The sequence below is a fragment of the Streptomyces sp. NPDC026246 genome, assembly GCF_055567995.1.
Genome location: NZ_JBVHPJ010000005.1, coordinates 341,659 through 396,857 on the forward strand (window position 1 = coordinate 341,659; position 55,199 = coordinate 396,857).

52 protein-coding genes and 2 pseudogenes (2 of these 54 only partly in view) are annotated in these 55,199 nt (G+C 72.6%); 23 read left to right on the plus strand and 31 right to left on the minus strand.

The window, feature by feature from the left end; genetic code table 11:
• The 9 genes and pseudogenes from ACZ4M5_RS15960 to ACZ4M5_RS16000 form a co-directional block, all read right to left on the minus strand.
• Nucleotides 1-237 carry the 5' portion of a GlsB/YeaQ/YmgE family stress response membrane protein gene (locus ACZ4M5_RS15960; RefSeq protein ID WP_467737079.1) on the minus strand. 42 nt of this gene lie to the left of the window's left edge, so the window shows 237 of its 279 coding nt (coding positions 1-237); its start codon is at nucleotides 235-237; its stop codon lies off the left edge, out of view.
• Nucleotides 238-378: 141 nt separating this feature from the next.
• Nucleotides 379-1,688, minus strand: a pseudogene (locus tag ACZ4M5_RS15965) (MFS transporter).
• 344 nt (nucleotides 1,689-2,032) lie between these two features.
• Complete coding sequence (rph, locus tag ACZ4M5_RS15970) at nucleotides 2,033-4,642, minus strand: rifamycin-inactivating phosphotransferase (RefSeq protein WP_467737081.1); 2,610 nt, start codon at nucleotides 4,640-4,642, stop codon at nucleotides 2,033-2,035.
• 185 nt (nucleotides 4,643-4,827) lie between these two features.
• Nucleotides 4,828-5,244, minus strand: a complete 417-nt coding sequence (locus ACZ4M5_RS15975) for an ATP-binding protein (protein WP_467737083.1) — start codon at nucleotides 5,242-5,244, stop codon at nucleotides 4,828-4,830.
• A gap of 130 nt (nucleotides 5,245-5,374) precedes the next feature.
• Nucleotides 5,375-6,220, minus strand: coding sequence for an RNA polymerase sigma factor SigF (locus tag ACZ4M5_RS15980; RefSeq protein WP_333930574.1), 846 nt, complete (start codon nucleotides 6,218-6,220; stop codon nucleotides 5,375-5,377).
• A gap of 166 nt (nucleotides 6,221-6,386) precedes the next feature.
• Complete coding sequence (locus ACZ4M5_RS15985) at nucleotides 6,387-6,683, minus strand: hypothetical protein (protein ID WP_467737085.1); 297 nt, start codon at nucleotides 6,681-6,683, stop codon at nucleotides 6,387-6,389.
• Nucleotides 6,684-6,767: 84 nt separating this feature from the next.
• The gene (locus tag ACZ4M5_RS15990; protein WP_467737087.1) at nucleotides 6,768-7,028 is read right to left on the minus strand and encodes a hypothetical protein; all 261 of its coding nucleotides are present in this window, start codon (nucleotides 7,026-7,028) and stop codon (nucleotides 6,768-6,770) included.
• Nucleotides 7,029-7,182: 154 nt separating this feature from the next.
• A pseudogene (locus ACZ4M5_RS15995) lies at nucleotides 7,183-7,329 on the minus strand (AraC family transcriptional regulator); the annotation flags it as partial.
• 25 nt (nucleotides 7,330-7,354) lie between these two features.
• Nucleotides 7,355-7,903, minus strand: coding sequence for a hypothetical protein (locus ACZ4M5_RS16000; RefSeq protein WP_467737089.1), 549 nt, complete (start codon nucleotides 7,901-7,903; stop codon nucleotides 7,355-7,357).
• Nucleotides 7,904-8,292: 389 nt separating this feature from the next.
• On the opposite strand from ACZ4M5_RS16000, the gene ACZ4M5_RS16005 reads away from it, so the two are divergent.
• The 7 genes from ACZ4M5_RS16005 (at nucleotide 8,293) to ACZ4M5_RS16035 (ending at nucleotide 20,324) form a co-directional block, all read left to right on the plus strand.
• A complete protein-coding gene (locus tag ACZ4M5_RS16005) occupies nucleotides 8,293-9,678 on the plus strand; it encodes a ricin-type beta-trefoil lectin domain protein (RefSeq protein WP_467737091.1) in 1,386 nt (461 codons plus the stop codon).
• An 81-nt stretch (nucleotides 9,679-9,759) separates the two neighbouring features.
• The gene (locus ACZ4M5_RS16010; protein ID WP_467737093.1) at nucleotides 9,760-12,009 is read left to right on the plus strand and encodes an RICIN domain-containing protein; all 2,250 of its coding nucleotides are present in this window, start codon (nucleotides 9,760-9,762) and stop codon (nucleotides 12,007-12,009) included.
• On the plus strand, nucleotides 12,006-13,289 hold the full coding sequence (locus ACZ4M5_RS16015; protein WP_467737095.1) for a ThuA domain-containing protein: 1,284 nt from the start codon (nucleotides 12,006-12,008) through the stop codon (nucleotides 13,287-13,289). Before ACZ4M5_RS16010 ends, ACZ4M5_RS16015 begins: the two co-directional genes overlap by 4 nt.
• Before the next feature lie 195 nt (nucleotides 13,290-13,484).
• Nucleotides 13,485-14,597 carry a PP2C family protein-serine/threonine phosphatase gene (locus ACZ4M5_RS16020; RefSeq protein ID WP_467737373.1) on the plus strand — a complete coding sequence of 371 codons (1,113 nt, stop codon included), beginning with the start codon at nucleotides 13,485-13,487 and terminating at the stop codon, nucleotides 14,595-14,597.
• Nucleotides 14,598-14,798: 201 nt separating this feature from the next.
• Nucleotides 14,799-16,001, plus strand: coding sequence for a carboxylate-amine ligase (locus tag ACZ4M5_RS16025; protein ID WP_467737097.1), 1,203 nt, complete (start codon nucleotides 14,799-14,801; stop codon nucleotides 15,999-16,001).
• A gap of 208 nt (nucleotides 16,002-16,209) precedes the next feature.
• Complete coding sequence (locus ACZ4M5_RS16030; RefSeq protein WP_467737099.1) at nucleotides 16,210-17,994, plus strand: N-acetylglutaminylglutamine amidotransferase; 1,785 nt, start codon at nucleotides 16,210-16,212, stop codon at nucleotides 17,992-17,994.
• Entirely contained in the window at nucleotides 17,967-20,324 is a 2,358-nt protein-coding gene (locus tag ACZ4M5_RS16035) for a S9 family peptidase (protein ID WP_467737101.1), read from the plus strand. The genes ACZ4M5_RS16030 and ACZ4M5_RS16035 overlap by 28 nt, the downstream gene beginning before the upstream one ends.
• A gap of 203 nt (nucleotides 20,325-20,527) precedes the next feature.
• On the opposite strand, the gene ACZ4M5_RS16040 is transcribed toward ACZ4M5_RS16035, so the two are convergent.
• Nucleotides 20,528-20,905, minus strand: coding sequence for a nuclear transport factor 2 family protein (locus ACZ4M5_RS16040; RefSeq protein ID WP_467737103.1), 378 nt, complete (start codon nucleotides 20,903-20,905; stop codon nucleotides 20,528-20,530).
• A gap of 133 nt (nucleotides 20,906-21,038) precedes the next feature.
• Between ACZ4M5_RS16040 and ACZ4M5_RS16045 the strand changes: the two genes are divergently transcribed.
• On the plus strand, nucleotides 21,039-21,494 hold the full coding sequence (locus ACZ4M5_RS16045; protein WP_467737105.1) for a tellurite resistance TerB family protein: 456 nt from the start codon (nucleotides 21,039-21,041) through the stop codon (nucleotides 21,492-21,494).
• Between the two features lie 91 nt (nucleotides 21,495-21,585).
• Entirely contained in the window at nucleotides 21,586-22,092 is a 507-nt protein-coding gene (locus ACZ4M5_RS16050) for a carboxymuconolactone decarboxylase family protein (RefSeq protein WP_467737107.1), read from the plus strand.
• Between the two features lie 65 nt (nucleotides 22,093-22,157).
• Here the strand turns inward: ACZ4M5_RS16050 and ACZ4M5_RS16055 are convergent, their stop codons facing one another.
• Nucleotides 22,158-23,078 (minus strand): NADP-dependent oxidoreductase, encoded by a 921-nt coding sequence (locus ACZ4M5_RS16055; protein ID WP_467737109.1) that lies wholly within the window; start codon nucleotides 23,076-23,078, stop codon nucleotides 22,158-22,160.
• A gap of 43 nt (nucleotides 23,079-23,121) precedes the next feature.
• Nucleotides 23,122-23,760 carry an HD domain-containing protein gene (locus ACZ4M5_RS16060; RefSeq protein ID WP_467737111.1) on the minus strand — a complete coding sequence of 213 codons (639 nt, stop codon included), beginning with the start codon at nucleotides 23,758-23,760 and terminating at the stop codon, nucleotides 23,122-23,124.
• A 315-nt stretch (nucleotides 23,761-24,075) separates the two neighbouring features.
• Between ACZ4M5_RS16060 and ACZ4M5_RS16065 the strand changes: the two genes are divergently transcribed.
• Both ACZ4M5_RS16065 and ACZ4M5_RS16070 read left to right on the plus strand, forming a co-directional pair.
• Nucleotides 24,076-25,065 (plus strand): GlxA family transcriptional regulator, encoded by a 990-nt coding sequence (locus ACZ4M5_RS16065; protein ID WP_467737375.1) that lies wholly within the window; start codon nucleotides 24,076-24,078, stop codon nucleotides 25,063-25,065.
• 133 nt (nucleotides 25,066-25,198) lie between these two features.
• Nucleotides 25,199-25,837: an HD domain-containing protein gene (locus tag ACZ4M5_RS16070; RefSeq protein WP_467737113.1), complete on the plus strand. Its 639-nt coding sequence runs from the start codon at nucleotides 25,199-25,201 to the stop codon at nucleotides 25,835-25,837.
• A 73-nt stretch (nucleotides 25,838-25,910) separates the two neighbouring features.
• On the opposite strand, the gene ACZ4M5_RS16075 is transcribed toward ACZ4M5_RS16070, so the two are convergent.
• Entirely contained in the window at nucleotides 25,911-26,510 is a 600-nt protein-coding gene (locus ACZ4M5_RS16075) for a TetR/AcrR family transcriptional regulator (RefSeq protein ID WP_467737115.1), read from the minus strand.
• A 160-nt stretch (nucleotides 26,511-26,670) separates the two neighbouring features.
• Between ACZ4M5_RS16075 and ACZ4M5_RS16080 the strand changes: the two genes are divergently transcribed.
• Nucleotides 26,671-27,552 carry an NAD(P)-dependent oxidoreductase gene (locus ACZ4M5_RS16080; protein ID WP_467737117.1) on the plus strand — a complete coding sequence of 294 codons (882 nt, stop codon included), beginning with the start codon at nucleotides 26,671-26,673 and terminating at the stop codon, nucleotides 27,550-27,552.
• A 111-nt stretch (nucleotides 27,553-27,663) separates the two neighbouring features.
• Here the strand turns inward: ACZ4M5_RS16080 and ACZ4M5_RS16085 are convergent, their stop codons facing one another.
• From ACZ4M5_RS16085 to ACZ4M5_RS16095, 3 genes are all read right to left on the minus strand, one after another.
• Entirely contained in the window at nucleotides 27,664-28,281 is a 618-nt protein-coding gene (locus tag ACZ4M5_RS16085) for a TOPRIM nucleotidyl transferase/hydrolase domain-containing protein (RefSeq protein ID WP_467737118.1), read from the minus strand.
• A gap of 91 nt (nucleotides 28,282-28,372) precedes the next feature.
• On the minus strand, nucleotides 28,373-29,191 hold the full coding sequence (locus ACZ4M5_RS16090) for an endonuclease/exonuclease/phosphatase family protein (protein ID WP_467737377.1): 819 nt from the start codon (nucleotides 29,189-29,191) through the stop codon (nucleotides 28,373-28,375).
• Between the two features lie 251 nt (nucleotides 29,192-29,442).
• Nucleotides 29,443-30,105, minus strand: coding sequence for a TetR/AcrR family transcriptional regulator (locus tag ACZ4M5_RS16095; protein WP_467737120.1), 663 nt, complete (start codon nucleotides 30,103-30,105; stop codon nucleotides 29,443-29,445).
• Between the two features lie 67 nt (nucleotides 30,106-30,172).
• Here ACZ4M5_RS16095 and ACZ4M5_RS16100 point away from each other — a divergent pair, with 67 nt between their 5' ends.
• A complete protein-coding gene (locus ACZ4M5_RS16100; RefSeq protein WP_467737122.1) occupies nucleotides 30,173-31,792 on the plus strand; it encodes an FAD-binding oxidoreductase in 1,620 nt (539 codons plus the stop codon).
• 157 nt (nucleotides 31,793-31,949) lie between these two features.
• Entirely contained in the window at nucleotides 31,950-34,112 is a 2,163-nt protein-coding gene (locus ACZ4M5_RS16105; protein WP_467737124.1) for an FUSC family protein, read from the plus strand.
• 22 nt (nucleotides 34,113-34,134) lie between these two features.
• Here the strand turns inward: ACZ4M5_RS16105 and ACZ4M5_RS16110 are convergent, their stop codons facing one another.
• The 8 genes from ACZ4M5_RS16110 to ACZ4M5_RS16145 all read right to left on the minus strand — a co-directional run bounded on the left by ACZ4M5_RS16110 (nucleotide 34,135) and on the right by ACZ4M5_RS16145 (nucleotide 41,359).
• Nucleotides 34,135-34,773, minus strand: a complete 639-nt coding sequence (locus tag ACZ4M5_RS16110) for a TetR/AcrR family transcriptional regulator (protein WP_467737126.1) — start codon at nucleotides 34,771-34,773, stop codon at nucleotides 34,135-34,137.
• A gap of 31 nt (nucleotides 34,774-34,804) precedes the next feature.
• Nucleotides 34,805-35,551 (minus strand): SDR family oxidoreductase, encoded by a 747-nt coding sequence (locus ACZ4M5_RS16115; RefSeq protein WP_467737128.1) that lies wholly within the window; start codon nucleotides 35,549-35,551, stop codon nucleotides 34,805-34,807.
• Nucleotides 35,552-35,731: 180 nt separating this feature from the next.
• A complete protein-coding gene (locus ACZ4M5_RS16120) occupies nucleotides 35,732-36,280 on the minus strand; it encodes a hypothetical protein (RefSeq protein ID WP_467737130.1) in 549 nt (182 codons plus the stop codon).
• Nucleotides 36,277-36,750, minus strand: a complete 474-nt coding sequence (locus ACZ4M5_RS16125) for a hypothetical protein (RefSeq protein ID WP_467737132.1) — start codon at nucleotides 36,748-36,750, stop codon at nucleotides 36,277-36,279. Before ACZ4M5_RS16125 ends, ACZ4M5_RS16120 begins: the two co-directional genes overlap by 4 nt.
• A gap of 109 nt (nucleotides 36,751-36,859) precedes the next feature.
• Nucleotides 36,860-38,923 carry a discoidin domain-containing protein gene (locus ACZ4M5_RS16130; RefSeq protein ID WP_467737134.1) on the minus strand — a complete coding sequence of 688 codons (2,064 nt, stop codon included), beginning with the start codon at nucleotides 38,921-38,923 and terminating at the stop codon, nucleotides 36,860-36,862.
• 386 nt (nucleotides 38,924-39,309) lie between these two features.
• Nucleotides 39,310-39,873 carry a snapalysin family zinc-dependent metalloprotease gene (locus ACZ4M5_RS16135; protein ID WP_467737136.1) on the minus strand — a complete coding sequence of 188 codons (564 nt, stop codon included), beginning with the start codon at nucleotides 39,871-39,873 and terminating at the stop codon, nucleotides 39,310-39,312.
• A gap of 275 nt (nucleotides 39,874-40,148) precedes the next feature.
• A complete protein-coding gene (locus ACZ4M5_RS16140; protein WP_467737138.1) occupies nucleotides 40,149-40,442 on the minus strand; it encodes a hypothetical protein in 294 nt (97 codons plus the stop codon).
• Nucleotides 40,443-40,597: 155 nt separating this feature from the next.
• Nucleotides 40,598-41,359 (minus strand): ZIP family metal transporter, encoded by a 762-nt coding sequence (locus ACZ4M5_RS16145; RefSeq protein ID WP_467737140.1) that lies wholly within the window; start codon nucleotides 41,357-41,359, stop codon nucleotides 40,598-40,600.
• A gap of 142 nt (nucleotides 41,360-41,501) precedes the next feature.
• Between ACZ4M5_RS16145 and ACZ4M5_RS16150 the strand changes: the two genes are divergently transcribed.
• Entirely contained in the window at nucleotides 41,502-41,891 is a 390-nt protein-coding gene (locus tag ACZ4M5_RS16150) for a cupin domain-containing protein (protein WP_467737142.1), read from the plus strand.
• Nucleotides 41,892-42,286: 395 nt separating this feature from the next.
• On the opposite strand, the gene ACZ4M5_RS16155 is transcribed toward ACZ4M5_RS16150, so the two are convergent.
• A complete protein-coding gene (locus ACZ4M5_RS16155; protein ID WP_467737144.1) occupies nucleotides 42,287-43,072 on the minus strand; it encodes an SDR family oxidoreductase in 786 nt (261 codons plus the stop codon).
• 37 nt (nucleotides 43,073-43,109) lie between these two features.
• Nucleotides 43,110-43,472 carry a nuclear transport factor 2 family protein gene (locus tag ACZ4M5_RS16160; protein ID WP_467737146.1) on the minus strand — a complete coding sequence of 121 codons (363 nt, stop codon included), beginning with the start codon at nucleotides 43,470-43,472 and terminating at the stop codon, nucleotides 43,110-43,112.
• 78 nt (nucleotides 43,473-43,550) lie between these two features.
• On the opposite strand from ACZ4M5_RS16160, the gene ACZ4M5_RS16165 reads away from it, so the two are divergent.
• The gene (locus ACZ4M5_RS16165) at nucleotides 43,551-44,345 is read left to right on the plus strand and encodes a MerR family transcriptional regulator (protein WP_467737148.1); all 795 of its coding nucleotides are present in this window, start codon (nucleotides 43,551-43,553) and stop codon (nucleotides 44,343-44,345) included.
• A 283-nt stretch (nucleotides 44,346-44,628) separates the two neighbouring features.
• Nucleotides 44,629-46,095 (plus strand): alpha/beta hydrolase, encoded by a 1,467-nt coding sequence (locus ACZ4M5_RS16170; protein ID WP_467737379.1) that lies wholly within the window; start codon nucleotides 44,629-44,631, stop codon nucleotides 46,093-46,095.
• Nucleotides 46,096-46,137: 42 nt separating this feature from the next.
• On the opposite strand, the gene ACZ4M5_RS16175 is transcribed toward ACZ4M5_RS16170, so the two are convergent.
• The gene (locus ACZ4M5_RS16175; protein WP_467737150.1) at nucleotides 46,138-46,515 is read right to left on the minus strand and encodes an ArsR/SmtB family transcription factor; all 378 of its coding nucleotides are present in this window, start codon (nucleotides 46,513-46,515) and stop codon (nucleotides 46,138-46,140) included.
• Complete coding sequence (locus ACZ4M5_RS16180) at nucleotides 46,512-46,958, minus strand: SRPBCC domain-containing protein (protein WP_467737152.1); 447 nt, start codon at nucleotides 46,956-46,958, stop codon at nucleotides 46,512-46,514. Before ACZ4M5_RS16180 ends, ACZ4M5_RS16175 begins: the two co-directional genes overlap by 4 nt.
• 347 nt (nucleotides 46,959-47,305) lie before the next feature.
• Between ACZ4M5_RS16180 and ACZ4M5_RS16185 the strand changes: the two genes are divergently transcribed.
• The 5 genes from ACZ4M5_RS16185 to ACZ4M5_RS16205 all read left to right on the plus strand — a co-directional run bounded on the left by ACZ4M5_RS16185 (nucleotide 47,306) and on the right by ACZ4M5_RS16205 (nucleotide 51,466).
• Nucleotides 47,306-47,833, plus strand: a complete 528-nt coding sequence (locus ACZ4M5_RS16185) for a DUF4232 domain-containing protein (protein ID WP_467737154.1) — start codon at nucleotides 47,306-47,308, stop codon at nucleotides 47,831-47,833.
• Nucleotides 47,834-48,009: 176 nt separating this feature from the next.
• Complete coding sequence (locus ACZ4M5_RS16190) at nucleotides 48,010-48,927, plus strand: LysR family transcriptional regulator (RefSeq protein WP_467737156.1); 918 nt, start codon at nucleotides 48,010-48,012, stop codon at nucleotides 48,925-48,927.
• Nucleotides 48,928-48,931: 4 nt separating this feature from the next.
• Nucleotides 48,932-49,654, plus strand: coding sequence for an SDR family oxidoreductase (locus ACZ4M5_RS16195; RefSeq protein ID WP_467737158.1), 723 nt, complete (start codon nucleotides 48,932-48,934; stop codon nucleotides 49,652-49,654).
• Between the two features lie 54 nt (nucleotides 49,655-49,708).
• Nucleotides 49,709-50,473 (plus strand): alpha/beta fold hydrolase, encoded by a 765-nt coding sequence (locus ACZ4M5_RS16200; protein ID WP_467737160.1) that lies wholly within the window; start codon nucleotides 49,709-49,711, stop codon nucleotides 50,471-50,473.
• A 204-nt stretch (nucleotides 50,474-50,677) separates the two neighbouring features.
• Nucleotides 50,678-51,466 (plus strand): GAF and ANTAR domain-containing protein, encoded by a 789-nt coding sequence (locus ACZ4M5_RS16205; protein WP_467737162.1) that lies wholly within the window; start codon nucleotides 50,678-50,680, stop codon nucleotides 51,464-51,466.
• A gap of 10 nt (nucleotides 51,467-51,476) precedes the next feature.
• Here ACZ4M5_RS16205 and ACZ4M5_RS16210 read toward each other — a convergent pair whose 3' ends face one another.
• Nucleotides 51,477-51,890 carry an STAS domain-containing protein gene (locus tag ACZ4M5_RS16210; RefSeq protein WP_467737164.1) on the minus strand — a complete coding sequence of 138 codons (414 nt, stop codon included), beginning with the start codon at nucleotides 51,888-51,890 and terminating at the stop codon, nucleotides 51,477-51,479.
• A gap of 108 nt (nucleotides 51,891-51,998) precedes the next feature.
• Here ACZ4M5_RS16210 and ACZ4M5_RS16215 point away from each other — a divergent pair, with 108 nt between their 5' ends.
• Nucleotides 51,999-52,346: a helix-turn-helix transcriptional regulator gene (locus tag ACZ4M5_RS16215; RefSeq protein WP_467737166.1), complete on the plus strand. Its 348-nt coding sequence runs from the start codon at nucleotides 51,999-52,001 to the stop codon at nucleotides 52,344-52,346.
• Nucleotides 52,347-52,378: 32 nt separating this feature from the next.
• Here the strand turns inward: ACZ4M5_RS16215 and secD are convergent, their stop codons facing one another.
• Together secD and ACZ4M5_RS16225 are read right to left on the minus strand one after the other, a co-directional pair.
• Nucleotides 52,379-54,631 (minus strand): protein translocase subunit SecD, encoded by a 2,253-nt coding sequence (gene secD / locus ACZ4M5_RS16220; RefSeq protein WP_467737168.1) that lies wholly within the window; start codon nucleotides 54,629-54,631, stop codon nucleotides 52,379-52,381.
• Nucleotides 54,632-54,705: 74 nt separating this feature from the next.
• Nucleotides 54,706-55,199 carry the 3' portion of a hypothetical protein gene (locus tag ACZ4M5_RS16225; protein WP_467737170.1) on the minus strand. It continues 25 nt past the right edge of the window, so 494 of the gene's 519 nt are visible here — the last part of the coding sequence; its start codon lies off the right edge, out of view; it ends in the stop codon at nucleotides 54,706-54,708.

The window sequence follows — 55,199 nt, forward strand, 5'->3', positions numbered from 1 at the left end:
GTAGAGGGCCAGCAGGATGAGCGAGCCCACGATCGCGGCGATCCAGGTGGAGAGGTTGAAGAATCCGTCGATGGAGTCGACACCGAAGATGACCTTGCCGAGCCAGCCGCCGAGCAGCCCGCCGGCGATACCGATGAGCATGGTGATGATGATGCCGCCCGGGTCCTTGCCCGGCATCAGGGCCTTGGCGATGGCGCCCGCGAGCAGCCCGATGAAGATCCAAGCGATGATGCCCATGGTGCGTCTCCACTTCGTCGTATAAAGAACTTGTTAGCTCAACGGGTGCGCGGAATCCGGCCGAACAAACGTCACTGACTCGAATTCGTTCTCCGCGCTTCGTCCCGAAGGGTGCAGGGGCCGGGGGACGTCGCCGGCGGCTCAGGGCAGCCGGGCCGGTGTCGACTCCTCGCCGGCGGACGGGAGTTCCCGGCCCAGGCGGGCCAGGGGCGACAACGCCATGAGCGCGGGGGACAGCAGCATGCCCGCAGCCGTCGTCACCAGACTGGTGCGCAGCCCCCACTCCCCCGCGAGCAGTCCGCCGATCAGGGAGCCCAGCGGCGTCAGCCCCATCCCGGCGAAGGTGACCGTCGCGGCGACGCGCCCCTGCATCCGGTCGGGGGTCGCGGTCTGACGGACCGCCATGAGGGCGACGTTGACCAGCTGGCCTGCGCATCCGAAGACGAGGCCCACCACGAGGAGGACGGCCACCGTCACCGCGGAGGAGCCGTGCAGCGCGGGCACGCAGAGGAAGGCGGCGTCGCCGACCGCCGCCGCACACACGAGCACCAGGCCGTACCCGAACCGGACGGGCAGCCGCGCCGCCAGCAACGCGCCCAGCAGCGCGCCCGGCCCGGCCACGGCGAGCGTCAGGCCCACCACCGTCCCCGACAAGTGCAGTTCACGCGGCAGGAAGAGCAGGTAGACGGTCATCAGGGCCGCGAAGGACAGCTGGAAGGCGGCCGAGGCGAGGCACACCGCCCGCAGCAGCCTGTCCCGGGCGACGAAGCGAAGCCCTTCGACGACGCCGTGCCGGACCCGGGACGGTCGCGCGGGACGCTCCGGCAGCGCTTCGGTCCTGCGGATCCGCCGGATCGCCAGGAACGACAGCGCGAAGAGCACCGCACCGGAAGCGGTGGCGGCAGGTGCCGGCAGCAGGGACACGAGTGCCCCGCCGAGAGCGGGCCCACCGATCTGGGCCGCCGAACGACTGCCCTCCAGCGCACTGTTGGCGCCCAGCAACCGGTCGCGTCGTACCAGGCGGACGAGGGACGCCTGGTACGCCACGTCGAAGAACACGGACAGGGCGCCGACGGTGAAGGCGAGGACGAACAACCCGGGCAGCCCGAACCGGCCGCACAGGCAGGCCACGGCCGCCACGGCCAGGACCAGGGCCCGGCCGGCATCGGCGAGCGCCATCGTCGTGCGGGTCCGCCACCGGTCCACCCAGACACCGGCGAAGAGCGCGAGCAGCAGGATCGGCGCCTGCCCCACCGCGCGCAGCGCGCCCAGCCGGCCGGCTCGGCCTGCAGCGTCAGGACGGCCAGGAGCGGCAGGATCACCGAGGTGGCGTGCTCGCCGAGTTGGGAGGCGGTCTGGCCCAGCCAGAGCCTGCGGAAGTCGGCGTCGCGCCCCAGGCGGAGGGAAGCGGGGCGGCGGAGGTCGTCCCCGGGGGAGGAGTCGGACGGCACGGGAGTCCCTTGTGTGCTCGGCAACGGCGCCCGAGGCCGGACCCGTTGACGGGTGCTCGGCGGTTCGGACGGGAGACAGCTCGCTGTGCCGCGACCACGAGGGCAGCACACGATGACGGGCCGACGACGGCCACGGCGTCAACGCGTGCTCGGGCGACCGACCATTTCGACTCCTCACGGGGATCTCGTGCCGTCCAACGTAGCCCTCGGGGGACGGCACGGGAAACGGTTTTGGGAACTCCTGACGGTCGCCCCCCAGGGCCCTTGAAGCGCCGGGACGCCAGAACGCAGGACGCGCCGGAGGGCGGTGAACGCCCGCCGGCGCGTCCTGGCGTTACGGCCGGTCAGGGAAGGATCTCGACGTATCCGTCGCTGCCGTGCACCCGGATGCGCTGTCCGTCGCGGATCAGCCGGGTGGCCCGGTCCACCCCCACGACGGCCGGCAACCCGTACTCACGAGCGATCACCGCGCCATGGGTCATCAACCCGCCGACCTCCGTCACCAGACCCGCGATCCCGACGAACAGGGGCGACCAACTGGGGTCCGTGTAGGGCGTGATCAGGATGTCGCCCGCCTCCAGGTCGGCCTGCGCCATGTCGAGGACGACGCGGGCCCTGCCCTCGACGGTCCCGGCGGAGACGGCCAGGCCGGTCAGGGCGCCGTCCGGAACGTCGTCGCGCCGGTAGGCCCCGGTGACCATCTCACCGTCCGAGGTGAGGACCCGGGGCGGTGTGAGCGCGTGGTACGAGCGGAACGCGTCCTTGCGCTGCCGGACGAGCTCGTGGTCCACCCGGTGCGTGCGCACGGCCTCGCGGAACTCGTCGAAGGTCAGGTAGAAGACGTCCTCCCGGTCGGGGAGCGCCCCCGCCCGCACGAGACGCCCGGCCTCCGCCAGCAGGGCCTGCTTGTAGACGAAGTAGCGGCGGATGATGCCGTACTTCGGGTACTCCCGGTAGCCGATGAAGGTGCGGACGCGGTCGATCATCCGCTTGGTCTCCTCGGCCTTCCGGTCCCCGTCGGGCAGCTCCCGCAGGCGGGACAGTACGTCCCGCTCCTTCTGCCGCGCCTCGTGCAGCCCCTGCTCGAACCGCCTCTTCGCGGCACCCGGCGCGAAGTTGCGGACGTTGTCGAGGATGGCCGGGACCAGGGTGCCGGGGCGCTCGCGCCAGCGTGGCCGGGTGATGTCGATCTCGCCGGCGCAGCGCACGCCGTAGCGGTCCAGGTAGGCCTCGACGGCGTCGCGTGCCTCGGTTCCACCCGGCAGTTTCGGCAGTTCGTCCAGGAAGCCGTCGCCCTCGACGGTGCGCAGGTGTGCCACCACCTCCGGGTGCGGCCGGATGGCGTCCGCCACGTCCAGGAGGTCCAGGCCCATCTCGGAGGTGATGTTGCCGGGGGCGGACAGGGTGAGGGCGTCGGCGGCGTTCTTCTCGCCGAGCCACTCCCCCAGTTTGTCGTTGAGCCACCAGGTGGCCTCCATCCCCGCCATGATCGCCTGCATGCTCAGGGGGTCGCGGAGGATGCGTTTGTGCTCCTCGAACGCCTCCTGCAGGAAGTCGAACAGGGCCGGTCCGGTCTTGTCCCGGATGCCGCGTTCGAGGACGGCGAGGGACGCCTCGTTGCGTTCGATCAGCTCCGTGACGAGGGCCGGGTCGGTCGGGATGGGGGCGGGGGCCGCGTCGGCCGGCTGCCCTGCGGCCGGGCCGGCGGGCTGGGGGTCCGGGAGCGACGGGACGAAGTCGCCCCGGTCGAGGACGGTCTCCAGGGCGTCCCGCACGAGTGGGTCGGAGCGGCCGGCGACGTCGAGGAGCCCGGCGCGGCTGGTGGGTGAGGAGAGGGCCTTGGTCGCGTCGACGAACAGCCGGCCGCCCGCCTCGTGCATGGGCGCCATGGCCGTCAGCTGCCACATGGAGATGCCCAGCGGCTTCATGGGGTCGGTCATCATCTGCTGGTGGCCGACGGAGACGTAGACGTGGTTGTCCTGGTCGGCGGCCCGAGGGACGGGGTAGAGCGTGGTGATCGGCCGGCTCTGCACGATCCGGAAACCGTCGTCGCACAGGCACCACTCGATGTCCTGGGGGCGCCCGAAGTGTGCTTCGATGCGGCGTCCGGTCCGTACGAGGTCCAGGACCTGCGTGTCGGTCAGTGCCGGCTGCTTCCGCTGCCGCGGGTCGACGGTCTCCTGCCGTGTGCCGCCGGCCGGCAGCGCCCGTACGGCGCGTTCCTTGACGGCGATCGTCCTGGCGACGATCTCGCCGGCCCTCACCCGGTAGACGTCCGGGTTCACCAGGCCGGAGACCAGGGCCTCGCCGAGGCCGAGGCCGGCGTCCACGGTGGCGACCTTCCGGTGGCCCGTGACGGGGTCGGCCGTGAACAGGATCCCGGACGCGTGCGGGACGGCCATCCGTTGCACGACGACGGCCATGAGGACCGTCCGGTGGTCGATGCCGTTGCGCTGACGGTAGGTCACGGCCCGCTCGGTGAACAGCGAGGCCCAGCACCGGCTGAGGTGCCGGAGGATCGCCGCGGGGCCCACGACGTTGAGGTAGGTGTCCTGCTGGCCCGCGAAGGATGCGGTCGGCAGGTCCTCCGCGGTCGCGCTGGAGCGCACGGCGTAGGCGTCCTGTTCCCCGTGCCGGGCGAGAGCGCGGGTGACCGCGGCCGCGAGGTCGCCGGGGACGGCGATCGCTTCGACGGTCCGGCGGATCCGCGCGCTGAGCGTGCGGAGGGCCTCCAGGTCGTCGGCGTCCGTGCGCGAGAGGCGCTCCAGGTCCTCCTCGAAGGTGGGTGCTCCCGCCACGACGCGTCGGTAGGCGCCCGTGGTGACACAGAAACCGTCCGGTACGCCGATGCCCTCGATCCGCGTGAGCTCCCCCAGGTGTGCGGCCTTGCCTCCGACGTCCGCGGCCCGCGTCCCGTCGATCTCGTGCAGGTCCAGCAGGTACTGCTCGGTCATCTCCCGTTGCCTTCCGTCAGCGGCACACGCGCCTCTTGCCCCGTTTATGCAGGTCGCGGCCTCGGTCGATGATTGTGCGGGGTGACGGGGGCCTTGCCGCAAGCCCCCATGTGCGCTATACGTTGAGAAGGGCAGGGAGATGTATCCCTGCCCTTCGTCGTGTCCGGCGCGCGCCCGGCCGTGTGCTACGAGCGGTGGTCGCCGGGCTCGTCCATGAGGGCGACGCGTGCGGTGATGCTCTTGCCGACCGGCTCCCGGCGGGCCTCGAAGTCCTGCGCGACGGCCTTCACGATCTCCAGGCCGTGCTGACCCACCCGTCCGGCGTCGGCGGCTCTGGCCACCGGCAGCACCGGATCCGAGTCCCACACGGTCACCTCGACCGCGTCGTCGTCGATCCGCAGGTCCATCCGGGCCCGGCCGGGCGCGTACTTGCGCACGTTGGTGACCAGCTCGCTCACCACCAGCTGGGTCAGGTCCATGCTCCGCTGAGAGATGTGCAGCCCCTGCTCCCCCCGGCGCCGGGCCAGGAATTCGGCAGCCAAGTGGCGAGCCTTGGCTATGTCTCCATCCAGGGCCACCGTGAGTTCTCGCTCCCCGTCCACACGTCCCGCGTACCCGAGGGGACACGTTTGACGCCCCTGTCCACGAGGTGCGCACAAGCCGCCAGGCCGGCCGGAGCGAGTCCGGCCGGCCTGGCGGCTTGGAGAGGATCCGAGAGGGACGGGGATCGTGTCAGCCGGTGGCGAGCATGCCTTCACGCAGGCGCGCCAGGCAGCGGGACAACAGCCGGGAGACGTGCATCTGGGAGACGCCGAGACGCTCGCCGATCTGCGCCTGGGTCAGCTCGTCCACGAAGCGCATGTGGATGATCTGCCGGTCCCGCTCGTCCAGCGCGGCGACCATGGGAGCCAGGGCGTGGAAGTCCTCCACGAGCTCCAGGGCGCGGTCGTCGGCGCCGATGAAGTCGGCCAGGACCGCCTCGCCGTCGTCGCTGGTGCTGAGGGCGGCGTCCAGGGAGGAGGAGTTGTAGCCGTTGGAGGCGATCTGCGCCTCCCGGACGTCCTCCTCCGACAGGCTCATGAGCTCGGCGAGCTCCTTCACCGTGGGGGTGCGGCCGAGCCGGCTGCGCAGTTCCTCGGTGGCGCGGGCGAGCTGCACGCGGGCTTCCTGCAGACGGCGGGGCACGTGCACGGCCCAGGTGGTGTCACGGAAGAACCGCTTCATCTCGCCGACGATGTAGGGGATCGCGAAGGAGGTGAACTCGACCTCGCGCGTCAGCTCGAAACGGTCGATCGCCTTGATCAGGCCGATCATGCCGACCTGGACGATGTCCTCCATCTCCTCCGCGCCGCGGCTGCGGAACCGGCCGGCGGCGAAGCGGACCATGGACATGTTCATCTCGATGAGCGTGTTGCGCGCGTACTGGTATTCGGGCGTGCCCTCCTCCAGTACGGCCAGCTGGTCGAAGAACATCCGGGACAGCTCGCGGGCGTCCTTGGGTGCGACCTTCGACGGATCGGCGACCTCCGGCAGACGCACCTTGTCCGTGTCCGTTTCTGCAGCTATGGCTGTCGCCATCATGCTTCCCTCCCCATCCGTCCAGCTCGGCGCCGACCCGTCTCGGGTCGGCGCAAGGCCGTCTACCCCGACTTCATGCATCCATGCACACCCAATTTTGCCTCGTCCGGCGAGCGGACCGTAAAGGGCCCCTCGGCCGGAACGTACGCGGCCCCGCGACCGGACCTCAGGGCGTGTCTCCGGAGTAGTAGAAGCGGCAGCTCACCCCGGGGCCGCTGCCGCGGGGCTCACCGGGGCGCGGGTCGTACAGGGAGCGGCCGCCAGGGAACTGGCCCAGCTCCGTGGGCAGGGCGGCGCCGTCGTCGATCTCCTCCGGGCGCCAGCCGGTGATGTCCAGCAGCAGTCCGTCCAGCGGCCCGCCCGTCAGCGCGGCGTACGTCTGGTGCGGCAGTGGTCCCGGGTCGGGGTCGTCGTGGTCGTGGCCGTACACCCGGCCCCGCAGCAGCTGCTCGTCTCCGTTCATGCCGTTCAGCCTCGCAGCCACCACTGACAATGCCGGTCGCCCGGCGGGGACCTCCGCGCTCGTCCCTCGGGGCGGGCTCCCCGCTCACACCCTGGTCCGACGACGGACGGTGAGGACCCGCATCGTCAGGGCGACGGCCAGCAGCACCCAGGCGGCCGCGCAGTAGCCCCACGCGGTCGTCCCCCGTACCGCGCCGACGGAGGCCCAGACGGCCCACAGCGCGACCAGCACCGCCAGCGCGCTCCAGGCGATGTCGGCGATGCGGGTCGGCAACTGGGCGCGCTGCCTGGTGCCGATTTCGAGTGTGCCGAGTCCGTGCTGCTCCGGAGCGTCGTGACGCGACATGGGCGGTTCCTCCCGTGTGGTGAGGGTGTGTACTCCCGTGGGCGTCCCGCATACCCGGGGCGCGGTACGGCACACCGTCAACTGCCGCGGCTGATACGGAGGATGGCCTTCCGCAGCGCGGAGGGAGCGTTCCCTGGCCGGAGCCCGCTCACCGCAGCCCGGAGATCAGCTGGTCGTCGGCGACCACTTCCCGCGCCTTCACCCCACTGCCGATCAGCACGATGTCCGCCTCGGTGACGAACTCCCTCGGGCGCTGCCCCGTCACCTCGACGCCGTTCATCGACGCGATCACCGGTGCGGGCGGCTTACCCACCGGCGCCGGCGGCTCACGGCCTGTTCCCGACACTGCCGGCACCGAGTCGGGTAAGCAGCCAGAAGGCGATCGCGGTGCCGGTGCCGTAGGCGAGGTGCGCGCCGAGATCCCAGGCCAGGACCTTGGTGTCGTACTGCCAGATCGGCTTGTAGAGCCCTGCGATCGGCAGGGTGATGTAGTCACCGGCGAACACCGCGGCACCCAGCGGCACGCCGTGGACGGGGGACGGCCTGGGCAGTGACCCGGCCACGATGCCGTAGGCGGCGCCGGCGGCCGAGCCGTAGGCCCAGTGAGTGAGGGTGCTCGTGAGCCAGGCGGAATCGTCAGGCAGCCGGCGCCGGGTGAAACCCTCGATGACCCGCTTGGCCACCTGCCCCGGGTCGGGGGCCTTCTCCCAGCTCTCGACCGGGGCGAATTCCCAGGCGAGCGGGCTGTCCGTCCCGCCCGCGCGACGGTACTTCAGGTAATGGACGGCATCCAGACACACCGTTCCCGCCGCCCCGGCCAGCAGGCCGGCCGTCACCGCGGCGAGGGGGGTCAGCGGGTTGCTTCGGGAGCGCATGACGCAATCTCCATTCCGGTCAGGCCCAGAGGGCTGACGCCCTTCCTCGCCCGGGCCGCGTCGCGGGGGCATGCGGCCCGCCCGCATCGAGTATCCGGCTGTCGGTGCACGTCCGCGAGCGCAGGCGGCGAGGACCTCTCCCGCTCGCCCGGCAGAGACCGGCGCGCTGTCGCTCGTCCTGTGCGCCACGTACCGCTCCCGCATGCGGGAGCGTCGGGCCCTGACCGGCATCCGTCAACGCGGCGCCATGGAGGGGGAATTGGCCTGTACCAAGACCTTGACACGCGCTTGCATCACTTCTTAAATCATGAACTGAATTAAGACGCTTGACCTGTCATGCACATGACTTCGGGCGGCCTGCGCTCGTCACCAGAAATGGACGTGACTCCATGATCAGACAAATCGCGGCCGGCTCCCCCGGACGCCACGTGCTCGGCATCGCCGCGGCGGCGTCACTCCTCGTGGGCCTCAGCGGCGTCCCCGCGAGCGGTGCGGCCTCCGCCACGGGCCGGATCACCGGGATCGGCGGGAAGTGCGTGGACGTGGCCGGTGCCGCCACCGCCAACGGCACGCCCGTGCAGCTCTACGACTGCAACGGCACGGCCGCCCAGGAGTGGGACGTGGCCGCCGACGGCACCGTCCGGGCCCTCGGCAAGTGTCTCGACGTCGCCTCCGGCTCCACCGCCGACGGAACCAAGGTGCAGCTCTGGGACTGCAACGGCAGCGCCGCCCAGCAGTGGACCGTCACCGCCGCACGGGACATCGTCAACCCGCAGGCCGACAAGTGCCTGGACGCCACCGGCAACAGCTCCGCCAACGGCACGAGGCTGCAGATCTGGACGTGCACCGGCGCGGCCAACCAGAAGTGGACCGCCCCCGCTTCCGGCGGTCCGGCCCCCTCGCCCGGCGCGATGGCGGTGGCGCCCTACCTCTACAACGGCTGGGGCAGCCCGCCCAGCCCGACCACCGTGATGAACGCGACCGGCGTCAAGTGGTTCACGCTCGCCTTCGTCCTCAGCAACGGCTACTGCAACCCGCAGTGGGACGGCAGCCGGCCTCTGACCGGGGGCGTGGACCAGCAGACCGTCAACACCGTCCGGGCGGCCGGCGGTGACGTCATCCCGTCCTTCGGCGGCTGGAGCGGCAACAAGCTGGAGAGTTCCTGCGGCAGCGCGGGCGAGCTGGCCGCCGCCTACCAGAAGGTCATCAACGCCTACGGGCTCAAGGCCATCGACATCGACATCGAGGCGGCCGCCTACGACAGCCCGACCGTGCAGCAGCGGACGGTCGACGCGCTGAAGACCGTCAAGGCCAACAACCCGGGCATCAAGGTGTACGTCACCTTCGGCACCGGCCAGAACGGGCCCGACACCAGTCTGATCGGCAAGGCGGCGGCCTCCGGACTCACCGTCGACAGCTGGACGATCATGCCGTTCAACTTCGGCGGCGCCGGGCAGAACATGGGCCAGCTGAGCGTCCGCGCCGCCGAGGGCCTCAAGACCGCCGTGAAGAACGCCTACGGCTACAGCGACGACCAGGCCTATCGGCACACCGGCATCTCCTCGATGAACGGCGTCACCGACAACGGCGAGACCGTGACGGTCGCCGACTTCCGCACGATCCTCGCCTACGCCCAGCAGCGTCACCTGGCGCGGCTGACCTTCTGGTCGGTCAACCGCGACCGGCCGTGCACGGGCGGCGGGGCCGACACCTGCTCGGGCGTCTCCCAGCAGCCGTGGGACTTCACCCGGGTCCTCGCCCAGTACACCGGCTGACCGCCCCCTCCCTCACGTCCCCCGCGCCTCCCACGTTCCCCACGTCCCCCACAACGCCGTACCACCGGCACAGGAGAAGCCATGCTTCCTGCTCCCCGACCAGCCCCCGGCGGCCGCCCGAGGTCCGCCCGCACCGCTGCGCGCACCCACGTGGTCGCCGCCCTGGCGGCCGCCGCCACCGTCTTCTCCCTGGTCGGTGGCGTTCCCCCGGCGCAGGCGGCCCCTTCCGCCCCCGCCGCGGCGGCGGCGCTGCCCGACGGCTGGTCCACGGTGGTGAACAGCGGCAGCGGCAAGTGCCTGGACGCCCGCGCGGCGGCCACCGTCAACGGCACCGCCGTGCAGCAGTACACCTGCAACAGCAGCACCGCCCAGCAGTGGAGCTTCACGCCGACCAGCGACGGCTACGTGCGCATCAACAACCGCAACGACGCCCAGCAGGTGGTGGACGTCAGCGACGTCTCCACCGCCGACAACGCGGCCGTGCACCTGTGGACGTACGGCGGGGGCGGCAACCAGCAGTGGCGGGCCGTCGACGAAGGCGGTGGCGCCTACCACTTCGTCAACCGGCACAGCGGCAAGTGCCTGGACGTTCCCGCGGCCTCCACGGCCGACAGCGTCCAGCTGGTGCAGTACACCTGCAACGGCACGGCGGCGCAGCGCTTCCAGGTGTCCCCGGTGAACACCGCCCCCGGCGACGCAGACCTCGGCCCCAACGTGGTCGTCTTCGACCCGAGCATGCCCTCCTCCACGATCCAGAGCCGGCTGGACTCGATCTTCCGGCAGCAGGAGACCAACCAGTTCGGGTCCCAGCGGTACGCGGTGATGTTCAAGCCGGGCACCTACAGCAACGACGTCAACGTCGGCTTCTACACGCAGGTGCTGGGCCTCGGCCAGTCGCCCGACTCCGTGACCATCAACGGCGCGGTGCACGTGGAGGCGGACTGGTTCCCGCCGCAGAACGCCACCCAGAACTTCTGGCGCGGCGCGGAGAACCTGTCGGTCAACCCCACCGGCGGCACCGACCGCTGGGCCGTCTCCCAGGCGTCCGGCTACCGGCGCATGCACGTCCGCGGCAACCTCGAACTCAGCGACGGCGGCTGGTCCAGCGGCGGCTTCATGGCCGACAGCAAGATCGACGGTCAGGTGCGCTCGGGCAGCCAGCAGCAGTGGCTCACCCGCAACTCCCAGCTCGGCAGCTGGACCGGCTCCAACTGGAACATGGTCTTCGTCGGCAGCCAGGGCGTGCCGGGCAACACCTTCCCCAACCCGCCCTACACGACGGTGAACCAGACCCCCACCGTCCGGGAGAAGCCCTTCCTGTACGTGGACGGCGCGGGCGCCTACAAGGTGTTCGTCCCGTCGCTGCGGGCGAACTCCTCGGCCACCACCTGGGCCGGGGGGAACGCCGCCGGCACCTCGCTCGGCATCGACCAGTTCTTCGTCGTCAAGCCGGGCGCGACCGCGGCACAGATCAACGCGGCCCTCGCCGACGGCAAGAACCTCCTGGTCACTCCGGGCGTGTACCACCTGGACCAGACACTGCGCGTGACCCGGGCGAACACCGTGGTCCTCGGCCTGGGGCTCGCCACCTTCATCCCGGACAACGGCGTCACCGCCATGACCGTCGCCGACGTCGACGGCGTGAAGATCGCCGGGGTCCTCTTCGACGCGGGCACGACCAACTCCCGGTCGCTGGTGGAGATCGGACCGTCCGGCGCGTCCGCCGACCACGGGGCGAACCCGACCTCGCTGCACGACGTGTACTTCCGGGTGGGCGGCGCCGCCGTCGGCAAGGCCACCACGAGCCTCGTCGTCAACAGCGACGACGTCATCGGCGACCACATGTGGATCTGGCGCGGCGACCACGGCTCGGGCATCGGCTGGAACACCAACACCGCCGACACCGGACTCGTCGTGAACGGCGACGACGTGACCATGTACGGCCTGTTCGTCGAGCACTACCAGAAGCACCAGACCATCTGGAACGGCAACGGCGGCCGGACGTACTTCTACCAGAACGAGATGCCCTACGACCCGCCCAACCAGGCCGCCTGGATGAACGGTTCGACCCAGGGCTACGCCGCCTACAAGGTCGCCGACTCCGTCACCAGCCACCAGGCGTACGGGCTGGGCAGCTACTGCTACTTCAACGTCAACCCCTCCGTCACCGCGGAGCACGCCTTCGAGGTGCCGAACCACCCCGACGTGCGCTTCCGGAACATGGTGACCGTCTCGCTGGGCGGCACCGGCACCATCCGGCACGTCATCAACGACCGGGGCGGGCCGTCGAACTCCTCGACCAACGTGGCGAACCTGGTGAGCTACCCGTGAGGCGGCTCGCGGCACGACTGCTGCTCCTGCCGGCGCTGGTGCTGGGGCTGATCGCCCCGGCCCTCGCCGGGCCCCCCGCCTCCGCCGCCGTACGGGCTCCCGCGTTCAAGGTCATCGCCTTCTACAACGGGACCTACGACGCCGCGCACATCGACTTCGTCAAGGAAGCCAACGCCTGGTTCCCGCGGGCGGCGGCGGAGAACGGCTTCGGCTACACGGCGACCACCGACTGGAACCTGCTGGCCAACGGCGGCGTGAACGACTACCAGGTCGTGCTCTTCCTGGACGACGCGCCGCAGACGGCGGCCCAGCGCGCCGGCTTCGAGCGGTACGTCAGGGCCGGGGGCGGCTGGCTGGGCTTCCACGTCTCGGCGTTCACCACCCAGGCCGGCTCCTGGCCCTGGTTCTACAACTCCTTCCTCGGCAGCGGCGCCTTCCGGTCCAACACCTGGGGACCGACCACGGCGGTGCTGCGCACCGAGAACCGGACCCACCCGGCCACCGCCGCACTGCCCGCGACGTTCACCTCGTCGGTCAGCGAGTGGTACAGCTGGTCCAACGACCTGCGGGCCAACCCGGACATCAAGGTCCTCGCGTCGGTGGATCCGTCGAGCTTCCCGCTCGGTACCGACCCGAACCAGTCGTGGTACAGCGGCTACTACCCGATCCTGTGGACCAACACCCAGTACCGGATGCTGTACGCGAACTTCGGGCACAACGCCATGAACTACGACACCAACACGCGGCTGTCGTCGACGTTCGCGAGCGCCACCCAGAACCGCTTCCTCATCGACGGCCTCAAGTGGCTCGGCGGAGCGGGGAACGGACCCGCCCCCGGCGACCCGATCTCCGAGACGGCCTGGTACTCCCTGACCGACGGCGCCCACGGCACCTGCGTCGACGCACGGGCGGCGGCCACGGCCGACGGAACGGCCGTGCAGCAGTACACCTGCAACGGCACCGCCGCCCAGCAGTGGCAGTTCCGGCCCACCGACGGCGGCTACAGCCGGATCGCCGCCCGCGGCAACCCGCAGCAGTCCGTCGACGTCACCGGCGTCTCCACCGCCGACGGCGCCCCGCTGCAACTGTGGTCCTACGGCGGTGGCGGGAACCAGCAGTGGCGCCCGGAGCGGGAGCCGGACGGCGGGTACCGCTTCGTCGCCCGGCACAGCGGCAAGTGCCTGAGCACCACCGGTACGGCGACCGCCGGCACCCAGCTGGTGCAGCGCCCCTGCGACGGCTCGGCCGGGCAGAGGTTCCGGCTCACCGCGGTCTCCTGAACCGCCACCGGGGCCCGACGGCACACGCCGGCGGGCCCCGGTCGGCCCCGGCGGCGCGCGGAGGCGGAGAAACCGGGCCCCAGGTGTGTCCACCTCGAAGCGGGATAAAAGAGGTGGCGACCGGAAAGGGGGGTCGTCGTGGCCGTCGAATTCGATCTGGGCGAGGTGCTGGCGGCTGCCGAGGACGCAGCTCCGATGGAGTCCGTCGACGTGGTGGCCGGCTATCTGCAGAAGCGCTTCGGCGCGGCGTCGACGTCCTTCTTGTTCCTCGACTTCGTCGGCCAGGAGCTGGTGCGTCTCAAGGCGGTGGACGCCGACGCCGACGAGGCGGACGCCGAGCGCACGCCCCTCCGGGACAGCCCGTACGACCGGGTGCTGCGCACGCAGCGGCTGCACCAGGAGACGGATGCGGAGGGCAGACAGCGCGTCATCGCCCCGGTCACCAACCGCGGCGACTGCGTCGGCGTGCTGGAGATGACGCTCCCCCACACCGACGAGACCGTACTGCGGCACGTCACCGAGGCGGCGCACGCACTGGCGTACATCATCGTCACCGACCGGCGCTTCACCGACCTCTACCAGTGGGGGCAGCGCACCACTCCGCTGACCCTCGCCGCGGAGATCCAGCACCAGCTGCTGCCCTCGGCGTCCTCCTGCGAGGCCCCGCAGTTCACCGTCGCGTGTGCCCTCGTCCCGGCGGACGACATCGGCGGCGACACCTACGACTACTGCCTCGACCGCGACACCCTCCACCTCTCACTGACCGACGCCATGGGGCACGACGTCGACTCCGCCCTCCTGGCGACCCTGCTGCTCGGTGCCCTGCGCGGTGCCCGCCGGGCCGGGTGCAACGTACTGGAGCAGGCCCGTAAGGCGCACCGGGCGATGCTGGCGCACGGCCGGGGCGCCATGGCCACCGGGCAGCTGCTGTGCATCGAGTTCCAGGAGGAACGCGTCGAGCTGATCAACGCCGGCCACCCCTGGCCGCTACGGCTGCGCGACGGCACCGTGGAGGAGATCCGCCTCTCGGTGAACCTGCCGTTCGGCGTGCCCTCGCCGGTGCCCTACCGCCTCCAGCAGATCGACCTGCGCCCCGGGGACCGGCTGCTGCTGATCACCGACGGCATGCAGGACCGCAAGGCGGCCGCCGTCGATCTGCGCGCCCTCTTGCGCGACACCCGTGACCTGCACCCCCGGCAGGCCGTACAGTTCCTCACCAACGCCGTGAAGGACGCCTGCGACGGCCACCCCCAGGACGATGCCACGGTGATGTGCCTCGACTGGCACGGCCGCGGCACCACCGTCTGACCGGCCTGCCGGGACCGCCGGCGCCGCCGGGACGGCTGGGACTGGATCGCTCATCTGAGGCTGGTGGGCCCCATGTGGCACATCGCATGCTTGTACGGGCCAGGTCAGGGCACTCGGTAGGCGCGGATCGGCCTCCGCCGCGGCCACAGGGGCCGCAGCCCTCCGGCGGCCGACGCAGGACCCGCCAAGGGGAGAGAGACCGTGACGTTGCGTATCGGGGCAGAAGAAGAGTTCCACGTGGTGGACGTGGAGAGCGGGCGCCTGGTGCCACGGGGACGAGCCGTGCTCGAGCGGCTGGACAGACCCGGATTCACCACCGAGCTCCAGCGGTCGTCGGTGGAGCGCAACAGCGAGGTGCACGACACCCTCGACGCCCTCCACGCCGACCTCGCCGGGGCCCGGCGCCGGCTGGACGCGGCAGCGTCCTCCCTCGGGCTCGCCGTGGTGGCGGCCGGTACCGTCCCGCTCGCGCAGCTCGGCTCCGAGGACGTCACCGACGTCACCGACGACCCGCGCTACCGGCACATGGCCGACGAGTACCGCAAGCTCGTGCACGAGCAGCTCGTCTGCAGCGCCCAGATCCACGTCGACGTGCCCGACCGCGACACCGCCGTGCGTGCCATGTGCCTGGTGTCGCCCTGGCTGCCGCCGCTGCTCGCGCTCACGGCGAGCTCGCCGTTCTGGCTGGGCTCCGACACCGGGTACGCCAGCTGGCGCACGATGGTGTGGCAGCGCTGGCCCACCACGGGCCCGGCCGGCTGCCACGGCAGCGCCCAGGAGTACGACGCCGCCGTCGCCGAGCTGATCGGTTCGGGCGTCATCAGCGACGCGGGGATGCTCTACCACGACGTACGACCCTCGGCCCATCAGGGAACCCTGGAGCTGCGCATCTGCGACGCCTGTCCGCGGGCCGAGACGGTCGTGCTGGTCGCCGGGCTGTTCCGGGCGCTGGTGCGCGACGCCTGCGAGCGACTGGAGAAGGACAGCGGCCCGGTCTGCGACGGCCACCACGAGTGGCTGCGCGCCGCCACCTGGCGCGCGGCCCGCTCCGGCCTGGAAGGACCCCTGGTCGATCCGCGGACGCGGCGCGCGGCCCCCGCCCCCGAGGTGCTGCGGGGCATGCGCGACCGGCTGCGCCCGGCCCTGGAGGCGTCCGGCGACTGGGACACCGTGGGCACCCTGCTGGAGGAGTCCCTGGCCGCCGGGAGCGCCGCTCAGCGGCTGCGCCGCGTGGCGGCCTCCGAGGACCTGCTGGCCAGCGTCGACCTCCTGGTCGACGAGACGCGTGGCGGGCGCACCGCCCGGCGTGCCGCCCCCGCCCCCCTGCGGCCGGTCACCGGCGGGGGGAAGGCGGCGGTCCGCCCGGAGCTCCGCCGGAGCGCGGCCGGGGGAATCGCGGGCTGAGTCCCATGCCGCTGCACCCCCTTCCGCTCTCCCCGGCCTCCCGCCGCCGTGGCAGGCCCGGCTCCCCCGGCCTGCCGACACCATCGCCGAGATCAAGGAGTTGTTCCCCCATGCCCAGCTCGTGGCCCCCTTCGCCGGCGCCGCACGCCGTCCGCAGCGTGCCGCGGCCCGCTTCAGTCGTGGACGGCGGCGGAAGGGGGCGGGCCTGATGTGCGGACTCAGCGGCGAGATCCGCTTCGACGGGCGGCGCCCGGACATCGCGGCGGTCGAGCGCATGACCGACCGGCTCGCGCCGCGTGGCCCCGACGGGCGCGGGCTGTGGTCCCAGGGCCCGGTGGCCCTCGGCCACCGCCGGCTCAAGATCATCGGACTGTCGGAGACCGGCGCCCAGCCCATGACCGACCCGGGCGGCCGGGTGGCCGGCGTGTTCAACGGCTGCGTCTACAACTACCGTGAGCTGCGCGAGGAACTGCGCCGCCTCGGGCACACCTTCTTCTCCGACTCGGACACCGAAGTGGTGCTCAAGGCGTACGAGGAGTGGGGCAGCGCCTGCGTCGAGCGCTTCTACGGCATGTTCGCGTTCGTGCTGGTCGAGCAGGACACCGGTCGCGTGGTCCTGGGCCGGGACCGGCTCGGCATCAAGCCGCTGTACCTCACGCAGACCGCCGACCGGCTCCGCTTCGCCTCGTCGCTGCCCGCGCTGCTGGCCGGCGACGGGGTCGACACCTCCCTCGACCCGGTCGCGCTGCACCACTACTTCAGCTGGCACGCCACCGTGCCCGGCGAGCGCACGGTCCTGAACGGCGTGCGCAAGCTGCCGCCCGCCACCGTCCGCGTCATCGAGCCGGACGGCACGTACCGCGACCACTGCTACTGGCAGCCCGACTACGTCCGCCGTCCCGAGCACGCGACGATGACCGCCGACGACTGGACGGACGCCGTCCTGGAGTCGCTGCGCACCGCCGTACGCCGCCGCATGGTCGCCGACGTGCCGGTGGGCGTGCTGCTCTCGGGCGGCCTGGACTCCAGCCTCATCGTCGCCCTGCTGGCCCAGGAGGGACAGCGCGACCTGGCGACGTTCAGCGTCGGCTTCGAGTCCGAAGGGGGCGAGGAGGGCGACGAGTTCCACTACTCGGACCTGGTGGCCCGGCACTTCGGCACCGACCACCACCAGCTGCTGGTCCCCTCCGACCGGGTGTCCCAGGCGCTCGACGGCGCGGTCGCCGCCATGAGCGAACCGATGATGAGCCACGACGTGGTCGCCTTCCACCTGCTGTCCGAGCAGGTCGCCAAGGAAGTGAAGGTGGTGCAGAGCGGCCAGGGCGCCGACGAGGTGTTCGCGGGCTACAGCTGGTACCCGGCCATGGCGGACGTGCCGCGCGAGCGCGCCGCGCAGGCCTACCTCGACGCCTACTCCGACCGCTCGCACGCGGACCTGGCCCGCATCCTGGAGCCGGCCCTGCTCCCCTCGCACGACGTGTCCGCCGCGTTCGTACGGCGGCACATGGCGGCCCCGGGCGCCGAGACCGCGCTGGACGCGGACCTGAGGCTCGACACGCACGTGCTGATGGTCGACGACCCGGTCAAGCGCGTCGACAACATGACGATGGACTGGGGCCTGGAGGCGCGGGTGCCGTTCCTCGACCACGACCTGGTCGAGCTGGCGGCCGCCTGCCCGCCCGAACTCAAGCTCGCCGACGGCGGCAAGGGCATCCTGAAGGCCGTGGGACGCAAGGTGCTGCCCCGTGAGGTCGTGGACCGGCCCAAGGGCTACTTCCCGGTGCCGGCGATCAAGCACATGGCCGGCCCGGTGCTGGAGCGGGTCCGCGAGGCCCTGACCGCCCCCGAGGCCAAGGGCCGGGGTGTGTTCCGCCAGGAGTACGTGACCGAACTGCTCGCCGCGCCCGACGCGCACCGCACCCGTCGCGGGGCCAACACGTTGTGGCAGGTAGCTTTGCTGGAGATATGGCTGCAGACGCACGGGATCAACTGACCGGCAGGCGCGCGGAGCGGGCCGCCCCGTCCCCCTGGGCCGGTGCGCCCGAGACGACGGCTCCTGACGCGCCGGGCGCTCCCTGGCCGGTGGCGGACGGGCGTGACACCGCCACCCGGTTGTGGGACCTGCTGGACGCCGGCCCGGCAGCGGACCCGGCGTCCGGCGGCTCACGGCCCGCGCCCGCGCCGCTGCACCTGCCCGACGCCACGGCGCCCGACGACGGCCCGACGGTGCTGGCGGGGCACGGCTGCTGGTATCCGTCGGCCGACCCGAGCGGCAGGCAGGTGGCGTTCATCTGCGACCGGCGCGGCGTTCCGCAGTTGTGGGCCGGGCCCGTCGACGGGGACGTGCATCTGCTGGACGCCGACCCGGACCCGGTCATCGAGGTGTCCTGGTCCCCCGACGGCCGGTGGATCGCGTACACGACCGCGCCCGAGGGCGGGGAGCTGACCCGCGTGCTGTGCGTACGCCCGGACGGCACCGGACGGCGTGTCCTGGCCGGTGCCGAGCCGGGCAGCTCGGCCCATCTGGGCTGCTGGCGGCGGGACGGTTCGGCCGTCGCCGTGACGGTCGCGGAGCCGCCGGCGAACAGCGGCCCGGGCGGGACCGAGGCGGCACCGGTGCGGGCCGAGAGCGGCGCCCCGGGGCCGTCCCTGCCGCCCGGCTGGGACATGCGCGACGGCCCCGCCGTCCTGCTGGGCGGGCAACCGTCCGCGCCCGCGCCCTCGTTCACCGTCACCGGCGACAGCCGCACCCCGGACGGTCACCGGGCCGGGGGCAAGGAGCCGGCTCCGCTGACGCTGTCGACGTACCTCGTCGATCCGGAGGGTGCCTCCGCGCCGGTGTTCCTGGCGAGCGAGCGCGGCGCGGCCACGCTGCGGGTGTGCGACCTCAGCCGCGACGGCAGGCTGGCCCTGCTGCGGCGCGGACCCCGCGGCCGCCGCGAGGCGCTGGTCGTCGACACCCGCGACCTGAGGATCACCTGCTCCCTTCCCGTCGCCGACGGCGATCCGTGGATCGGCGGGTTCTCACCGGACCGGCGGACGCTGTGGCTGCGCAGCGACCACGACCGGGAGTTCGCCGCCCTGTACGCGCTGCGGCTGGACGCGCGGGGACGGCGCACGGGCCTCACCGTGGCGGCGGAGCGCCCCGACTGCGGACTCGAACTGCTGGCCGTGGACCGCGACGGCCGCGGCGCCGCGCTCGCGTGGAACGTACGCGGCGTGAGCGAGCTGGAGATCGTCGCGCTCCGCACGGCGGCGGAGCCGGTGGACGGGACGGCGGGCACGGCCGCTGCCCCGGGCCCGGCCGCGCCGGCCGGCTCCGCGGCCCCGGCCGGGCCCGTCGCCGCGGTGGGACCCGCGCGGGAGGTGTCCCTGCCCCACGAGGTCGTCACCCGTGTCGCCTCCACCGCCGACCCGGACGGCCCGGTCGTGGCGCTTGCCGGGTCGCAGCGGCGCCCGGGTCTGTGGTGGCTGCATCAGGGCACGGCCCTGCGCACGCCCTGGTCCTCGCGGGACGAGGACACGGTCCCCGGTGACCGTCCGCCCGTGCGGCCCGAACCGATGCGGCCCACCGCCCGGGACGGGCTCACCCTCGGCGGCTGGTATTACCGGGCCCCGGGCCGGGCGCCCGGCGAGCCCGCGCCCTGCGTCATCCATCTGCACGGTGGCCCGGAGGACCAGGAACGCCCGGTGTTCGACCCGCTCTACCACGAGCTCGTCGGCCGGGGCCTGGACGTCTTCGCCCCCGACGTGCGCGGCTCGTCCGGCTACGGGCGCTCCTTCGTCGACGCCGATCTGGGCACGGGCCGGTTCGCCGCGATCGACGACGTCGCGGACTGTGCGGCGCACGCGATCCTCGCCGGGCTGGCCGATCCGAGGCGGCTCGCCGTCATGGGCCACTCCTACGGCGGCTACCTGACGCTGGCCTCCCTGGTGTGGCACCCGGACCTGTTCCGCACGGGCGTGGCCGTCTGCGGCATGTCGGACTTCGCGACGTTCTTCGCCGGCACCGAGCCGTGGATCGCCCGGTCGGCGGCCCACAAGTACGGGCATCCCGAACGCGACCGGGAGCTGCTGCGCTCCCTGTCGCCGATGAGCCGCATCGACGCCCTGCGGGCGCCCGTGATGGCGGTGCACGGCCAGCACGACACCAACGTGCCGCCGGGTGAGTCCGAGCAGTTCGTGCGGGCGGCCCGGGACCGCGGGGTGGAGGCGGAACTGGTCGTCCTCCAGCACGAGGGGCACGACTTCCGCCGCGCCGACAACCGCCGCCTGTTCCGCCGCACCGCGGCGGACTGGATCCAGCGCCACCTGTCGGGCTGACCGGCACCGTCCGCCCTCGGTCACCGAGCACGGTCGAGGTCATGGCGACCGGGCGAGTGCTGCGTACGCGTGGGCCCGGACGACGGCGGGGCGGGCAACCCGACGGACCGGGACGGCTGACGACGACCGGGCGCGACCGGGACCCGGGCGCGACGCCTTCACGCGGTCCGTCGGCCCCCCACCGGGCGGAGGCCGGCGGCGGCTCAGTGTGGGGACGGCTCGATCTCGCCCGCGAAGACGATGATCTGGTCGATGAGGCTCCGGCGCAGATGGACGACGTCGGTTCCGACGAGGCGGGGGCCTCCGTCCGGTGTGGTGAACACCCACTGGTAGCGGGCCCACTCGTCGGGCATGTCGACAGCCGAGCAGCGCACCATCGTGCCGGCACCCGCCGGGTGACGCCGGATGTCCAGCACGAACCGCTCGACCGCCTCGATGCCCTCACTGCGCCCCAGCGGCCCCCAGAAGACGACGTCCGAGGTCAGGGCCTGGGACAACAGCCCCGTCACATAGGCGTCGTTCGAGGCGTTGAAGGCGGAGATGAACGTGTCGATCGCGGACTGCGCGGTCTCTTCATGCATGCCCCAGTAATACCAGCCGCCTCGGGCCCCCGGTCCTGGGCGAACTCCTGCCCCCTGTGGGCACACCACGCACCTCACCCTGGTAGCTTCTACATTTCTGTAGAAGTAACCGACCCGCATACGGAGTTCACCGATGGCACTGTGGGACCGCCTCAAGGAATCCGCCTCGACGATGCAGACCCAGCTCGTCGCGAAGAAGAACGACCTCAAGAGCGGCGCGTTCCGCGACGCGAGCATGGCCATGTGCGCCCTGGTGGCCGCGGCCGACGGCTCCGTCGACCCGTCCGAGCGGCGGCGCGTGGCCCAGCTCATCGGCACCAACGAGGTCCTGCAGAACTTCCCCGCGGACGACCTGCGCCGCCGGTTCGAGGAGAACCTCGACAAGCTCGCCGCCGACTTCGACTTCGGCAAGGTGAGCGTCATGCAGGAGATCGCCAAGGCGAAGAAGAAGCCGGCCGAGGCGCGGGCCGTCATCCAGATCGGCATCGTCATCGGCGGCGCAGACGGCGACTTCGACAAGGACGAGCAGGCGGTCGTCCGCGAGGCGTGCTACGCGCTCGACCTGCCCCCGCACGAGTTCGACCTCTGACCGCACCCGGCCACGTCGTCCGCCTCGGTCACATTCCTGCGCCGCGATCCGTCACAGAGGTGACAGCGACCAAGAGCCCGAGGAGACAGTGATGGAAACACGTGCGATCACGGCCGAGATCCCGATGGCCCCGCGGATGCAGGAGGACCCCGCGGAGCTCGTCCCCGAACTGGCCGACGTGTCGGCGGCGTTGTTCCGGGTCACCGGCAACGGGTCGGTGCCGCGCTCCACGATCGGCCTGGTGCAGCTGCGCGCCGGGCAGATCGTCGGCAGCACCTACCTGACCGTTCTGCACACGGGCTTCCTGCGCAAGGCCGGGGAACAGGAGGAGCGGATCACCTCGGTGGCCTCCTGGCAGGACTCGCCGTACTTCTCCGGTGCCGAGCGGGCCGCGCTCGCACTGGTGGAGGCCGTCCTTCAGCCGTCCGCCGACGGTGAGAGGGTGCGGAACGAGCTGTACGCGCAGGCGGCCGAGCACTACGAGGCCAAGGCGCTGGCCACGCTGATGTTCGTGATCGGCCAGGTCAACTTCTTCATCCCGGTGGCGCTGATCGCCAAGCCCGTGCCCGGGCGGGCGTTCTCGGCGCCGTGGAAGTGACGCGGTGAACCATGCCACCGCGGCGGGCCGCCGCCCAACCGGCCCGGCGGCCCGCCGCGGTGGCCTCAGTCCTGCGCCACCCGGATGATCGTCTTGCCGGGAGCCCGCTTGCAGGGGGCGAAGGCGCCGGGCGCCTCGGACAGGGGCCGTATGTCTCCGACGAGGGGCCGCAGCCGGCCGTCCCGTACCCGCCGGACCAGGTCGGACAGACGTGCGCGGTCGGGTTCCACGACGAAGAACACGGCACGGCCGTTCTCCGGCCGGACGCGGGGCGGTTCGGCGATGGTGACCACGGTGCCGCCGGCGCGCACCAGCGCGGTCGACCGGTCGAGGATCTCACCGCCGAGCACGTCGAGGACGAGGTCGACCTCGCCGATCTCCTCCAGCCGGTCACCCTGCAGGTCCACGAAGGCGTCCGCGCCCAGCCCCAGCACCGTCTCACGGGAGTGGGCCCTGCCGGTGCCGATGACCCGGGCCCCGGCTTCGTGGGCGAGCTGCACGGCGAGCGATCCGACCCCGCCTGCGGCGCCGTGGATCAGCACGGTCCGGCCGGTGGTGAGGTGTCCGTGGTCGAACAGGCCCTGCCAGGCGGTGAGTCCGGAGATCGGCAGGGCCGCCGCGACGGTGTGGTCCACGTCCGCCGGGAGAGGAGCGAGGTTGCGCGCCTCGACCGCCGCGTACTCGGCCAGCGAGCCGTCGCGCGCCCAGTCGCTCAGGCCGAAGACCCGCTGTCCCACGTCCAGTCCGGTGGTGCCGTAGCCGAGTCCGACGACGACGCCGGACAGTTCGTGGCCGGGGACGCTCGGGGTGCGGTCCCGGCCGGCCCGGTCGGTCCACGTCGCCGGCCAGTCCAGTTCCCCGGGGGTGAAGCCGGCGGCGTGCACGCGCACGACGACGTCGTTCTCGGCGGCGTGCGGATGGTCCAGCTCCGTCAAGGACAGTCCGGCGATCCCGGCGGAGCGGTCCCTCACGGTGACGGCTTGCATGGCGTTTCCTTTCGGTGGTCACACAGGGTCGGGGGTGCGGTGCTCACCGCGGCCAGGCCGAGCCGGTGACGCGCTCGACCATGCTCGAGGGCCGGAAATCGGGGACGAAGTGCTGGAGGACATCGGAATTCACGGTGCCGTACGTCGTCTCAGGACGGTTCTTCAGCCCGTGGACGAATTCCTGCAGGAACTCCCTCTTGAAGTCGCCGCGCGGATGGACGGCGGTGACGGCCTCGACCGAGTCGGCGTCGAGTTCGTCCAGTCGCCAGCCGATGGCGTCGGTCAGCACACCGAAGTTGGTGGCGGCGATCTCCGGACCCATCCGGCCGGGGATGCCCGGCGTCGTGTGCAGGGCCACCGCCTGCCAGACGACGTCCGCGGCACCGCTGGAGAAGCCCTGGTCGAGCAGGAACGTCCGGGCGTGGTCCGCTCCGTCGAGCTCGAATCGCTGGACGGCGTCGGAGAACGGCGTCAGCAGGCCCGTGTCGTGGAACATGGCGGCCAGGTAGAGCAGCTCGGGGTCGGGCCGCAGGCCGAGCGCCCGGGCGTGCAGTGAGCCGAAGAGGAAGACCCGCCGGGAATGGTGGAAGACCAGCGGGCTCACCATCTCCCGGACGCGGCGGGTGGCTTCGTCGGCCGCTGCGGTCAGGGGAAACGCGATTCCAGCGACTGTGTCGGTCATGACGTCGTTCTTTCTCGTGACGGGTGTCACCGGCGTTCACCGCGTGTCACCGGCAAAGTGCCTTTCCGCCGGTGCGGGTGTCCTTTCCGCCGGTGCGGGTGTCCTTTCCTCCACCGTGCCGCCGCGGCTGCTCCGGCGCCGCCTCGGTCCGGCCAGGAACCCCCCGAATCAGGACAGGCACGGTGCTCGGGGGCCGCTCACCGTTCTCGCCCCACGGCGCCGTGGACGGAGCGGGACCCGCGCGGCCTCGGCGGAGCGGGGAGAATGGGCCGTACGCGCTTCCGCCGGGGAGCCGGAAGTCCGAGGGTGAGGATGATGAAGCCGAGGGAGCACAGCGTCGGTGTCCTCGTGTTCGACGGGATGAAGATGCTGGACCTGTCCGGGCCCGCCGAGGTCTTCAGCGAGGCCAATCGGTTCGGGGCCGACTACCGGCTGACCCTCGTGTCGGTCGACGGCGGCCCGGTCGCCTCCTCCATCGGCGTGCGGGTGCCGGTCGACACCGACGCCGACGGTGCCCCCGCCTTCGACACCCTGCTGGTGGTCGGGGGCGACCGGGTCCCCCAGGGGCAGGTGGAACCGGACCTCGCCGCGGCCGCGCGCAAGCTGGCCTCGCAGGCCGGTCGCGTCGCGTCGATCTGCACCGGCGCGTTCATCCTCGGCGCGGCGGGCCTGCTCGACGGCAGGCGGGCGACGACGCACTGGCAGCACACCGAGCTGCTGGCCCGGCGCTGCCCCACGGCCCGCGTCGAGCCCGACGCGCTCTTCGTCCGGGACGGCGACCTGTACACCTCGGCCGGAGTGACGGCGGGCATCGACCTGGCGCTCGCCCTCGTGGAGCAGGAGCACGGCGCGGACCTGGCCCGCAGCGTCGCGCGGTCCCTCGTGGTGTACATGCAGCGGGCCGGGGGCCAGTCCCAGTTCTCGGCGTCCCTGCGGGGGCCGGCCCCGCAGACGCCGGTGCTGCGCCAGGTCCAGGACGCCGTCCAGGCCGATCCGACCGCCGATCACAGCCTGGAGGCCCTGGCCGCACGGGTGCGGGTCAGCCCCCGCCATCTGACGCGCATGTTCCGCTCGGAGCTGGACACGACGCCCATGAGGTATGTGGAGCTGATCCGCTTCGACATGGCGAAGGCCCTGCTGGACTCGGGGCACAACGCGACGGAAGCGGCCGCCCGTTCGGGTTTTCCCAGCTACGAGAGTCTGCGTCGGGCGTTCGCGCGTCATCTGGGCATCTCCCCGACCAGGTACCAGCGCCGCTTCACCACGACGGGCGCGGGGTCGCGTGCCGCGCCCGGTTCCCGGTGAGACGCGGCTCCTTCAGCCGCCGTGCGGGAGTGGCCGTTTACGAGGGAATGTCGACCGTCCGGTAGGGGACGCGGCACCCCGGGCGGACGGAGGGTGGAGGCACCGACCGTCCCCGCTCCGAGGAGAGCCCGTCATGAGTGAGAAGATCGCCGGCGTCGTCGTCCCCGACAGCGCGCTCGTCCGCGAGGCCACGGATCTGATCCGCGGCACCACCCCGCCGCTGATCTACCACCACTCCCGGCGGGTGTACCTCTTCGGCAGCCTGCAGGCGGCGGCGCGGGGCCTGGACCCGGACCCCGAGCTGCTGTACGTGGCAGCGCTCTTCCACGACACCGGGCTGGTCGAGCCCTACCGCAGCGCGGACCAGCGCTTCGAGATGGACGGCGCCGACCAGGCCCGCGCGTTCGCGCTGGCCCACGGGCTGTCCGCATCCGACGCGGAGACCGTCTGGACGGCCGTCGCCCTGCACACCACGCCCGAGGTGCCCTACAAGCTGGCGCCGGAGATCGCGGCGACCACCGCGGGGGTGGAGACGGACGTGCTCGGCCTGCACCTGGGCAACCTCACCCGGGCCCAGATCGAGGAGGTCACCGCGGCCCACCCCCGCCCGGACTTCAAGCGCCGGATCCTGCAGGCGTTCACGGAAGGTTTCCGGCACCGCCCGGCGACCACCTTCGGCACGGTGAACGCGGACGTGCTGGCCCACTTCGTGCCCGGCTTCCGCCGCGTCAACTTCGTGGACGTCATCAACGACTCCGACTGGCCCGAGTGAGCGACGCGGCGCACCCGGTCGGGTTCGTCGGCCGTCCTTCGCTCCGGCTGTCGGCCGTCCTTCGCCCCGGCTGTCAGTGGTCCTTCGTCCCGGCCGCAGCGTCGAGGACGGGGCCCAGCTCCCGGGCCACGGTCGTGAGAGGACGGACGTCCCGCTCGGCCCGGGCGAGGAGGATGGCCCCCTCAAGGCTGCTGATCATGAGGGTGGCGAGCGCGTCGGCCCGCTCCCCCGGCACGCCCATCCCGGTCAGGGCGTCGGCCACCGCGGAGGTCCACCTGCCGAAGGCGGCGGACGCCGCCCGGCGGGTGGAGTCGGCGGACTCCGCGCAGTCGACCGTGGCGGCGGCGACCGGGCAGCCGCCGGAGAAGCCGGCCGTCTCGTACTCGTCGGTCCACTGACGCACCATCGCGGCGAACAGCGCGCCGGGCGTCGGCTCGGGCAGGGCGGCCAGGAACCGGGCGACCCGCCGGGCCGCGTAACCCCCCGCCCAGCTCACCGCCTCGTCGACCAGCTGTGTCTTACCGCCGGGGAAGTAGTGCTGGAGCGAACCGCGCGGCGCGCCGGCGTCGACGGCGACCTCGCGCATGCCGGTGGAGACGACTCCTTCCCGCCGGATGAGCTGGGCGGCGCTGAAGACCATCCGCTCCCGCGGTCCCCGTGCCCGCTCCGCCATCTCCGCCCTCCGTCGTCCCACGCGCGATCCCGTCCATGCGCGATCCCGTCCACCGCTCACCCTATGACCGCTGTCATGGCGGCGGCTACTATGACGGCTGTCATAGTCGAGGGTCTCGTCGGCGGCCCGGGGTGCGGGCGGGCGGAGAGGGCGGTGCGTCATGGACGTCGGTTTCATCGGCCTGGGGGTCATGGGGCAGCCCATGGCACGGAACATGGCCCGCGCCGGGACGCGCCTCGTGGTGTGGAACCGCACGCCCGGGCGATGCGAGCCGCTGCGGGCCGCCGGCGCCGACGTGGCGGCGGACGCCGAGGAGGTGTTCCAGCGGGCGGGCACGGTGTTCCTGATGCTGGCCGACGAGGCCGCCGTCGACACCGTGCTCGGGCGCGGCACCCCGGACTTCGGCCGGCGCGTCGCCGGCCGCACGGTCGTCCACATGGGCACGACCTCGGCCGAGTACTCCCGCGCTCTGGAGGGCGACATCCGGGGCGCGGGCGGACGGTACGTCGAGGCCCCGGTCTCCGGGAGCCGCGTCCCCGCCGAGCGGGGCGAACTGGTGGGGATGCTGGCGGGGGACGAGGACGCGGTGGCGGCCGTGCGGCCGCTGCTCGCCCCGGTGTGCCGGGAGACCTTCGGGTGCGGGCCCGTCCCGGGGGCGCTGCTGATGAAGTTCTCCGTCAACCTGTTCCTGATCACCGTGGTCACCGGGCTCGCGGAGTCGTTCCACTTCGCCGACCGGCACGGGCTGGACCAGGGGCTGCTGCGGGACGTCCTGGACGCGGGCCCGATGGCCAGTGCCGTCTCACGCATGAAGGGGCCGAAGCTGCTGGAGCGTGACTTCTCGGTCCAGGCCGCCGCGGCGGACGTGCTGAAGAACAACCGCCTGATCGCGGAGGCGGCCCGCAAGGCCGACGTGGCGTCCCCGCTCCTGGACGTCTGCCACGCCCTCTTCGAGGAGACGGTGCGGCGGGGCCACGGCGGCGACGACATGGTCGCGGTGCTCCGGGCGATCGAGGCCCGGACCGCGGAGGCGGAGGCGTGACCGACGGCGGCCGGTCCGGCGACGGCGTGTCGGGCGACGGCCGGGGCGCGGACGGCGCGGCGACGGCCGGGGCACGGACGGCGCGGCGGTGGCCAGGTGGGGGCGGCGCCCTCACAGCACGGCGAGCAGGCGGGCCAGCGGCTGTGGCACCTGGTCCGCCTCGAGGGCCTCGACCAGGACGCGGCCGTAGTGGATCTTGCGTCCCTTCTTCGTCCCGAGGAACCGGCGGAGCTGCTGCTGCGGGGCCCGGCCCTGCTGGGCGGGCTGGCGCAGGAAGGTCTGCAGGGGCCGACGGTCCCCCTCCTGCCGGACGAGTTCCTCCACGCGCGCCACGCCCAGGGCACGGATGAGTTCGTCCTCCAGGTCCGCCGCGCAGACGAAGAAGTCGTCCCGCGCCGCACCCGCGATCTCGAAACCGCGGGCGTAGTAGGCGCGTTCGCCCTCGTCGCAGAGCCCCGTGAGGCGCAGGCCCAGCCCGGGTGAGCCCAGGAGCCGGGCGTAGCGCCCCACGCTCATGGCTCCCCCGATCGAGAGGACGCAGATCCCTTCGGACGCCAGGTCCCGGCCCCGGCGGGCAGCCAGGGCGTTGACCGCGGCCACGTCGCTCCGCCCTTCGAGCAGGACGGCGGCGCGCACCCCCAGCCGCGACGCCAGTTCGCTCGCGGGCCCGCCACAGCCGCCCGCCGCCCACGCCGTCACCGCGTCCCCGAACGCCCCCAGGTCACTCATGAGGCCCGAGTCTCGGCCCGACGGGCCCCCGGCGCGAGCGCTTTTCCACCGAGGGGGTCCGGCGCGAGCCCGGTCGTCGTCCTGCGCCCGTTCAGGACCGGCCCGCCGGCCGGGGCAGGTCCAGGTCGGCGTACACCACGTGGTGGTCGGAGGCGGGGCTGGGGTGCACGCGGTGGTCGCGAGGGGAGATGCCGCGCAGGAAGACGTAGTCGAACTTGCTCTGCCAGTCGGTGGTCGGCCGGCACGTGCCGCTGGGTTCGGGGCGGCACTGGGCGTCGGTGTCCGTCGCCAGGGTCCACATCCCGGTGAGTTCGGGTGCCTCGGGCACGGCGTTGAAATCGCCGAGGACGATCGCCCGGTCGTGCCGCGCCACCTCTTCGGTGAGGACCCCGACCTGGCCCGCGCGGACCTCCTCCTGGCGCCGCTGCGCGAGGTGCGTGTTGAAGACCCTGACCGGACGGTCGCCCACGGTGGTCGTGACCGCCATGTACCCGCGGTCCTCGGACCCGCCGTCGGGGTACTCGGCGGTGACCAGGCCGGACATGGGGGCTGCCGAGAGGATCGCCTGGCCGAAGCCTCCGGGGTTCCACGGCAGCCCCCCGCAGCGTCCCCAACTCTGCAGGACGGACCCGTACTCGACGTGGTAGACCAGCCCGTGCCGGTGCTCCAGGTAGTCGCGGATCCTCTCGACGTCCCGGACGCACGCCTCCTGCATGGCGACGACCTGCGGAGCGTACGCGGCGATCTCCGCCGCCCGCTCGACGTCGCCGACCTCGCAGGGGTTGCAGATGTTCCAGGTCATGACCCGGTTCGGCACGATGTCCCGGGCGGCTTCGACCGGCGCGGAACCGCCGATGAGGGCGCCGCTCGGTGCGCTGGGGCCGATGAGCAGCAGACAGAGCGCGGCCATGGCGCCGGCGAGCAACCGCGGGCCTCTTCCGAGCACCAGGACCTCCTCGGGGAGTACGACCTCTCACGCACGAGGTTATGGGATGAGCATGTGGACGAGCCGCGGCGCCCGGGGCAGCCCCGGTGACCGGCGCCTCGGCGGGTGACGGCGCTCTGACCCTGCAACGCGCCGGGGCTCCGCGGAGTTTCCAACGAACCGCCCGCACAGCCGCGTTGGGCACCGTGCCGAGGTCCGCCCGGACCTTCGGGCCGTCACCGAGGGCGCTCAGGACCCGCTCGGGTGTCCCCCGCGTCCACGGCGAGGATGCCACGCCCCGCCGTGAACAGGCGTGCGCAGCGTTCCGTCATGGCCTCCGGTGTCTGGTCCGGGTGCGTCACCCACCAGCGCACCAGGGCGGTGCACAGGCCGCGCCAGGCGTAGGTGAGGGCGTCGGCGTCCAGAGGGTCGGTGGAACCGGCGGTGCGCAGCAGGTCGGCGGTGCCGACGGCGGCCAGGTCGTCGATGGCGTCCCGGTAGTGCGCGGCACGCAGGGCGGCGTCGCTGCCGGGCGGCAGGGTGGCGTCGTAGAGGACGAACCAGGCCTCGCGCTGCCCGTCCAGCGCGGTGAACAGGGCGCTCAGCACGCGCAGGGGCGTGGGCGGTGCGCCCGGTGCGGGCTCGGCCATGGCGGTGCGCACGGCGTCCAGCAGGCGGCGGCCGACCGGGTCGAGGCAGGCCAGGTAGAGGTCCTGCTTGCCGCCGAAGTACTGGTGGAGCAGGGGCTTGGTGACACCCACCCGGGCGGCGACGGCGGCCATGGTGGTGGCTTCGTAGCCGCGGCGGCCGAACTCCTCGGTGGCGGCCGCCAGCATCTGTCGTTCGCGTGCGGCCCTGGGCACTCCCTTGGTGCCGGCCCGCGCTGGAGGCGTTGGCATGGCACTGATATTACCCTAGGGTAATTTTCCGTCGGGTAACTTCCTGCGTCCCGTCGGGAGCACACGTATGTCCTCGTCCTCCGCACCGTCCGGTACCGGTTCGGCCCGCATCCGCTCGTGGTGGGGCTGGGGCTACGCCGACGCCCAGCCCAGTGACTCCGAGTGCACGGCCCTGGGCTCCCTCCTGCCGGGCACGCGGGCCCGCCCCCTGCCCCTGCCGCGGATCGCCGACCTGCCGATCGGCCGCCCCGGTGTGACACCGCCCGCCGCGCTGACCCGTCTGATCAGCGCCGAGCCCGACGTACGTGCCGCCCACGCCATGGGCAAGGCCTACCGGGACATCGCCCGGGCCCTGCACGGCCGGCCGGGACGGATCCCCGACCTCGTCGCCCGGCCGCGCCGCGACCGGGACGTGGCCGACCTGCTGGACTGGGCCGGCGACCGGGACGTGGCCGTCGTCCCGTTCGGCGGCGGCACCTCGGTGGTCGGCGGTGTGGAGTACCGGGGGGACGCCCACCGCGCGGTGCTGTCGCTGGACCTGACCGCGATGGACCGGGTCCTCGAGGTCGACGCGGTCAGCCGCTCGGCCCGGATCCAGGCGGGCGCGCTCGGGCCCGCGCTGGAACGGCAGTTGCGGCCCCACGGCCTCACGCTGCGCCACTTCCCGCAGAGCTTCGAGTTCTCCACGCTGGGCGGCTGGCTGGCCACCCGCGCCGGGGGCCACTACGCCACGCAGCGCACCCACATCGACGACTTCGTGCAGGGCATGACCGTGGTGACGCCCGCCGGCTCCGGCACGTCCTGGCGCCTGCCCGCGTCCGGCGCCGGACCCTCGCCCGACCGGTTCTTCCTCGGCTCCGAGGGAGCGTTCGGCGTCATCACCGAGGCGTGGATGCGCCTGCAGGAACGTCCCCAGTTCAAGGCTTCGGCGTCCGTCGCCTTCACCGGCTTCCACCAGGCACTGGACGCGGTGCGCACCCTCGCCCAGTCGGACCTCGCCCCGGCCAACTGCCGCCTGCTCGACCCCGGGGAGGCACTGAGGTCCGGGGCCGCGCAGGACGGTTCCTCCGTCCTCGTGCTGGGCTTCGAGTCCGCCACCGCGCCCGTCGACGACGGCCTCGCCGCGGCTCTGGACCTGGCCCGCGCGCACGGTGGCCGGGCCGGTACCGGCGACGAACCGGCGGCCGGGCCGGACGCCCCGGCCGACACGGCGGTCAGCGCCTGGCGCGCGGCGTTCCTGCGGATGCCCTACCTGCGCGACGGCCTGGCCCGGATGGGCGCCGTCGTGGAGACCTTCGAGACGGCCACCACCTGGGACCGCCTCCCCGCCCTCGTCGATGCCGTACGGACCGAGGTCGGCGCCGCCGCGCGGAAGGCCACCGGGCACCCGGCCACGGTCAACTGCCGTCTGACGCACGTCTACCCGGACGGCGCGGCCCCCTACTTCACCGTCGCCGTCGCCGCGCGGCCCGGTGCCGAGGTCGCCGTGTGGGACGAGGTGAAGGCCGCCGCGTGCGAGGTGCTCCACCGGCACCGCGCGACCATCACCCACCACCACGCGGTCGGCCGCGACCACCGGGCCGGCTACGACCTCCAGCGTCCCGGGCCCTTCGCCGTCGCGCTGCACGCCGCCAAGGACGCCCTGGACCCCCGGCGCGTCCTCAACCCGGGCGTCCTGGTCGGCTGAGGCGGCGGCTGCGGCTGCGGCGCTCGTCGTGGCCCGAAGGGTCGGCGGCACCGCTGTACGGACGCGTGCCGCCGCGTGAGCGCCCGAGGCGGGTGACACTGGTGGGACAGGAGGTGTCCCGGACCGGCTCCCGAAGCGATGTGCGTGGAGGTCGCCCATGCCGAAACGGCCGTCGCTCTCCGCATCCGTCCGGGCGGGCCGGCGCGCCCTGCGCGTGACGGTCGCCGCCGCCGTCGGCTTCTACCCCGCCCTGCACCTGTGGGACCAGCCCGTCACCGCGATCTACGCGTTGTTCGCCCCGATCGCGTTCGGTGTGCTGTCTCCGAATCCCGGGTCCGGCCGCAGACGCGCCGGCACCGTCCTGCGGGTCCTGCCGGCCGCCGCCGCTCTGGTGGCCCTCGGGACCGTCCTCGCCGTGTCGACCTGGTCGGCCGTGGCGGGCATGTTCGTCGTGGGGTTCGTGCTCACGTTCGGCACGACGTTCGGTCCCCGGCCGGCCGGGACCGCGCCCGGCCTGGAGTTGTTCTACATCCTGGCGTGCTTCCCCCCGTACGCCCCGGACACCCTGCCGCAGCGCCTGGCCGGTCTGGCCGTCGGCATGGTGCTGCTGTCGCTGGGCGAGCTGCTCCTGCTGCCGGATCCCCCGGAGCCCTCGTACCGGGAGCGGGTCGCCGGCACCCTGGCGTTCGCCGCCCACGCGGCCGGGCGTCTCGTCGGCGGCGCCACCGAGCCCGTGGGGGCAGCGCGGTTGCGGCAGGCCGGCCGTGATCTGCGCCTGTCCCGGCAGCCGCCCGGCACCCGCCCCACCGGGCCGGGCCGCAAAGACCGCGCCCTGGCCCACGCGGGCGCCGCGACGCGCCGGCTGCTGGACCAGCTCGCCACGCTCACCGGCCTGCCCGCCACCGGAGCCGACCCGGCGTCGGACGCCCTCCTGCGCGGTGTCGCGGACGGCTGCCGGGAGACGGCGGGAGCCCTGCGGGGGCTCCGGCCCGCCTCCGGTCCCGAGCGGATCGAGGAGATGACCGCCCACTTCCTGGCCGTGCGCGGCGCTCCGCCCGATGTGCGGACCCCGTCCGCGCACGCCTTGTTGCGGCGGCAGTCGACGGTGCTGACGATCGCGGTGTCGGCCGTGACCGCGCGCGCGGCGGTGGCCCTGGCGGCCGACGGCCGCACCCCGGTGTACGGGCTGCCCCGCGAGCAGTTCTGGTACGCCCGCACGGGCTCCGTCCGTCTGTGGCTGATCCGGGCCACGGGCCATCTCACCCGGCGCTCCGTCGTGTTCCAGAACGCCTGGCGCGTCGCCCTGGGGCTCGCGCTGGCCCGGCTGGTGGCGGGGTCGCTCGATCTGCCGCACGGCTTCTGGGTCCTGCTGTCGGTGCTGACCCTCGGGCGCACCACGGCCGTGGCGACCTGGTCGGTGGTGCGGGCGGCGGCGGTGGGCACGCTGGTGGGCGCGTGCGCCGCCGGGCTGCTTGTCGTCGGGGCGGGCGGATCGGCCGAGGTGTACGCGTACCTGCTGGTGCCGATGATGCTGGTGGCCTTCACGGTCGGGCCGATGGAGGGCCCGGCCTGGGCACAGGGACTGTTCACCCTGGTCGTCGCCACGGCGTTCGCGCAACTCGCACCCGTGACGTGGCGGCTCGCGGAAGCGCGGCTGCTGGACGTGCTCACGGGCAGTGCGATCGGTCTGCTGTGCGGTCTCCTTGCCTGGCCGGCGGGGGCACGCGCCGAGGTGCGGCACAGTGCCGGCGTCCTGCTGCGGGCCACGGCACCGCTGGTCGGCGCGACCGCCGAAGCGGCTACGACGGGGCCCGACGCCGGGGCGGCGCGGGAGCTCGCGCACCAGGCCCTGCGACTGACGCGGCACCGGCTCCGCATCGCGGAGGGGGCCTACGCCCAGTACCGCACCGAGCCGTCCCCGCGCGTCGAGGCCGACGGACCCGACTGGCTCGCCGCCCTCAACTACGGCGCTCGCGTCCTGGTCGGCGCCTACTGGCTGCCCCGGACGGGTGAGGGGGGCGGTCTGCCGCCCGCGGCCCGGGACTGGGTCACGCGTGCGTGCGGGGAGGTGGAGGCGGCCGCCCGGCGGGTGGCGGACTTCCCCCCGCGTCCCGAGGAGGTCCGGCCGACCCCGCTGCCGTCCGAGGTGGCCGCCGCGGTGCCGCCACGGCTGCTGCCGCCACTCGTCGACGTGGAGGTCTGGCTGAGCGCCCTCGCCGCCGACCTCCGAGCGGCCACCGGCCACCACCGGAGCGAACCGGGCGTGCCGGGTGGGCGGGCTGCCGCCGGTCCGGCCGGACGCCGACGGTCACGCCGCTGACCGGGCCTGCGGGCCCGCGGACTCAGGAGCCGGCCGGGCCTTCCCCCGGCCGGGGGGAGACGCCGTCCAGCACATTGGCGACCAGGGCCAGCACGAAGTCCTCGGTCACGGGCTCGTCCGGGATCAGCAGACGGTGGTAGACGGCGCCCCACAGCTGGTCGACGAGGACCTGGACGTCGACGTCCGCACGGATCTGCCCCTGCTCCCTGGCACGCAGCAGCCGCTCCCCCGCCAGCCGCCGGCGCCCGGAGGAGTACAAGGAGCGGAAGGCGGTGGCCAGATCCTCGTCGGTCTGGGACTGGCCGATCAGCTCGGTCACCACCCGGCCGGCCGGGCTCCCGGTCATGATGCGGGCGAACGCCCGCAGTTGGCGGGTCAGATCGGCGCGGATGTCGCCGGTGTCGTCGAAGGCGAGCGTCTCCTCCACGGCGTGGAAGTAGCCGTCCAGGGCGAGTGCGCCCTTGGAGGGCCACCACTTGTACAGCGTCGTCTTGCTGACGCCGGACCGGCGGGCCACCCGTTCGAAGGTCAGATCGGAGATCCCCTCGTCCATGAGGATCTCCCCGACCACGCGGAAGACGTCCGCGCGCACCTCGTCGGCCGGGCGGCGTCCCCGCCCGCGGGCCGGACGCCCCACGGCGTCCTCGGCCTGCTTCGTCACGTCTTCTCCCCCTTACTCGTCCGGGACCGGGTCAGGCCAGTCCGCCGTTGGTGTAGAGGGTCTGGCCGTTGACCCAGCGGGCGGGGCCCGCGAGGAAGGCGACCGTCTCGGCGACGTCGCGGGGTTCGCCCAGCCGCTCCAGCGGGGTGGCCTCGGCGAAACGGGCGACGGCCGTCTCGTCCTTGCCCTCGAGGAAGAGCGGGGTGGCGACCGGGCCGGGGGCGACGGTGTTGACGGTGATGTCCCTGCCGCGCAGTTCCCTGGCGAGGATCAGCGAGATGCTCTGCACGGCGGCCTTGCTGGCCACGTACGCCCCGTAGGTGGGCAGCTGGGTGCGGGTGACGGACGTGGAGACGTTGATGATCGCGCCTCCGCGGCGGACGCGGCGCGCTGCCTGCTGGGCGACGACGAAGGTGCCGCGGATGTTCGTGCGGTGCATCCGGTCCAGATCGTCCAGGTCCAGCTCGGCGATGGGCGCGAGCACCATGATCCCGGCGGTGTTGACGACCACGTCGATCCCCCCGAAGGCGGTCTCGACGGCGTCGAAGGCGGCTTCCATCGCGCGCTCGTCGGCGACGTCACCGCCGACGGCCACGGCCTGGCCGCCGGACGCGGTGACCTCCTCGACGAGCGCGTCGGCCCTGCCCTTGTTGCCCGCGTAGTGCACCGCGACGGTGAAGCCGTCCGAGGCGAGCCGCTCGACGACGGCCCTGCCGATGCCGCCGGAACCGCCGGTGACGAGGGCGACGCGGGGGTTGGTCTCGGGGGTGGCGGTCATGGCCTGCCTCCAGCACTTGGAAGTGAACGCTGAGTCCATATAAGCACGAAATGAACGCGCCGTCCACTTCTCCGTCCGTGGAGGTCGACGGGGTGACGGAGAGATGCCCGGAGAGGGTTGCTCGGCGCTGGGTGCTCCCGGCGAGGGGCCGTTCAGGAGGGGGCGCTCAGGTGGGGGCGCTCAGGAGGCGGCGCTCAGTGAGCGGGCGAAGGCGGCCAAGGCGTGGAAGTCGTCCTCCCGCAGACCGAGCCGGGGATTGACGTGGTGCAGGAGTGCGGGCCCTGGATGGTGTGCCGTCACGTATGCCTGGTCCAGCCCGCTCTGCTCGTCGTCCACCCAGGCGAAGGGCCGGCCACCGGCGTGGTCCACCAGCGGAGCGGTCTTCCAGTGGACTCCGTCGGGGCGTTCCTGCAGCAGGACGTCGCCGAAGTCGACGAAGGGAAGGTCCGGAAGGCCGAGGACCGGTTCGATCCATTGGTTGGCCTCATCCATCCATGTGGTGCCCCACCACAGCTCGAAGCCGAGCCGGAGCAGCCGGCGGCCGTGCTGCGGGTTCAGCCAGACCCTCCGGGGCCGCCGGCGCCGCGAGAGGCTCCGGCCCTCTTCATGAGATCCGTCGTCGCCGCGGGGCACTCGGAGGGTCGTGTAGCCGTCGGGCCGCCTCTCCGGTTTTGCCGCATACGGGTTGAGCGGCCCGTCCACGTCGAGGAACAGCAGTGGACGGCTCACTGGCCGATCCAGGCTTCGTCGTGGCGATGCCGGTCCAGCCCCACCGCCGAGAACTCGTCCTCGCCGGCACCGGCCACCACGCCCAGCCGCCGCAGCGCCTGGGAGATCGGACTGCCGGCCGGCGGGGAAGGCTCACCCTCGTCGACGTGGAGCGGCCCGAACACCAGGGCTCCGCCGTCCCACACGGCGGCGCGCTGCTCGCCCAGGCCACCGAAGTACTCCGCCTCCACGTACGCCACCGGCCCCGCGGCCGACCAGCGGGCGAGCTGACGGTCGAACCCCTCCGGCAGCCGCCAGAACCCCCGCACCCGCTCCCCGTCACCTGCTTCGAGCCCGTCGAGCAGCGCGTCCGTCATCGGCATGAGCGCAAGCCCCTGCCCGATCGGCACCGACCGGGCGACGGCGATGCCGCGGCCGGCCACGCGCAGCATGTCCTCGCCCCCGATGACGGCATGCAGGTCGTAACCCATCAGCTCTCCCCCTCCGTTGCGACGCCCCATGGTGGACCACGCGGCGTCGGAGGGACCAGCGGGTTTACCGGCCGGCCGGGTCGGCGTGCGCGACGGGCTCGCGCTCGCCTCAGCTTCCGTGCACGCCCACCTCGTACAGGGAGTAGCCCCAGTCGGTGGCGCGTTGCAGGCCGTGGATGCGGACGTAACGAGCGGGTGTGGCCGTGAAGCGGGCCGTGTCCAGGCCGCCGTCGCCCGCCGTCGTTGACCACGCGGTGCGCCAGGTCGTGCCGTCGGTGGAGAGTTCGATGCGGTACGACGTGCCGTAGGCCCGCTCCCAGTCGAGGGTGACCTGCCGGACGGACCGGGTGGAGCCCAGGTCGAGCCGGTACCACTGGTCGTCGCTCCAGTCGCTCGCCCAGCGCGTGCCGCCGTCCCCGTCCACGGCCCGCTGCGGTTTGTAACTGGTGAACAGGCTCCACTCCGAGGAACTGGCCGATGCGGTCGCGCCCGTGGCCAGATTGGTCATCGGCCGGTGCTGCTCCGAGGCGGCCCAGGTGTCGAGGTAGGACTCGGCACCCCGGAAGAGGTCGTCGACGACGTCCTGTCCGCCGACCCGGCGGATGTCCTCGATCCAGTCGGGCACCAGGCCGTAGTGGGCCGCCCCGTCGGTGTTCAGGTCCCAGGTCCGCTGACCGGTGGTCTGCCGGTCGATCACCGAGCCGCCGTCGACGCTCCTGAACGGGTAGGTCACCTTGTCGGGCGCATCCGCGCCGCGCGGGGCCGGCCAGCCGCCGACGCCGTTCATGTCGGTGCCGTAGCCGTAGCCCACGCGGTACTTGTCGCGCAGCGCCTCCGTGCGTTCGGCCTCGGCGACGAAGCCCTCGGAGCCGTGCATGTACTGGGCGATGAACCCGCCCAGTCCGTAGACCCGTTCGGTCCAGTCCATGTCCATCCAGCTGTGCGAGGAGAGCACGCCGGGGTAGGAAGCGGCCTCGAAGATGTCCAGGACCCGGCCGGTGGCCTTGACGCTCATGTGGTCGACCTCGAGCATCATCCCGCGTTGCATCATGCCGCGCACGGCGTACTCGCCGAGGTCGGTGAGCCCGCGGACGTTGCACTGGGCGTCGGCGGCGTAGGACGGGACGGCCACGCCCGCCGGGAGCTTCTTCTCGGCTCCGGCCGCCGGCGCGTTGCCGATCGGGTTGTCGTGCTGCGGGCCGGTGCACTTCTCGGTCTTCCAGAAGGTGCCGGTCGACAGGAACTGACCGACGTTGATGGCCGTGCCGAGCGTGCCGGAGTCGAAGCGGACCCCGCACAGGGCGTTGTCGAACTTGTGGCACAGGAACATGCTGCGCACGCCCAGGGCGTGCAGCTCGTCGAGGCCCTTGTCGATGTCGGCCCTGCTGCACTGGGCGATGTCCAGGACCTGCTTGCACCCGAACGGCTCGGAGGTCTCCACACCGAGAACGACCGCGAGTTTGCCCTGCTCGATGACGTCACGGGCCTGGGCGCTGTCGGTGACGATGCGGAAGAAGCCCTTGCCGGGCCCGCCGTAGATCTTGTCGATGTAGGACTGCATGTCGTACGACAGCTTGGCCTGCAGGCGGATGGAGGTCATCTCGTCGCAGCCGCGGTCCTTGAAGAAGTAGACGGAGCAGATGACGCCGTTGGTGACCAGGTCGTTGACCAGCACCCGCTGCCCGCCGCGCCATGCGCGCTCGACCCACGCGTAGTAATTCTGCTGGTGGGTCAGGGAGTCGTGGGCGGGCCAGTCCTTGAAGGTGGGCCAGCCGACCGGGTCGTGCTTGCCGTCACCGCCCTTGGTGATGAAGTCGAAGACGGCGAGGGAACCGTCGGGGTAGTGCTCGGGGCAGTCCTTGAGCGCCTCGGCGATGCCCTGTTCGGAGAACGGCTTGCCGCAGATCAGGCGTCCCCCGAAGGCCTCGTTGGCGAAGATGTGGTCGTGCGCGTCGACGAAGCCGCGCACCTCGCCGTTGGCGGCCGTGCCGGTGAAGGGTTCCCCGGTGACGTTGACGCCCGAGTCCGGTGCGGGACGTGCGGTCGGGTTCCACCAGTCGCCGCCCGCCGCCGAGCTCGGCGTGGGCCCCAGCACGACGGCCAGCACGAGCAGCAGCAGTGACGTCACGGTGATGTGCCTACGCCGGCGGTACGAGCGCTTCGTACGGGTCACAGCCCACGTCCCTCGGTCAACGGGAAGGCGCGGCCGACACATCGGGCCGCTCCCCGGACCGCGGGAGCCCGGGCCGCCCATTTGTCATGACCACACTCAGGATGGGTCGAGGATGACCACTGCCGGGCAGCGCGTCAAGGCACCTCGTAGGACTACTTACTGACGGGTCATCACAGGGAGAGCGGAGGCGGGAACCTGGCAGGCACCGGCTCAGGCCCTCAGGCTCCGCCCGTCGGCCGCCACCGCCTCCCGCCTCCGCCTCCGGCTCCGCCGAGCCGGCGTCCCGGTGGCCGGTGTGCTGGGGCCACCACGGCCACCGGGACGGGGACCGGCCGTGCCGGACCGGACCGGTCCGGTCCGGTCCGGTCCGGTCCGGTCCGGTCACGTCAGTCCACGATCACCCCCGTGCGGACCGCTGCGCCCCGTCCGGCGAATCCGCCGCCGAAGTTGCCTTCGACCTCCGTCTTCTCGGCGGTGTTCGGGTACGGGTTCGTGCACGCGGTGCCCGCGCTGGAACCGGACATCAGGCTGGAACACGGTCCGGGCTTGCGGTCCGGGAGGCCCAGGATGTGCCCGAGTTCGTGCGAGGAGATGCGGACGGTGTTGTAGCCCTGGTCGACGGCCTGGCGTCCGATGTAGACGGTGCCGCTGCCCAGGCCGGAGGGCAGGGCGCGGGGCCAGCCGTTGTCGGCCAGGACCCGGATGTTCGCGCGCTGCCCCGAGGCCACGGGGCGCAGTTCGACGGAGTCGACGCTCTCGTTCCAGATCGCCGCGCCCCGGTCGACGGCGCTCTTGAACTCCGCGGAACCGCTGGCATCGTAGGTGAGGACCCGGGCGGCCAGAGGGGCGTCTTTCGCTGCGGGGACGGCGGCGACAGCGTGTCCGCCCGTCAGGGACAGAGCCACCAGACAGGCGGCGGCGACACCGCCGGTCAGCGTACGGACGTGCATGATCGACCTCCTTGTGGGGGAAGGGCAGTCGTGCTCATGACATTCTCGGGCTGTCCCTGCCCGGTCGTACGGCTCGTCAATCCGTCAATCAGCGGGACCCGGGGGGCCGTTGGTGCACGAGGAGCGGGCGCCGCCCCTGATGGGCGGTCGACCGCTCGGTCGCCCCGGACAGAAGACCGGCACACGAATCGGCGGCCGGTCCGCTCCTCGATGCCGTCCTTGCGGTACTGGCGAGCGGACCGACCGCCGATTCCGGTGCCACGAGCTCCCGGCAGTCAGGCGTTGGCGTGCCGGCCCAACGCCGCCCGTCGCGGGGCGGCGTGGTGAACGGCCTCGCCGGAACCCTCGGCCTGCCGCCGCCGCAGCCACACGGACGACATGACCAGCAGGGCGGCGAAGACCACCAGGAACACCAGCGACACCCACATCTGGCGGCCTCCCGGCTCGTCCCATGCCGACGAGGCGGCCGACACGGCCCACAGGGCCGCGCCCGCGGCGTAGAACATGCGGATCTTGCGCAGCTGCCGCAGGGCTCGTACGGACTCAGCGTGATCAGTTTCCGGTGCCATGCCGACGCTGGTACCCCGAATCCCGCACTCCAACGTCCCCGAGCCAACTCGTGACACACAGGCCCGCCGGTACACCCCGCGAGTCCGGGACACCAGCGGCCCGGCACCCGGACGAGGGCGGCGGGCACACCGGTCGGGCCGGCCGGAGCCGGGCGTCAGGCATGGGACAGCGCGAAGGAGACGAGGAAACCGCTGACCGTGACCAGCCCGATCGCCAGGTGAGCCTCCTCGAACGCTTCGGGGATCATCGTGTCGGCGACCATCGCCAGGATCGCCCCGGCGGCCACCGCGGTGACTCCCGCGATCACCGTGGCCGAGAAGCCTCCCAGAACCACGTAGCCGAGGATCGCGGAGACGGTGCTCGCGGCCGCGATCGCGCCCCACACGGCGAAGACGTACCCCTTGCCGCGCCCGGCCTTCTTCATCCCCGCCGAACTGGACAGGCCCTCGGGGACGTTGCTGATGAACACGGCCGCGACGGTCACGAGACTGACCGCGCCACCGTCCAGCAGGCTGACACCGATCACGGCCGACTCGGGCACGCCGTCCAGCAGCGCGCCCAGGGCGAGGGCGAGACCGGAACCACTCTGCTGCTGCTCGGACGGCTGTGCCTGCACGGTGTGGTGGCCCGATCGCTTGCGGTGGCGGGCCCCGCGGCGCGCGAGCCACAGATTGCCCGCCGTGTACGCCGCGGCCCCGCCCAGCGTCCCCACCGCCGCGGGGGCCAGGCCGCCCTGCTCGTACGCCTCACCGACCAGCTCGAACGAGACGGCCGAGAGCAGCACGCCCGCGCCGAACGCCATGACCAGCGCGATGACCTGCTGCGGCACGCGCAGGCCGTAACCGACCACCGCTCCCACCAGCAGCGCGCTGCCCGCGAGCAACCCCCAGCCGCCTGCCTGTATCGCTTCGGACATGAGGGGCCGTGTACCCCGAGAGGCACGATCGGCACGTGGGGGCGGGCGGGAGCCAGGTCGGGGCAGATCCCCCACCGGCGGCCCGATGCTAGATTGCTGCATTCGTCCAGGACAGGCGCACGACGGAGCAAGGGGTCGATCCATGGCTGACTCGGAGGGGCGTCCCGGTACCGACGACGCTCCCCTGCCGCGGATTCTGGGCAACACGGCGTCGATCGCCGAGGCCGGCCCGGAGTCGACCGGGGCACTGTGGCGGCTGGCCGAACCGGGACGGCAACTGGACGCCAACCTCGTGCGCATCCCGGCCCACGGGCACATCGACGCCCACGCCGAGCCGGACCTCGACGTCCTGCTGCTCGTCGTGACGGGTGGGGGCACTCTCGGCCGGGCCGAGCGGCCGCAGACGCTGGAACCGGGCACCCTGGTCTGGCTCCCCCATGGCAGCGTGCGCAGCCTGACGGCGGGCGGGAACGGTATGGCGTACGTGACCGTGCACCGACGGCGTCCCGGGATGCGGATCGGCCGACGCTGACTCGTCGACCCTTCGGAACCAGGGGCGAGGTGGGCGCGGAGCGGGGTGGCACGAGCGGCCGCACCAGAAGAGGTCAGTTGTCCGGTGGCGACGAGAGCGCGCTCGACGTCGGCCGGGTGCCGGATCGGGCCCAGGTCCTGCGGCTCATGCGCGCCGCGTGTCCGCTCGTTGACCTCGCGCTTTCACGAGTTGGGGCGGCGACGCTTGATCAAATAAGCAGAGAGCGCCCCTGAACTGCAACGCTTGGACTTTTCCAGGGTCCTGTTGGCTGCAAGGAAAGAGGCGCTCTCCAGGTGAAGGGCTATCGGGTCGTACCCGCATGGTCCTTGTGAAGGAGGGGGTTCCGCCACCGGATCGAGCTGTTCGCGAGTGGCTACTCGGAACCGGTGTCTGGCTCAAACGGTGGGAACAGTGCCGCCGTCGATGACGTACTCCGCGCCCACAATGGATGAGGCTCGGTCCGACACGAGGAAGCCGACCAGGTCCGCGACCTCTTCCGTCGTTGCGAACCTTCCGATGGGAACCCCTCCGAGGGAATCCATCAGGCTCTGCTCCGCCTCTTCGCGGGTCACTCCGTTGCCCTTGGCGAGCTGGTCGATGAAGCCCGCATACGCTCCGGTCTGAATCCCCCCGGGGCTGACGGCGTTCACTCGCACGCCTCGTGGGGCCAGTTCGTTCGCGAGACCCTTGCTGTACGTACGCAGGGCACCCTTCGCTGACGCGTACGGCAGCGTCGCGTCGTGCAACGGCATCTGATGCTGAATCGACGTGACGTGGACGACTACTCCTGATCCCGCCTCCACCATTGCCGGCAGCAGTGCTCGATCCAGTCGGACAGCTCCCAAGAAGTTCAGGTTGAGCTCCGCCAGCCAGTGCTCCTCAGTCGCTGCAGCGAATCCGCCAGGCGGGGTCGACGATCCTCCGACAACGTGCACCAGGATGTCCAGCGCACCTCCCTCAGAAATCTTGGACACTACAACCTCTACACCGCCCACCGTGGAAGTGTCCGCCTCGATGAACCGGTCGGGGCGCTCGTAGCCGCCGGGCATAGTGCGTGCCGTGGTCCACACGTCGGCACCCATCTCTCGCAGTCTCTCCACGACGGCCTTGCCGGAGCCCTTCGAACCGCCCGTGACCAACGCCCGGCGTCCGTTGAGACGATCGCGATCTGAACTAGACATTTTCTCTCCACTGAAGATTGAGGTGGTGCAGGTTCGGTCAGGCCGGGTGGTTGGCGATGACGAGTTCGGCGATGAGGTCGTCCCGCAGCGCGAACCGGTAGTCGAGCTCGGCGACGCCTCCCGGGAAGGTGCCTTCGAGCCGCACGGTTACCACCCAGTGGGTGTCATCGACACGGTGAGCGCCGATCTGCTCGGTCGTGTATGCGAACTCGGACCCGGCGTCCCGCAGGAAGGCGTCGGTCTCCTCCCGGCCGCGGAAGGTCTCGTCCTGGTCGACGATCACCGCATCCTCGGCGAGGAACGACGAGGCGGTGTCGGCGTCGCGGACGATGTGGGCGCCCAAGAACTGGCGCACGGTGGGCGGGAGCAGATCGGACGGGAGATCGGTGTGCTGTGTCATGAGCCCACCGTGTGACCTCGCGGGGCGGGAGGGTCAAGCCGTGGACTCTCCCCCAGGGGGAAGGTTCAGAATGAGGGGATGCTGACCATTGGCGAGTTCTCGCGGCTGACCCACTTGAGCGTGCGGACCCTGCGCCGGTATCACGAGGCGGCCCTGCTGGAACCTGCCGTGGTGGACGAGACCACCGGTTATCGCTACTACGGCGTCGATCAAATCCCGACCGCGCAGGTCATCCACCGGCTCCGCGAGCTCGACGTCCCCCTGAGCGATGTGCAGCAGATCCTGCGGGCCCCCGACCCCGGTGTCCGGGCGGTGCTGGTCGCCGAGCACCTGCAACGCCTCGAGGATGCGCTCGACCGCACTCGGGCCGCAGTCGTGTCGCTGCGCCGCCTGCTGCGGCCCGATCCCGCGCCCATCGACGTCGAGCTGCGTGCGGAGCCCGCACGGACGGTCGCGGCGGTGGAGGCCGTGGTCGGGCATCGCGACATCGAGACCTGGTACGCAGGCGCGATGGCCGAATTGGAGGCGGCCGTCGGCGCCGACGTGACCGGACCGCCGGGCGGCAGCTACGACAACGCCCTTTTCGAGCAGGAGCGCGGTCACGCGGTCGTCTACCTGCCGTCGGCTGCGCCACCTCGCACCGGACGCGTGCACCCCGTGACTCTGCCGGCCGCGGAACTCGCGGTCACCACCCATGTCGGCGAGCACGACGGCATCGAGGTCACGTACGGCGAACTCGGGGCTTGGGTGGTGGAGAACGCGATGTCGGTGGCCGGGCCGGTGCGGGAGGTCTACGTCGTCGGCCCCCGTGACACGAGCGATCCCGCTGCGTGGCGCACCGAGATCGGCTGGCCGGTCTTCCGTGTCACCTGAGGCGGTCGGTGCGGTGCGGAGTCCTGGAACGACAGGGCGCACACGGTGCGCGCCTGGCGGGGCGAGCCGGAACTGCCCAGCAGAGTCATCATGCGCGACGGGTCCTGGGTCGCACAGCCGGTGTTTCTCCGCCGGACGCCCTCCTGCCGGCTCGGCCGCCGGCGCGCCTCGACCATTATGAATTCAATTCGGTCAGGCGTTCAGTTGCTTGTCCGGCACACCTAGCATCAGGCCCGCCGCGCGAGGGTCGCGTCCGGCGATAGAAGGGAAGCGCCTGATGAGCATGCCGCCGAAAAGGCTGTGGGCCAGACGTGTTCGGGCGGTTCTGCCCGCCCGCAGGCGGGGGCCGGCCGTGGCGCTGGGCACGGCCCTGGTCGCCGCGCTCGCCGTTCCCGCGCTGTCCACGCCCGCCGCCGCGTCCGACAATCCGACGGCCACCGCATGTCCCACCGGCTTGGCCGCCGAGGCGACCTGTTACACCGGGCGGAGCGCGGACGGCGCCTTCTACGCGATCGCCGTGCCCGAGAAGTGGAACGGCTCCCTGGTCCTGCACGCCCACGGCGGGCCCGACCTGGGCGAGGGCTCCGACCCCGAGCGCAGCGTCGGCGACCTGGAGCGCTGGTCGGTCATGGTGGAGCAGGGGTACGCCTGGGCCGGTTCCTCGTACCGTCGTGGTGGCTACGGAACGCGCATGGCCGCCGCCGACACGGAGAGTCTGCGCCGGCTGTTCACCGCGAACTTCCGCAAGCCCGAACGGACCTATCTCCACGGGCAGTCGTGGGGCGGAAACGTCGCCGCGAAGGCCGTGGAGATCTACGGCTCGAAGAAACACGGGCCCTACGACGGCGTATTGCTCACCAACGGTGTCCTCGGCGGGGGTTCGCGCGGATACGACTACCGAGTGGACCTGCGTGTGGTCTACCAGTACTACTGCCGAAACCACCCGCGGCCGGACGAAGTGCAGTATCCGTTGTGGCGGGGGTTGCGCGCGGGTTCGACGATGACGTCCTCCGGCCTGCGCGCACGGCTCCAGGAGTGCACGGGGTTCTCCTCTCCGCCCGAGGACCGCACCGCGCTGCAGCAACGCAACCTGGACGACATCCTCGCCGTCACCGGCATCCCCGAGCGGACGCTGGAGTCACATCTGCGGTTCGCCACGTTCACCTTCCGGGACATCGTGCACAACCGGCTGGGCGACCGGAACCCGTTCTCCAACAAGGGAGTCGTCTACTCCGGCTCCCATGACGACGCGGCCCTCAACGCCGGTGTGGAGCGCTTCTCGGCGGACCCGACCGCGGTGCGGGACCTCTCCTACGACAGCGACCTCACCGGGAAGGTCTCGGTCCCCGTCCTCACGCTGCACGCGATCGACGACCCGACGGCGTTCGTCGAGCACGAAGCCGCCTACCGGGCCAGTCTGCGGGGCGCCGGGCGAGACCGGCATCTCGTGCAGACCTTCACCGACGAGCACGAGCACAGCGGCCTCAGCCCGTCCGAGTACGCCAACTCCCTCGCGGCGCTGGACACCTGGGTCCGCGGCGGCAGGAAGCCCACGCCGGCCTCGATCGCGGCCGCGTGCCCCAGGTACGACGCTCGCTACGGCACCGGCTGCTTCTACGAGCCGTCGTTCACCCCCCGGCCCTACGCGTCCCGCGTCAACCCCCGCCCCGGCGGCCTGACCTGGCCGGCCCTCACGGCCTCGCAGGAGAAGAAGTGGAGCCGGCTGCCCTCGGTGGGCATCGCACCCTGAGGGCGGGCCCGACGGCACTGCCCCGATGCCGGCGCCCCGGCATCAGCCGGGGCGCCGCGCGTCCTCCGCTGCCTCCGCGGCTTCCGCTGCCTCCGCCACGCGCTTGATGCGTGCCAGGCGCCTGTCCCACTCGGCGGCCAGTGAGGCCATCCACCGGGCCGTGGTGTCCAGCGAGTCCGGGCGCACCGCGTAGCGCACCTCGCGTCCCACGCGGCTGCCGGTGACCAGCCCCGCGGCGTCCAGTACCGCGAGGTGCTTGACCACCGCCTGCCGGGAGACGGGGAGTTGCTGCGCGAGCGTCGTGGCGGTGGCCTGCCCCCGCGCGGCCAGGACGTCGAGCAGCCGGCGCCGCGTCGGGTCTGCGAGCGCGCCGATGACGCCGTCGACGACCTCGGCGGCGCCGGGGTGTTCCTCGGTCACGCGGCGGGCTGCTCGGCGCGGCTCTTGAGCGCGCCGAGTTCGACGGGCCAGCCCTGGGTGTGGTCCTTCAGGTTCTGGCTGCGCAGCTCCTCGGAACCGGCGAGCGCCGTGAAACCGCTCTCGACGACACGGAGCCGGGTGCCGGTTCCCTCCTCGGTCAGCGTGAACTCGACCAGGGTGCTGTTGTTCTCACGCAGTTCCTCACCCGGGAACGCACTGGTCCAGCGGTAGGCCAGATAGGCCGGCGGGTCGACCTTCTCCACCCGCACGGGGAAGTCGCCGTGCTCGGAGTTCTTCACCAGGAGCACGTCACCCTCCCTGGCCACCGTGCCGGGCAGGCTCTCCTTGTCCGCGACCCAGAACCCGGGCTGGGCCACCAGTGACCAGACCCGCTCCAGCGGCGCCTCGATCAGGGTTTCGCGTTCGATCCTGTCCTCGTTCATGGAAGTCCCTCCATGTCGTCATCTGCAACTCCAGGGTTGCACCTTGGTGAATGATGCGCAACCCGGTGGTTGCACCTTGGCATCTCGGGACGCGGCCACTGATGTAGGGCGCGGCCCGGGAGCTCACGCCCGGGGCCCGCACGCACGGGGTGAGCGGGGTCATCGGCCCCGGGGGCGTCCCGTTCACCCGTTCCAGGTCGTCCGCATCGTCGCTGGTCAGCTGCCGTTCCACCGTTCCGGCATCCCGAAGTGACCGCAGCCCGTGGCCCGCGGGACGGATGCCGTTCCACGCTGCGGTTGTCCGAGCAACCCGCCGGACCTTCACTTCCGCACCTGGAGTTCCCGACATGCGTTCGCGCCTCGTTTCCTCGCCCGCCCGCCTCGCCCTGGCCGCCGTGGCGGCCACCGCCCTGACCGCCACCGCCACGGCGACCGCTCACGCCGCGGCCGACAGCCGTGGCCAGGTCACGCGGGCCTGCGTCACCGGCGACCTGTCCTTCAAGGTCACGTCCGAGACACAGGCGGGTGGCCACCTCCTCGTGACCGCCAAGGCCAAGCCCGGTGTCACCTGCCACCTGCGAGGCGTCTTCCCGTCCGCCTCCTTCGGGTCCTCCGCCGACAGCGAGGTGGGGCCGGCGGAGCAGGCCGTCGGCGAAGGCGTGACCCTGTCCGGGTCCAAGGCCGCCTACGCGGGCATCAACCCCAAGACGACCCCGGGCGACCACGGCAGGCAGTTCGACCGCCTGCACCTCTCCGTCATGGGCGACGAGCTCCACTCCGTCACGCTCCGACTGCCGGAGACCGTGACCGTCGACCGCCCCGAGGCGACCAACTGGCACGCCGACCCGGCCGACGCCGTGCCCTTCTCCGCCTGACGGATCGCCGCGCCGGGCACCCTCGTGGTGCCCGGCGTCCCGGTGTCCGCCTCGACCGCGAACGTGCCGTGCGGATCCGGGGCCCGCGGCCCGGACCGCCGACATCATCGACCGAGCACACCGCGCCTCCCCTCCTCACCGCGCCCGAAGCACTCCTCGCGCCGTAGGATTCCCGCATGTCAGAGCTCAATCTGCGGCGTCTGCGGTACTTCCTGGCCGTCGCCGACACCCTGAGCTTCGGCCGGGCCGCGGAGAAGCTGCACATCGCCCAGCCGGTCCTCAGCCGGCAGATCGCGGTGCTGGAACGAGAGCTCGGCGTCGTCCTGTTCGAGCGCTCGACGCGCGGCACCACGCTCACCGACGCGGGCCGGCTCATCGCGGAGGACGGGCGCCAACTGCTGCGGTCGGCCGGCGCCCTGGAACGGCGCGCCCGTCAGGCGGCCGAGGGGATCGAGAGGCTGGCCATCGGCTTCATGCCCGGTCTGCTGGTCACGCCGATCGTGCAAGGCCTGCGGCAGTCGTCCCCCGACATCCGGATCGAGCTGGTCCGCACCGGTTGGGACGACCAGGTGGAGACGATCCTCGACGGCCGCGTCGACCTCGGCCTGGTGCGCCTGCCGGTCCCCCGGCGCGGACTGCAGGTGGAGCCGCTGTTCCGGGAGGAGCGGGTCGTCGTCCTGTCGGCCTCACATCCCCTGGCCGCCGCCGAGGAGGTGAGTCCGCACACCCTCGCCGAGTACGACCTGCTCCAGTCCCCGGACGCGGCTCCCGAGTGGCGTGAGGCCCGCCGCGCGCGTGGCCTGCCCGTACCGGCCGGAGGCGACCATCCGCACGCGGTGGAGATCAAGCTCGAACGGGTGGCCGCCTCGTCCGGGGTGGCCTTCCTGCCGGCCTCCACGGCCCGGTTCTACACCCGGCCCGACGTCGTCGTGCGGCCCGTGCCCGGGCTGGCGCCCGGAGCGGTCGGCGTGGCCTGGGCCGCGGGCCGCGAATCGGCGCTGCTGAACCGCGCCGTCACGCTCGCTCATACCCTGCGGGCATCACTGACGACGGAAAGGGTCTTGGACGGGGGGACGACCCCGGCCGGACCCTGAATGCATGACCATCACTTCTTCCTCTCGCATCGTCGTCCTCGGTGGAACCAGCGGCATCGGCTTCGCCGTCGCCCGGCGCGCCGCCGACACCGGGGCGGCGGTCACCATCGCCTCGAGCCGGGCCGCGTCGGTCGAGCGCGCGCTCGGGCAACTGCCGGCCGGAGTCGTGGGACGGGCCGTGGACGCGAGCTCCGCCGACGCGGTCGCGGCCCTGTTCGACGAGATCGGCACGTTCGACCACCTCGCCTACACCGCCGGGGAGAACCTCAGCGGCCTTCCGCTCGCCGACTACACGGTCGACCGTGCGAGCGAGTTCTTCGGCCTCCGCCTGTTCCACGCACTCGACGCCGTCCGGCTCGCCGTGCCGCACCTCGCGGCGGGCGGATCCGTCACCCTCGTCAGCGGCACCGCGGCGTTCAAGGGCGGGCCGGGCTGGACGCTGGGCGCGGCGGTCTCCGGCGCGGTGCTCTCCGCCGCGCGCAGCCTCGCGGTCGAACTGGCGCCCCTCAGGGTGAACGTCGTGGCGCCCGGTGTCGTACGCTCGCCGCTGTGGTCCGGGATGAGCGAGGCGGACCGCGAGGGCATGTACGCCGGTCTCGCCGCGTCCCTGCCCCTCGGCCGCGTGGCGGATCCGGACGACGCGGCCAAGGCGTTCCTCGCGCTCATGGACCAGGACTACGTGACCGGTACGGTCTCGGTCGTCGACGGCGGCACGCTCGCCGCCTGAGCGGGTGGAGTGCGTCATGGGACGACTCCGCCCGGCGCCGGGTACTCGTCGATCATGACGCAGCACGGGAAGTCGCTTCTGCACGTCACGCACGACCGGGCCGGGACGTCCGCGGTCCGCAGCATGGGAACGCCGCGCCTCGGCACCGGAGGCGTTCCCGTGGTGCTGGTGCCCGGGCTGGGGGCGCCCGGGTATCTGCTGCGGACACTGGAGCGTTGTGCCCGGTCCGGTCCGGCACGCCTGCTGGACGTGCCGGGCCACCGGGATCCCGCCGGGCCCGTCTGCGGGGACACGCTGGGGGCGCTCGCGGACACGGTGGCCCGGTGGCTGACGGACGTGCCCGGCCGGCCCGTGGTGCTGGCCGGGCATTCCACCGGCGCCCAGGTGGCGCTGCACGCCGCCGTGCGCAGGCCGCAACGCGTACGGGCCCTGGTGCTGCTGGCGCCGACGTTCCCGCCCCGGCTGCGCCGGATGGGGCCGCTGCTCGGCGCGGCGCTCCGCACGGCCGTGCAGGAGTCCCCGGGCGTCGTACCGGCCGTGCTGCCGTCCTACCTGGCGGCCGGGCCCCGGCGGCTTCTGACCTGTGCGCGCTCCGGCCAGGCGGACGCCCCCGAGGAGGTCCTGCCGTCGGTGACCTGCCCGGTGACCCTCGTCGGGGCCGAGGACGACGTCCTCAGCCCGCCGGGGTGGGTGCGGTACCTGGCCGGGCGGGCGGTGCGGGGCCGGGCCGTGGTGGTGCGGGGGGCGCACGCGTTCCCGCACCGCTTCCCGGGCGTCACGGCCGGGGTGCTGGACGGGGCGCGGCACGAAACGCCGTGACGCCCCGCCCGGGCCGGCCGCCGACGGCAGTGCACCGGACGGTGCGGGGTACGGCGCGGCCGCGTCCGTCCGCCGCCCCGCGCCCCATGTCGCGCGCCTCTGTGCACCGCACGTCCGGCGGCATCTTCACGGCCAGGCCGGGTACTTCCGGGCCATGGCCCTTCCTCCACACGTGCCGCAGCCGTCGCCCCTCGGGGAGACGTGGTGGGACGCCGTCCGTCCGCACGTGATCTCCTGCTCGTCCATGGCCGCCCGTACGCCCGCACGCAAGAGGGCGCGATGACGGCCGAGGCGGTGAAGGCGGCACGGATGGTCGCGGAAGCGGCGGCGCGCGCGTCACTCGAGGACGTTCCCCGACGGGTGTGCGAGGCGGTGCGGGACGGGCTCGGCGTGGACGGCGCCACGCTCTCCCTGCTCACCGACACACCGTCCCGGCAGCTGCTCGCCGCGTCGGACGACGCCGCGCTGCAACTGGAGGAGATCCAGTTCACGCTGCTGGAGGGCCCCTGCATCGCCGCGGCGCACACCGGTGAACCCGTCGCCGTGCACGACCTGCGCCACGAGGTCACCCCGTGGCCCCTGTTCGGGGCGCTGATGCGGGAGAAGCTGCCGCAGATGACGTCGGTGTACGCACTCCCGCTCTTCTTCGGCGACTACGTACTGGGCACGGTCGATCTGCTGGCCCTGCGGGCGCACGCCCTCGACGAGGAGGACCTGGTGCGGGCGTCGGAGGTGGCCGACGCGGTGACCGCCGCGCTCATGCGGACCCGGGAGATGATCATCACCGGTTCGCGGGCACCCGACTGGGAGCCGAGGGCGCTCGTGCGGGCCCACTGGTTCGACACCGCGCGGGCCGTCGCGACCCTGGTGACCCGGCGAGGGCTCAGCCAGGGGGACGCGCTGGCCCTGATGCGGGCGGAGGCGTTCCGCAGCGGCAGGTCGCTGGCGGACATCACCGCGGACGTCCTGCGCGATTCACCGGGTGCGGCCTGAAGGCCGTCGTTCACGACGGGCCGGTGGCGGCGTCCAGCGTCTCGCGGATGTCCAGCAGGCCGTCGACCCCGGTGATCTCGCAGAGCCGCCGGAGGTGGGGCGAGGGAGCGACCACGCGCAGCCTGCCGCTCTGGTGCGTGAGGATGATCAGGTTCAGCAGCGTCGAATCCGCGAACGTCACACCGGAGGCGTCCAGGACCACGACCGGGTGGGTGCCGACCGCGCTCGCCAGCGCGTCCGTCAACGGCTGGATCGAGTTCAGGTCGAAGGCGCCGCGGGCGGCCACCACCCAGGTCCCGTGCCGTGCGTACTGATGCACCGAGGCCGCCTCCACGGCGGGCCCGGTCGTCTCGCGCCGCGACGGCGGCGTCCCGCCGGCATCGCTCGCGAGCGCCGTCTCGCCGGCGGCCTCTTCCCAGGGCACCTTCGGGCTCCTTCTGTGGTTCTCCCCTACGGGAGCACGTCATCGGTTGCCGGAAAACTATGTCATGTATCCGGGTTCAGGCAACCACGGGCGTCTAAGATGCAGGTCATGGTCGCAGTGCCCCGGTCCCACAGCGGATGGACGTTCATCACCAGCCACGCGCGCGTGCTGGCAGCCGTCGCCGACAACCCCAACGCCCGCATCCGCGACATCGCCGCCCGCTGCCACCTCACCGAACGCGCCGTCTCCCGGATCATCTCCGACCTCGAACACGACGGATACCTCTCCCACACCCGCGACGGACGCAGCAACACCTACCGCGTCCAACCCGGCAAAGTCCTGCGCCACCCCGCCGAAGCAGGCCTCCCCGTCGCCTCCCTGCTCTCCCTCCTCGTCCAGGACGAGACCGACCGCCACACCGAATCCGACCACCGCACCGACCCGGTCGGCCCCTAGCGTCCACGTGGAAGAGCTCGCCCCGCGTCCGGTCAGTGACCGCGTGGCCGGGGACGGGCCGTGTGCCGGTCCAGCTCGATCGCCAGCGGCGTGGCGGTGAAGACCGACGAGTACGTGCCGATCACCAGGCCGATGAGCAGGGCGAGGGCGAAGTCCGTGAGAGAGTCCCCGCCGAGCACGGCCAGGGCGGTGAGGATCAGGGCGGCGCCCATGCCGGTGTTGACGGTGCGCGGCAGGGTCTGGACGATCGCCCGGTCGGTCAGAGCGGGCAGCGGGGTGGCAGGGTCGTGTCGCCACAGCTCCCTGACACGGTCGAACACGACGACCGAGTCGTTCACCGAGTAGCCGATCACGGTGAGCAGGGCGGCGAGGAACACCCCGTCGAGCGGCTTGCCGAGCCACGCGAAGACGCCGACCAGGATGACGACGTCGTGGGCCAGGGCGGCGACCGCCGCGGTGCCGAACAGCCAGCGGAAGCGGGCGGTCAGGTAGAGCAGTTGGGCGGCGAGGGCCACGCCCAGGGCGATGAGGGCGTTGCGGCGCAGCTCCTCGCCGAGACTGGGTCCGATCAGTTCGTCGCGGACCTTCTCCGCGGTGCCGCCGAGCGTGCCGACGGTACGGGTCACCGTCTCGGCCTGCGCGTTGCTCAGCTTGCCGGTGCGCACGGACAGGGCGCTGTCGCCGGAGGACTGGACGACGGCGCGCGGGAGTCCGGCGTCCGCGAGTGCGGTGCGCGCGTGCTCCGGGTCGACGGGGCGCGTGGTGGTGTACTCGATCAGCCGTCCGCCTGTGAACTCGACGCCCAGGTCGAGACCGCGGACGGCGATACCGGAGGCGGCGACGGACAGCACGGCGGCGGACAGGGCCAGCCAGCGCCGCGGGCGGCGCATCAGGTGCGGCCGGGAGCGGGCGAGGCGGCTCCTGACCCGTCCGGCGGTGGCCAGACCGGTGACGTGGGGCCGGCGGCGCACCCACGGGCGGGACGCCGCATGGTCGGCGAGGACGCGCGTGACGACGAGGGCGCTGATCATCGAGGCGAGGACGCCGATGCCGAGGGTGACGCCGAAGCCGCGCACGGGTCCGGAGGCGAGGAAGAACAGCAGTCCGGCGGCGATGAGGGTGGTGATGTTGGAGTCGGCGATGGCGCTGAAGGCCTTGCGGAAGCCGGCGGTGAGGGCGGAGCGCGGACTGGCCTGGCGGCGTTTCGTGTGCTCCTCGCGGGCGCGTTCGAAGACGAGCACGTTGGCGTCGACGGCCATGCCGATGGCCAGGACGAAGCCGGCCAGGCCAGGCAGCGTCAGGGTGGCGCCCAGCGCGGCCAGGGCGGCGTAGGAGATGAGCCCGTACGCGGCCAGGGCCAGTACCGCGAGGGCGCCCATGAGCCGGTAGGCGGCGATGATGAACAGTGCGGTCAGGGCGGTGCCGATGGCCGCGGCCCAGGCGCTGGCGGTGATGGCCTCGGCGCCCAGCGTGGGGCCGACGGTGCGCTGTTCGACGGTCTCCACGGGGACGGGCAGGGCGCCGCCGCTGATGAGCAGGGCCAGCTCGCGCGCCTCGTCGTCGGTGAAGGACCCGGTGATCTGCGTGGCGCCGCCGGTGATGCCCGCCTCGCACGCGACCGACGGGTCGACCTGCGGCGAGGAGATGATCTTCTTGTCGAGGACGATGGCGATGCGGCGCTCGGGGTTCCCTGCGGGATGGCAGGCGGCCGCGCCGGTCAGCCGGCCCCACTCGTCGCGGCCGGAGGCGTCGAAGTCGACGGTCACGTGCCACCCGGCGCCGCTCTGCTGGTCGAACCGGGCGTCCGCACCTTCGACGTCCCGTCCGGTCAGTGCGGCGGGACCCAGACGCAGCGGCCGGCCGGACTCGTCGGGCAGCACGCGCTCCCCTGACCGCTCCGGTGCGGATCCCGCCCCGGCGTCCGTGCCGCCGGCGAGGCCGGTCACGGGGTGGACGGTGAGCTGTGCGGTGCGGCCCAGGACGCCGGCCGCCTTCTCCGGGTCCTGCAGACCGGGCAGTTCGACGATGATCCGGCGGTCGCCGGAGCGCTGCAGGGTGGGTTCGGCGACGCCGAGGGCGTCGATGCGGCCGCGCAGTACCTCCAGCGTGCGCTCGGTGGCCTCGGGACCGGCCTCGGCGGTGTCGGTGGAGCGGGTCTCCAGGACGATCTGGGTGCCGCCGCGCAGATCCAGCCCGAGACGGACCGGCACGGTGACGGTGATGTACAGGGACAGGGCGATCACGGTGAGAGCGAGCAGGGCTCTCACCCGGGACGAGCGGGTCAACGCGGCCTCCGGCGGGCACACCGCGGCGGCGGCCGGCGCGGCCGCGGTGAAGGGCGGTGAAGGACAGGGTGGGTTCAGGTGCCGGAGGACACCGGGGGTGACCGGCCCCGGTCGGTGGACGCGTGGTCGGTGCGCGGGTGCCCCCGCGGTGCCTGTGACGCCGCCGGCGGACCGCTCGGGGCGGCGGCGGGGACCTCGCGGCCTGCGACGGCGACGGGGTGACCGGGCGGTGGCGTGCGTTCGCCGAGCGGTTCGAGCCGGTGTGCCGTGTGCACGGCGCACGCCGTGACACAGCTGTCATGGGCGTACGGACGGGCCTCGTGAGCGGCGCTCGGCCCGTCGGCGGCGGGTCCGCCGGCCGGGCCGGGCCGCTCCTGTGCGGGCGGTGGGGCCTGCACCCCTGTGGCCGGTACGAGCCGCACCCCCGCGGGCTGCGCGGCCCAGGCCGGGGCCGTTGCGCCCGGCACCACGGCCAGGAAGAGCGCCAGCAGCGCCGCGGCCCACAGGGCGGCAGGACCGGTCGTGACAGGGGTGGCCCGGGGGCCCGGCCGGGGAGTGGGCAGCCGGA

Excerpts from the sequence above, each read along its gene's own strand:
- ACZ4M5_RS16200 (WP_467737160.1), top strand. The coding sequence starts at position 49,709 with ATGACGCAGCACGGGAAGTCGCTTCTGCACGTCACGCACGACCGGGCC.
- ACZ4M5_RS16125 (WP_467737132.1), bottom strand. The coding sequence starts at position 36,750 with ATGGGTTACGACCTGCATGCCGTCATCGGGGGCGAGGACATGCTGCGC.
- ACZ4M5_RS16185 (WP_467737154.1), top strand. The coding sequence starts at position 47,306 with ATGCGTTCGCGCCTCGTTTCCTCGCCCGCCCGCCTCGCCCTGGCCGCC.
- ACZ4M5_RS15980 (WP_333930574.1), bottom strand. The coding sequence starts at position 6,220 with ATGGCGACAGCCATAGCTGCAGAAACGGACACGGACAAGGTGCGTCTG.
- ACZ4M5_RS16180 (WP_467737152.1), bottom strand. The coding sequence starts at position 46,958 with ATGAACGAGGACAGGATCGAACGCGAAACCCTGATCGAGGCGCCGCTG.
- ACZ4M5_RS15990 (WP_467737087.1), bottom strand. The coding sequence starts at position 7,028 with ATGTCGCGTCACGACGCTCCGGAGCAGCACGGACTCGGCACACTCGAA.
- rph (WP_467737081.1), bottom strand. The coding sequence starts at position 4,642 with ATGACCGAGCAGTACCTGCTGGACCTGCACGAGATCGACGGGACGCGG.
- ACZ4M5_RS16165 (WP_467737148.1), top strand. The coding sequence starts at position 43,551 with ATGCTGACCATTGGCGAGTTCTCGCGGCTGACCCACTTGAGCGTGCGG.
- ACZ4M5_RS16080 (WP_467737117.1), top strand. The coding sequence starts at position 26,671 with ATGGACGTCGGTTTCATCGGCCTGGGGGTCATGGGGCAGCCCATGGCA.
- ACZ4M5_RS16155 (WP_467737144.1), bottom strand. The coding sequence starts at position 43,072 with ATGTCTAGTTCAGATCGCGATCGTCTCAACGGACGCCGGGCGTTGGTC.
- ACZ4M5_RS16000 (WP_467737089.1), bottom strand. The coding sequence starts at position 7,903 with ATGCGCTCCCGAAGCAACCCGCTGACCCCCCTCGCCGCGGTGACGGCC.
- ACZ4M5_RS16085 (WP_467737118.1), bottom strand. The coding sequence starts at position 28,281 with ATGAGTGACCTGGGGGCGTTCGGGGACGCGGTGACGGCGTGGGCGGCG.
- ACZ4M5_RS16135 (WP_467737136.1), bottom strand. The coding sequence starts at position 39,873 with ATGCACGTCCGTACGCTGACCGGCGGTGTCGCCGCCGCCTGTCTGGTG.
- ACZ4M5_RS16020 (WP_467737373.1), top strand. The coding sequence starts at position 13,485 with ATGGAGTCCGTCGACGTGGTGGCCGGCTATCTGCAGAAGCGCTTCGGC.
- ACZ4M5_RS16010 (WP_467737093.1), top strand. The coding sequence starts at position 9,760 with ATGCTTCCTGCTCCCCGACCAGCCCCCGGCGGCCGCCCGAGGTCCGCC.
- ACZ4M5_RS16140 (WP_467737138.1), bottom strand. The coding sequence starts at position 40,442 with ATGGCACCGGAAACTGATCACGCTGAGTCCGTACGAGCCCTGCGGCAG.
- ACZ4M5_RS16070 (WP_467737113.1), top strand. The coding sequence starts at position 25,199 with ATGAGTGAGAAGATCGCCGGCGTCGTCGTCCCCGACAGCGCGCTCGTC.
- ACZ4M5_RS16195 (WP_467737158.1), top strand. The coding sequence starts at position 48,932 with ATGACCATCACTTCTTCCTCTCGCATCGTCGTCCTCGGTGGAACCAGC.
- ACZ4M5_RS16040 (WP_467737103.1), bottom strand. The coding sequence starts at position 20,905 with ATGCATGAAGAGACCGCGCAGTCCGCGATCGACACGTTCATCTCCGCC.
- ACZ4M5_RS16030 (WP_467737099.1), top strand. The coding sequence starts at position 16,210 with ATGTGCGGACTCAGCGGCGAGATCCGCTTCGACGGGCGGCGCCCGGAC.
- ACZ4M5_RS16215 (WP_467737166.1), top strand. The coding sequence starts at position 51,999 with ATGGTCGCAGTGCCCCGGTCCCACAGCGGATGGACGTTCATCACCAGC.
- ACZ4M5_RS16090 (WP_467737377.1), bottom strand. The coding sequence starts at position 29,191 with ATGGCCGCGCTCTGTCTGCTGCTCATCGGCCCCAGCGCACCGAGCGGC.
- ACZ4M5_RS16045 (WP_467737105.1), top strand. The coding sequence starts at position 21,039 with ATGGCACTGTGGGACCGCCTCAAGGAATCCGCCTCGACGATGCAGACC.
- ACZ4M5_RS16075 (WP_467737115.1), bottom strand. The coding sequence starts at position 26,510 with ATGGCGGAGCGGGCACGGGGACCGCGGGAGCGGATGGTCTTCAGCGCC.
- ACZ4M5_RS16150 (WP_467737142.1), top strand. The coding sequence starts at position 41,502 with ATGGCTGACTCGGAGGGGCGTCCCGGTACCGACGACGCTCCCCTGCCG.
- ACZ4M5_RS16005 (WP_467737091.1), top strand. The coding sequence starts at position 8,293 with ATGATCAGACAAATCGCGGCCGGCTCCCCCGGACGCCACGTGCTCGGC.
- ACZ4M5_RS16100 (WP_467737122.1), top strand. The coding sequence starts at position 30,173 with ATGTCCTCGTCCTCCGCACCGTCCGGTACCGGTTCGGCCCGCATCCGC.
- ACZ4M5_RS16190 (WP_467737156.1), top strand. The coding sequence starts at position 48,010 with ATGTCAGAGCTCAATCTGCGGCGTCTGCGGTACTTCCTGGCCGTCGCC.
- ACZ4M5_RS16095 (WP_467737120.1), bottom strand. The coding sequence starts at position 30,105 with ATGCCAACGCCTCCAGCGCGGGCCGGCACCAAGGGAGTGCCCAGGGCC.
- ACZ4M5_RS16160 (WP_467737146.1), bottom strand. The coding sequence starts at position 43,472 with ATGACACAGCACACCGATCTCCCGTCCGATCTGCTCCCGCCCACCGTG.
- ACZ4M5_RS16055 (WP_467737109.1), bottom strand. The coding sequence starts at position 23,078 with ATGCAAGCCGTCACCGTGAGGGACCGCTCCGCCGGGATCGCCGGACTG.
- ACZ4M5_RS16050 (WP_467737107.1), top strand. The coding sequence starts at position 21,586 with ATGGAAACACGTGCGATCACGGCCGAGATCCCGATGGCCCCGCGGATG.
- ACZ4M5_RS16105 (WP_467737124.1), top strand. The coding sequence starts at position 31,950 with ATGCCGAAACGGCCGTCGCTCTCCGCATCCGTCCGGGCGGGCCGGCGC.
- ACZ4M5_RS16035 (WP_467737101.1), top strand. The coding sequence starts at position 17,967 with ATGGCTGCAGACGCACGGGATCAACTGACCGGCAGGCGCGCGGAGCGG.
- ACZ4M5_RS16115 (WP_467737128.1), bottom strand. The coding sequence starts at position 35,551 with ATGACCGCCACCCCCGAGACCAACCCCCGCGTCGCCCTCGTCACCGGC.
- ACZ4M5_RS16170 (WP_467737379.1), top strand. The coding sequence starts at position 44,629 with ATGCCGCCGAAAAGGCTGTGGGCCAGACGTGTTCGGGCGGTTCTGCCC.
- ACZ4M5_RS16065 (WP_467737375.1), top strand. The coding sequence starts at position 24,076 with ATGAAGCCGAGGGAGCACAGCGTCGGTGTCCTCGTGTTCGACGGGATG.
- ACZ4M5_RS15985 (WP_467737085.1), bottom strand. The coding sequence starts at position 6,683 with ATGAACGGAGACGAGCAGCTGCTGCGGGGCCGGGTGTACGGCCACGAC.
- ACZ4M5_RS16060 (WP_467737111.1), bottom strand. The coding sequence starts at position 23,760 with ATGACCGACACAGTCGCTGGAATCGCGTTTCCCCTGACCGCAGCGGCC.
- ACZ4M5_RS16145 (WP_467737140.1), bottom strand. The coding sequence starts at position 41,359 with ATGTCCGAAGCGATACAGGCAGGCGGCTGGGGGTTGCTCGCGGGCAGC.